Here is a 57671-nt window from a genome sequence, read left to right as displayed (position 1 = left end):
CTCACCGTTCAGGTGAGACAGAAGACACGTTCATTGCGGATCTTGTCGTCGCCATCGGCTGTGGTCATATCAAGACCGGCTCGGGCTGTCGCGGCGAGCGAACCGCCAAGTTCAACCGACTGCTGCGTATCGAACACGAACTGGGTCCGCGCGCCCGCTTTGCAGGCCGATCGGCGTTCATGCGCTAACGCTTTCACCGATCCCGCATGCCACGAACTGAGGCGCGCGGGATCGGTTTTTTTGCGGTGCGCACCCCATCTGGCGCTCGGCGTAGCCAAGGGGTTCGCCGTCACGTGCCTGCCCTCTTCCCAAACACTTCTTGATAGAGGTCATGGCCATAGCTGGTTTCCAACGGAGCGCCCTCCACCAGGCGGAACGTTCGAGTGCCATCATCCAGACGCTCCGCGCGTAGGAAGAGCGCATCCTCGCGACCACATTCCATCAGCCCATGCGCAAACGTGTACAGGTGCGTGACGAAATAAACCACGATGCGCCGATCCAGTAGGGCCGTGGTGATCTGTCTGGCAATCTCAGCACCTTCCATCTCATTCGTGGAGGCGAACGATTCGTTGAAGAGCACCATGGCGTCCGGGGCGATTTCCTTGGCGATATCGCTCAACCGGCCTAATTCTTCGTCAAGCTTGCCATGCTTCATCGTCGCGTCTTCTTCGCGCTTATAGTGCGTGTACAGCGCATTACAAAGCGCCCCTGCATAGGTGCCGGCGGCGACAAACATGCCGCTCTGCATCATGAGCTGAGCAATACCCACGCTACGCAGAAAACTGGACTTTCCGCCTTGATTGGCGCCGGTAATAATCACCGCGTGCTTTTTATCCGTGTTTAACGTGTTCCCCACAATGTCGCGGCCCAGGCTTAAGGCCAGGCATGGATCGTAAAGGTCACTGAAGTGTCGGGGGCCAATGCCAGCATCCGACACGTCGGGAAGTGTCACGGGGCGCCCCAGTGCTTCCAGCCTGGACTCCAGATTCAGGCAACCCACATAGAATGCGAGCTCCGTACGCAGCATCTGGAAGAAAGCCATGATGTGATCCATGGACTGGGCCAGTGCGTTCGCAACCCGATTGATGCCGCGGTTGCGCATCTGCCCTACCGCCTGTGCCCCGGCCATATCCCGCTCATGCAGGCGAAACGTATACGACGGTGAGGGACTGCCAAAGACCCGTTTCAGTAAGCCATGACTTCGATCCTTCGGTCGGCGCAACATAAAATGGGTGCCTTCGTTCCCGGAGCCCAATTGGGCACTCAACAGGACGCCATGTCGAAATTTCAGCTCTTTAAGGTGCGCCTGTACACCGGACAGATAGTCGTCAGAGAATTCAGCGCGCAACATGGCAAAAATGTTGCCCAGACCGCGCGAGCCGAACTGACCGATGCATGCATCGGCCACCACCCTCATCTTTTGCAAGACGCTCACAAACAACTGCAGCACCTCGACCGAACCGTGCAGGATGGACGAGGGCTGATCGCTAGAGAAACTCCAATAACACCGCTTCCTGCCTTCTATCGCTTCCACGGTCAGGGTGTACATCTGCCGAACCACGTCCGGGTGTTTCAAACTGTCCCATAAAACATCATGACGATACCGTATGGTTTCTATGTCATTGGTGAAGCAAAGAAGCAGCACCCTGCGCGCGATATCCAGGACGAAGTCATCGTCATCGGCCATGATCTTCAGCAGAACGTCCAGTTCCAGATCCTTTCGTAACGTAGCCTCGTGGCCTGGAAGGTCCTGGTCTGCATCGAAATTCTTCGCAGGGTGCATGAGATAGGCTTTCATATCCCAATCCGCCTTACCAGCCAATCGTAGGTCACGCGATACTTCTCGGCGATGGCCAGTGCGTATGCCAACCCGTCTGCGAGGCGTCGCTCCACTTTAAAGGTGCGGATCGTTGGATCCTTGGGGTCGAGCGTGCTAGTCATGCTCACGGTCATATCGCCGTATGAGGCCAGGTCCGTCAGGAAGGTGACGCACACGCCAATGACGTCCAGTTGCGAAAGGCGACTCATGATCTTCTTGCCTAGAAACATCGCATCATCCAGTGTCGTTGACGCGAAGATCTCGTTGATGATGACGATACTGCGGTCCGTGGCCTGATCAAGAATGTGGTGGATGCGCACCAGATCATCCTTGAGCTTGCCGCGGAGGTTGCTGATATCCTCCTCCTTCTCGAAGTGAGTCAAAAGACGATCGAAAAAGAAGAGGTTTGCCTCCTTCCCTGGCACCGCGCAACCTAACGCCGCCAACCAATGCATCTGCCCAAACATCCGGGCGAACGTCGTCTTGCCGCCCTGATTCGGTCCGGACACCACCAGCAATCGTTCGACATCGCTCAAAGAGAAGTCGTTGCAGATCACGCGAGCGTTGTCTCGAATCAGGCGATTGGCCAGCGCGAGATCGAACGATTCCAAAGACGCCACTTCCTTATCCGTGTCCGACAAGCGGGGGTAACAAAACGGTAGGTATCGCGCACGAAAGCGGTCGATATGGTTCAGATAAGCCACATAAAACTGAATTTCACGATCGAATCGATTGACGGTCTCGTCCTGGAACTGTTCGTTTTCCTGGCCGAACGTTTCGAGCTCCAGAAATACCTCGGGCTGAAGCAGGGCCACCCGCTCCAGAATTTGGGCATCGATATGGTCTAGCCCGGGCCCGCGAGAAAAGTGCGCGAGATAGGTTTTCGACACACCTTGGCTAAATTTGGCGAACGTCTTTTCGATGGCCTCACTGGCATCGACCTCCCCTTCACAGGCGCGGACCGTAATGGCTCGCCCATTGATATGCAGGCCATAGCGTATGGCCGACAATGCATCGATAAGCGATCGGGCCGCGCTTAGCCTCTGTGCAAAACCGTCAGAGCGCACGTACTGCGTCAGATAGCCCATCCAAGCACAGAGACCACGCGAACGCGGCCTCTCCCTGTGTAGATCCTGAACTAAACGTTCCACGGCAGCGCCATACAGACTGATGGCGCCGATCAGCCACCGCTCCCTCTCGTAGCGATAGTGCAGCTTCTCTCGCTGCGTGAGTTGGTCGCGCAGCGCCTTCATGCTGCTGGCGAATACGCCTATCGCCGCCATCAACTCATGCCGCTCCAGGTCCTGCATAACCTCCTGGCGGTATGCCACCTCGTCCAATGAACGCGCGGTGGCATAGAAAAAAGGCGCCAGGCGGTAGTCTTCCTTGCCCGTGGTAATGGCGGTCACGATCTGATCCAAATTCAGATCGTGAAAGCACTCAGGCATTTGGGACGTTTCACCCACAGTATCCGCATCCTGTCCGGCGAACAGAATGCTGACGAAGGGAGCTGCATCGAGGGTCGTGGCGTCGTTCATGAGGCCAAACCCTATTTGGGCTCGCTTTGATACGCCGTATAACGATCAATGCAGGCCAGAATTTCCTGGCGTGCTGGACCGACATCACGCCACCCCTCAAAGCGAACCCACTTGCCTTTCTCCAGGTCCTTGTAATGCTCAAAGAAGTGTTGAATGCGGCCTCGTGTGGTATCAGGAATGTCGGCAAGAGCCTGCCAGTGTGCGTAACCGGCGAATGTGCGGGTCACCGGCACCGCAATCAGTTTCGTGTCCTCGCCATTTTCATCGGTCATGTCCATGACACCGAGCGGCCGGCATACGATGACGGAACCCGGAATCAGCGGCATGGGCATGACAATCAGCACATCCAGCGGGTCACCATCCCCACAGAGCGTACCGGGCATATACCCATAGTTGCAGGGATAGCGCATGGGTGTGGATAGCACGCGGTCGACGAAGATCGCACCCGACTCTTTGTCTACTTCATACTTGACCGGCTCCGCATCCATGGGAATTTCAACGATGGCATGAATGGCATCTGGAATTTGCGGACCGGGGGAAACCTTATCGAGTGCCATGGCACTTACTCTCTCTCAGTTAAATGCTGTGTTTCATTGATGGAATGGATCGTGAAACGATCCTCATGGAAATGAAGATCGCTGATGCCACAGGGCGATGGCGATGTCAGCCAATAGCTTGCGGGCGATAGTCCGAGGGCATGACACAGAAGTAGTCGAATGACGCTGTCGTGAGCAACGATTGCGATCGTGCCGTGATGGTTGGCGTGCAGGATGGTCTGCAGGGCATCAGTGGCACGCGCAAGCACCTCATACAGGGATTCCCCACCCGGCAAGCGCATCGTGTGGGGAGCGCTGTGCCATGTCGTTAGCTCGTTAGGCCAGCGTTGCGCCACTTCTGTCAGAAGCTTGCCCTGCCAGGTGCCGTAATCGATGTCATTAAGCCCGTGATGCGGCATGACATCCAGCTTGAAGGGACTCGCGATGGCATCCGCAGTCCGTACGCAGCGCGTCAATGGGCTGCAATAGACAGCATTGAGCACCCAGCGATCACTAATGGCATCCCTCGTCTGTTCGGCTTGAGTTATCCCGCGTTTCGTCAGCGCCAAGTTCGTGCGTCCGCGAAAACGCGGCGGTGTGATGCCCTCGACCTCCCCATGCCGGATGAGCAAGATTGTGGTCATGACTGTGGCTCCTTTATGGAGGTTGAGAGAACGGGCGTTCGCGCAAAGAGCAACAACGGCACACCTAGCACCTGGAGTGCCATGGACAGCACCACGATGAATCCAAGCGAATGCTCATACGCCCACCCCAGGGCGAGGCTTCCAAGAAACCAAGCCACCCCGAAAACGGTGTTGAAGACGCCGTAGGCGGAGGCGCGCCGTTCAGCAGGAACCAACCGCGACACTGCGGCCCGCATGACCGATTCATGGGCCCCTACCCCGATGCCCCACAGAACGACGCCGATGGCGACCCATGTCGCGTTGCCAAGGAAGACACATGGCGCGAACAGCGAAGACAGTGCGGTAGCGCCCAGCAAAGCACTCACGCCGTAGCAATCGAACCAACGGCCGAACATCAGTGCACTCGCACCTGCTGAGACCATGCCCAACGCATACAGCGGCGGGATCCATATATCGGGGAGCACATGCGACACGTGCGCGTGGAAGGCGATCAGCGAATAGTCTGCAAATCCAGCCGCCACCAACGAGGTACCGCATAAATAGAGCAAGAAGCGACGATTCGCATCCACGACCGGTACATGCGGCAATCGCTCCAGGTCTCGTGGCGTGGGGAACGCCAAGCGTGCTAACAGGAGTGCCACCAGGCCAGCTGCCGCCGGCAGCAGCAAGCATGCATAAGCCAGGTGATAGCTACCGCGTAGAAACAGCACTGCGGCCATCAGCAGAGGGCCAATGGTGGCACCGGCCTGATCCAGCGCTTCATGCAAGCCAAACGCCCAGCCATTGCCCAGGCTACGACCCGCATGGGCCAGCATGGCATCGCGCGCCGGCGTTCGGATGCCTTTGCCAATCCGCTCCCCAATAATCAGTGCACCCGCTACTTGCCAATGGCCGGCGAGCGCCAAGAGCGGCACCATCAGCAGGTTCACAGCAAAGCCGGTAATGGTAATCAACCAATAACGTCCCGTTCGGTCCGCCAAGTAACCCGTAAAGAGCCGAAGCCCGTAGCCGGTTAGTTCACCGACGCCGGCGATGGCTGAGACCCAGAAGCCGCTTGCGCCCAGAAGTCCCAGGAATTGCCCATTGATACTTCGTGCGCCTTCATACGTCATGTCGGCGAACAGACTGACGACGCCCACCATGACCACAAAGCGCAACGCCCGGCGCGCGTGAAGGCTGCTGCGATAGACGGGCAGCTGCACAACAATGGCGTCGTTGCCGGCATCCATCACGGGCCACCATGTACCACGGTGGTTGGAATACCGGTCACGTGTGCGACAGCATCAAGCAACCGGCTGAGTTCGGTGGACCCGCGCTGACTGGCCGGCTTGGCAATAACAAGCAGGTTGATCTTTCGCGCCCGGACTTCGGTCGTTATACGCTCGACCGTCGGCTCCACGATGACCGCGCCGTCTAACACAATGCCGTACCGTTGGCCGATCCGTGCAAAAGCGATCAAGTCATCGCTGAGGCGTTCACACTGCGCGGCATCATCGGCAACGCTTGGAATAGCCAATAGATGCAGCGCCGCTGTGGCTTGTTCGCGGGCCGCCTGAAACGCCGTTTCAACGGCAAGATCGCCCAGCGCGGAGCGGTCATAGAGCGCGAGAATTTGTGTAGGCACAGCGTATGCGTCCTGTCCGGGGATAGGAATGATTCCGTGCCAGGCGCCCCTGTACGCCAGCCAGCACGATGCGGGTAGGAACCGGGAGAGGGGTGGGTACGCACGCGCGCCGATGCACACGTGTGCGTGCGCACCATGACGCTGCAGTCCCAAGGGAGAGATGCATGGCCCGACTCCAGAACCGTCGCTAATCGGACGCCTGAATCGGAACGCGTGTTACGAGGGGAATCGGGTAACGCCCATCGCCACGCGCGCTACGAACAAGCGCGTTCGATAGGCATCATCAGCCTTGCGGCGGTTGGGCCAAGCCCGGGAGGAATGCCATCTCCCTGTGCAAACCATATCGCAATCCCGCCTCCACCGGCAAGGTACTTGCGTTAACGTCAAACGAGCGGCTTGACGAGGTTTTCACATCTTAGAAAGCCTCGCGTGGACACATTCCCCGACTGGGAAAACCGTGTTACCGTCCCTGCAACAGGGCGATGGTGTCCGCCTCTGACCGCCCTCAGGGCTGATGACACCTACAGGCGAGTGATGGCTTTTCCATGTCTGGAGCCGTGTCATGACCTGTATCGTCCTGTCGTCCCTGTTGACCCTCTTTGGCACCGTACTGGCGGCCGGCGTGCGCCGGCCCAAAGCGGCGGCAATACGCCCACCCATCAAGCCTTCTTCCCGTCAGGCGCAGCGCTGAGGCCGCGCCGTCATGTGGCGGGACATCGCCGCGCAAGTCGCGCAAGTGCTCGCGGCGTTGTTGCTGTCCCCGCTGCTGCAGGGCTTTATCCACCGCTATGAGGAACGCGCGCAGCGTGCGCGCGGTCCCTCTTTACTGCAGCCGTATCGCGACCTGCGGAAGCTATTTCGCAAGCAGCTCGTCGTCCCCAAGACCGCCGGATGGATTTTCTGGACGGCGCCGGTGGTGGCATTCACCGCGATGCTGACGGTGCCCATTTTGATCCCGGTGCTGACGGACTATCCGTTACCGCTTTCCGACATGGGCGACATCCTGGGAGGTGGCCTGATCCTGACCTTGGGTACGTTCTTTATAAACCTTGCGGCACTGGACACCGGCAGCGCGTACGGGGGTATCGGTGCCAGCCGCACCGTGATGATTACGATCCTGGCCGAACCCACCCTGATCCTGGTCTTTGTGGGCATCACGCTGATGGCGCACGCGATGCTGCCGTTCGTCGTCAACCATCTTTTGGTCGCGCATCCCGAGGTGTACCTTGGACCGACACACCTTTTTCTGGTCGCCGCGTTCTTTGTGCTCCTGTTGACCGAAACGGATCGACTGCCCATACATTCGAGCACGCACATTGAGGTTTACATGATCGAGGAGGCTCGCATCCTCGAGTATTCCGGCCCGTTGCTGGGACTGCTGAAGTGGGCATCCATGATGAAGCAGTTCATCCTTTACACCATTTTCTGTCACGTTCTGTTGTTGCCGTGGGGGTTATCGCACCAGGGGACGATCGTCGGTATCGGCGGCGCGATACTCGGTATAGGCGTGAAGTTCGGTGTCGTAGCTTGCGCGGTCATTGTGGTGGAAACCGCGCAGTCCCGTCTGCGCTTTTATCGCTACCAAGAGCCGCTCGCCGCGGCATTCATGCTCGCCGTCCTGGCGATCGTGGCCAACCAGATCCGGTGATGCCGATGCTTGCCGCTCACCTCGACCCTCTCGCCGCCTCCTTATTTAGCCTTCTGGCCATTGCCAGCTTGCTGTTGGCTTTTGTCATGCTCGGTTCGCGCTGGCTAAAAGACTACATGTTTGCCTTCGGCGCACAGTCGTGGCTGATCGGCATTCTTTCCGCCCTGATTGGTTATTACGGTGGTTATCGGGAGCTCTATGTCGTCGCAGCACTGACGGTGCTATTCCGTGGCCTCGTCCTGCCCTGGCTAATTTTGCGCATTCTTCGGCAAATGCCCGCTCAGCGCGAAGTGCATGAAATCGTGAGTCCCGCGAGCAGCCTGATTATTGGCGCAGCGTTAGTCATCTTTGCCTTGTTGGTCGCCATCCATGTCACCGAAAGCCTGGGCTTAAATTCAAACGTCGTGGTGTTGGCGCTTACCGTGATGTTTTCCATGAAGCTCATCGGGTTTCAGATGCTTACGCTGCGGCATGAGGCCATCAGTCACATCTTGGGCATTCTTATCCTTGAAAACGGCATTTTCCTCGGCAGCCAGATTCTGGTGCCGGGCATGCCGTTGATGATCGAACTGGTGCTGCTCTTCGACTTACTGGTGGCGGTGGCGTGTTTCGGCGTATTGGTGCGCTATCTGCTTACGCATATCGGTACGACGAGCAGCCGTGAACTACGGCGCCTGACGGGGTAGGCATGGAATTGCGCATTGCTATCTTGCTGGGGGCTCCTCTACTGCCGATCGTCATCGGTTTGGCGTTGCGCCAACCGCGCGCATCGGAGTACTTGAACCTGCTGGCCAGCCTGATGGTATTGGCCGTGGGACTGCCGCTTCCTTTCACGATCGAGGCACCCCAGGAACTCCTCCACGGGTACCTTTTACTCGATCCACTCGGTGCATGGGTCGTGATGTGCGTCGCGATCGTCTATGCGCTCTCTTCGATCTACGCTATCGGCTACATGCGTCACGATGAGGCCGGTGAGCGACGACTTCCTGCCTTCTACGCACTGCAAGCCGGCTTTGCTTTAAGCATGCTGTTCGCGCCGCTGGTCAACAGCATCGGCGTGTACTGGATCGCCATCGAGCTCACGACGCTCGTCAGCACCTTTCTGGTCGGCTTTGAACAAACCCCCGAAAGCATGGAAGCTGCCTGGAAATACATTATCGTGGTCTCTGCCGGCATCAGCCTTGCTTTGCTCGGCACGGCGCTGCTCTATTGGGGTGGCAGTTTCGTGCTCGGCGAAACCTACAGCCTCACGTGGCAATCGCTGACTCAGGTGGCCCCCAAGATGCCACCAGTGCTGCTCAAGCTCGGCTTCCTGCTGACCCTGATTGGTTATGGCACTAAAGTCGGTTTGGCGCCGATGCATACGTGGTTGCCGGATGCTCACAGCGAAGGCCCAGCCCCCGTATCGGCCATGCTTTCGGGGGCACTTCTCAACACGGCCATGCTTGGGATCGTGCGCTTTCTTGCTGCCACGGATGCGGCCGGACAAAGCCTCCTTCCGCGCACGGCACTTGTCGCGCTTGGTGTATTGTCGCTGCTGGTCGGCGCGTTTTTTATCGTGCGACAACACCAGATCAAACGTTTGATGGCGTATTCGAGCATCGAACACATGGGCGTGTTGGCGCTTGGGTTTGGGTTTGGTGGACCACTCGGCATCGCCGGCGCGCTCTACCACATGCTCAACCATTCGCTTTGTAAGCCGCTCCTGTTCTTTGGGGCCGGCAACGCGATGCATCGTTATCACAGTAAACGCATCGAAGATCTTCGCGACATTTTAAAGATCTTTCCCATCTCAGGCTGGTTGTGGCTATGCGGCGCCATAGCCATTACCGGTGCGCCGCCATTCGGTTTATTTCTGAGCGAAATCACGATCCTCCGCGCAGGTTGGGCAAGCCCCAACCTGTGGGCAGCCATCGCGATGTTAGTCCTGCTGATCATCATCTTCATCGCCTTCCTCAACCACTTTCGGACCATGTATCTGGGAGCCCCCCTGGATAAACCGGTCGCCGCGGAACCGTCGGGAACCGCCTGGCGTGTGTGGCCCATCGCACTCGCCCTTGCACCATTGTTGATCCTTGGCGTGTGGTGGCCCGCTGCATGGATGGCCTTGTTCCAGCGCATCGCCGCAACACTCGGGGCATCGCCATGAGCCTCGGGTTCGAGAAGCTATCATTGGAACCGGTGGCGTTACACGCGCGTGTCCAAGCGTTGCTCGCCACCGGCGGCCGTATGCAAATGGCCTACGCGTGGCACGCGCAAACCGATCGTATCGAGGTACGCTATCTGGCCGCGCCCGCGCCAAGTCAGCCCTTCCAGGTCTGGTGTTGTCGCCCCGATGAACACACGCTGCCGAGCCTCACCACGTGCGCCCCTTTACTAGGCTGGTACGAACGCGAGATCCATGATCTGTACGGGGTGTGCTTCACCGACCATCCGCAACCCTATCCACTCATCGCCGACGGCTGGATGGACACCACCCCACTGATTCACGCATCAGGCTGGCAGCGTCAGTTGCATGCCCCTCATCACGTCCCGGATGTGCACGGTGATGACGTGCAACTGCTGAGCTTTGGCCCAGTGCGTGCCGGTGCTGTGGAATCAGCCCAGTTCCTTTTTCATTACCTCGGCGAATCGATCTTGCACTATCAGCCACGTCTGTTCTTCAAACATCGCGGCATGGAGCGCGCGTTCGAGGGGCGTGACCCGCTTACCGCCACCACGATCGCAGAGCGTGTTTCCGGTGTGGGTAGCGTGGCGCACGCCTTGGCCTACTGCCAAGCGATCGAGGACGCGGCCGGATGTGACGTACCCCAGCGCGCCCAGCAATGGCGCGCCGTGCTGGCCGAATTGGAACGTCTCTACAACCATCTCTATTACTTTGGCCATCTGGCCGATACCACCACGTTGAAAGTGGGTCATGCGGAAGGAGCGCTGCTATCGGAGCGTGCCAAACAGCTCAATGCGCACATGACCGGCAGCCGCTTCCTGCGCAATGTGCTAACACCAGGCGGCTTGCGCCGCGATATCACGATGACGCATGACTGCCTTAACACGCTGTACGTGCTACGCAAGCAAGTGGATAGCTACCTGGTGGAGTTGGAACGTACGACCAGTTATCTGGATCGGCTTATCACGACCGGCGTGCTGACAAGGCAAGTGGCGTTCGATCAAGGGGCTACCGGTCCTGTCGAACGCGCGTCGGGTCTGGACCGCGACTTGCGCCGCGATCATCCGTATGCGGCGTACCGGTGGCTGAAAGTGTCGGTGCCGTTGGCCGATGAAGGCGATGCCTACGCGCGAGCCAAAGTCCGCGCGGCGGAGCTGCGTGCCAGTTTTGACTTGCTCGACACCTTGATCCCCTCGCTCACTGCCGGTCCTGTGCGTGCCGAATGTCCCCTGCAACCCGGATCGGAAGGCTTGGGCTGGGCCGAATCGCCGCGGGGATCGTTGTTCTATGCCGTTCATATCAATGGCGACGGAAAGCTCGCACGGGTAAAGATCAAGTCGCCCTCCTTCTCCAATTGGCGGGCGTTTCCTTTCACCGTGCATCGAACCAACATGATGGATTACGCCATCAACCAGGCCAGCTTCGGTCTCACCATCGCCGGCTGCGACCGCTAGGAGAACCCCATGCCGCTGTGGACACTGCGAGGATTGGGCCAAGGCATTGCGACCACGAACTGGCCGGATCGCCCCGAAGGCGATACCGGTCAGCAAAGCGGTTACGGCATGCCAACCATTGGCGCCGAGCCGTGTCACGATGCCTGCCGCGCGTGCGCTGAGGTGTGCCCGACACGGGCCATCCAGCTCGATACGCGCGACCGCCTCGCAACACTTGACTATGGCCGGTGTATTGCCTGTCAGCTGTGCGTCGATGCGTGTCCCAGCGGCACCCTGCAGACTGGGGCCGAATGGGCTTTTGGAGTCCGCGAACGTGAGGATCTGCGTTGGTCATCGAATCCTGCAACGCGTTCGGAACACGCGCTGATATCGCATATCGATGCAAGCTTCCGCGGCAGCCTACACATCCGCCACGTCGATGCAGGCTCCTGCAACGGCTGCGAGTCGGAGCTGCAGGCACTCGTCAATCCGTTTTACAACTTGCATCGGCTGGGCATCTTTTTCACCCCCTCCCCTCGCGCCGCGGATCTCCTGCTGGTGACGGGCACAGTCACGGCGGCTATGCGCGAGCCGCTGATGGCCACCTGGGAAGCCATGCCCGAGCCGCGGCGTGTACTCGCCTGCGGGACCTGCGCGGTCTGCGGTGGCGTAAGTGCAGACACCTATGCGGGTGGACACGGCGTGGAAGGCATCCTCCCAGTCGATGTGTGGTTGCCAGGCTGCCCGCCGAATCCTGCCGCCATCATTGAAGCGCTTTTGTTATTGCTGGAGCGCAAACCACAGCGTATCCAGAGAGGACGTGTCCATGCGCCCTGAATGGTTAGCGCCCCTCGCCGCGGTGCTATGGCTGTTGTGCCTCGTATTGGCGTGCGCGGGAATCGGACGTGTGCTCGCGCGCGCCTGCCTCGCCGTGGGTGCCCTACTGCTCGCTATCGCCGCGCTCTGGCAATTGCCCCGAGGCATGGCGATGCCCGCGCTCACTACGTCATGGGGGCCGGCCGGCAGCGCACGATTCATGCTCACCCCCGATGCGCTATGGCTACTGCTCTTTGGTGCGCTTGCAGCGTTCTTCGCCACGGCGTTGGGTACCACCTCATTACGGTGGCGCAGTTGGTGTTCCGGCGCCGCATTGTCCATGCTGGGCGCGCTGGGGTGCTTTGGCCTGCAAGATGCCGTGAGCTTCCTGGTGGCATGGGAAGTCATGAGCTTGGGCGGCGCCGTATTGTTGATCGGCGAAAAGCTTGGCGACACCCGCGAGGGGCGCGGTCTGTTTTTCATGCTGTCGTTGTTGGAGGTTGGCGCGGTAGCACTGCTTACGGCCTTACTGATGCTTTCGTCCAGTGCAGGCCACCTCGATTTCGACCATTTCGCCAACGTGGGTGTCGCCTTTGCGACGTGGCGACGCGTCGTTATCGGGGTGCTGCTTCTCATTGGCTTTGGCGCCAAACTGGGTTTGTTGCCGTTCTATGAATGGTATCCCGGCGCCTATGGCCAAGGCAGCGGTGCCAGTGGTGCGATCCTTTCGGGCATCGTATTAAACGCCGCATTCTTCGCCTTGGCGCGCGCCTTCACGAGCTGGCTTCCCGGTGATGTGGCACTCGCGATCATTACCGTTGCGCTCGGGGTACTCAGCGCCATCCTCGCTGTGCTGTACGCCTTCCAGGAAAATGACTGGCGTCGTTTGCTAGCGTTTTCTTCGGCGGAAAATGCCGCTATCGCCGTCACGCTGCTGGGCGCCAGTCAGCTCTTTCGGGGTGAAGGGCTGGATGCGCTGGCCGGTCTCGGTTTTGCGGTGGCACTCCTGCATTTGGCCGGCCATGCCTTGGCCAAGGGCGCCCTCATGTTGGCGGCCGACGGGGCCTATCGCGTAAGCGGCGACTACGAACTCATTCAACGTGGGCTGCTGCGACGCAGCCCTTGGCTCTACGGCATCGGCGTGGTCTTTGCCAGCATGAGTTTGGCGGCGATGCCGCCCCAAGCTGGCTTTGTCAGCGAATGGTTTACCTTCCAGACGCTATTCCAAGGCTTCCACCTGGCAGGTATGCCCGCACGACTCACCTTGTCGTTGGCCGGCGCAGGCATGGCGTTAACCGCGGCCATTGCGTTTGCGACCTTCGTGAAGCTCGCCGGACTCGGGGTTCTCGGTGATGCAACCAAAAAAACACCACTTCCCGGCGCAGAGCGCGGCTATGCATGCGCCACCGGATTACTCGGCCTGGCCGTTCTTGCGCTCGCCGTCGGTATGCCCTGGTGGCTCAGTGCGATCGACGCTGCCGTCCATGCGCGCTTTGCGGATGTGCCGGCCGCCCCTTTACACGATGGCCTGATCCTCGTCCCGCTGACCAATACCTTCGCGTTCATCTCCCCCACCAAGTTGATCATCGCCTGTCCATTACTGGCGCTTGTGCCCCTCGTGCTACTTGGCATGGCACGCCGACGCCATCGCGTGCGCCGGGCAAGTGCATGGTTTGGAGGCCTGCCCAAACCCGCTCATGGCAACACCACACCCTTGGCGTTCTCCAACGCGATGCGTACGTTCTACGGCTTTGTCTACCACCCCACCGACGATGTGGAGCAAGGCCCCGATCACAGCGAATACTTTGTCCAGGAGATGCGTCATACGGCCAGTGTGTCGCCGCTATTCGAAGCGGCCGTTTTTCGTACACCCACCCGGATCGTGCAAAGCGTGGCCAAGGCACTGGGGCCGCTGCAATCGGGACATATGAATATCTACCTAGGCATGGTGGGCGTGCTGTTGATGCTCATTCTTGCACTCGGTCTCACCTAAATTCACTGGCGAGGCATGTTTTCGGACAACCACCGTCGCTATCTCGCTACCGCCTTACGCCACATCGAACGCGAGGTAGGCGAGTCGATTGCGCAACTTCATGGGAATGACAGGGACGCCCTGTTCCACGAGTACCGCAACTTTCCCTCGCAGGAGCGAATCGACGCGTTGGTGGCCCATCTGGCGCGGCTGCGTGCGGTCATGCGTCGTTTCATGGACACGTACCGCATCGACTATCGGCAGGATGATCTTATTGAAGCATCCTGGAGCTTTGAAACCCACCTTGCACTCATACGTAACGCCGTCTACGAGCTTCGTCCAGGTAATTTGCGCGGTTATGGAGAAATAAGTACCGAGGATGAACAAGCTTGCCGCGCGCTATCCGCTGAATTGGTCATGCTTCTCAACACCATGGGCGGCGAGCTCCGCCGTGAGCCGCTGCGTTTGCCATCGGGAATCGATGATGTGTTGCTCGCTGCGTTGACGGAGATCATAGAGCGACATCGTTTGTTCGAGTATCGCAGCCGGCTGGAAGCTCTGCTCGCTCGCGAGCAGGGGGACCGCGTAGAGGTGGCCCTTCTCGGACGCGTCAGTAGCGGCAAGTCGTCCTTGGTCAACGCCCTTCTGGGCCACCCTTTGCTCCCAGTGGGAGCTGTTCCGGTTACAACGGTCGTCACCCGCATTCGTTACGGCGAAAACATCGACATTCGCGCCATGAATGTCGAGGGTGAAGTGGAGGCCATTGCGCCCGAGAATCTGCACGACTATGTCGACGAAGCGGGCAATCCCGGCAATCGCCTTCGCCTGCGCGAAGTGAGCATCCATTTTCCAGCCGCCATTCTTCAAAACGGCGTCGTTCTCGCGGACACGCCTGGGCTCGGCTCTCTTCACGCGCATGCATCGGCCCATGCGCTCGATTATTTACCGCGCTGCGATATGGGCGTTATCGCTATCGATGCGGCAGCGACCTTAATGCCGCAAGATCTGGACATTGTGCGTGCGCTGAGGGATGCCGGCGCTTATTGGCTTGTCGTGCTCACCAAGGCCGATACCGTATCGGGCGACGCGTTGAACCAACAACGTGAATATGTGACGCAAGCGCTTCGTGAGGCCGTGCGAGAGTCCGTATCTGTCCAGGCTGTCAGCATCCAGCCGGAACACCATGACACGCTTCAGGCGTGGCTCGATGATGCATTTCGAAAGGGCCTTCAAAAGACCGCAGAACAAGCCAGCGTCCGACATCAGGGTCGCGTCCTGGACCTGGCCAATCGAGTACGCATTACCTTACAGCAAGCGATTGCAGAACTGCCCGCGCTATCTCCTCCCGAGCATGACGTGGGCGGGCATGCCGACGTTCTGGCCGATCTGGACGATGTTCATCCACGCCTGCACAGCCTGATTCGCGATCTCGCCGAGCGCGGCGCTGACGTCATCATTGAGGAAGTGACGGCGCAAACACCCAGGAACCTAACGCTGACAGCAGAGGATCTCTCCGACCGTGCCGCGGCACTCGCCGACGCCGTGGTCCGCGATGTCCTGGGCGAACTGCGCCGAATCACCCACGACATGAACCCTTCGGCCGTTGCTCAGGTGCTGCGTGGCGCGCCGCCTTTTGCTGCGACGCTTCCGAGCGATTGGCACATTTCATCGGGGATGGGCCTAAGCTTATGGCGTCGCCCCCTATTTCGCCGGCGCCTGCAACGCGTCGTGAGTGACCGTTTAAACCAATGCTTTGACGCGTATGCCAACGAGCTCAATCATTGGCTGGATCAGCGCGTGCGAGAGCTTCGCCATCACACCATGGAGGCGTCAGGGGCTCTCCTCTCGGGGATCCCCACCGATGCGGCAACTCTTAACAACGACCTTGAGCATCTCACCACATTATTAGGCGATCGGACGTGTCAGGCATCGTCATCAATGTCAGAGCGTCCGGGCTAAACCATGTCTGTGCATATCGTTTGCTTCTGTCCGGAGTGCTGCGCGAGAATCGAGGAAACATGTACGTGTTACCCCTACGGTGGTACTGGCATCGAAACTCGGCGGGCGCATCCGCATGCCGCGTCGTTCCACGTGGCACGGCATCATCCACGTTACGACGTTTGTATGGCAGCCGTTGTCAGCCTCCGATATCACCGCAAAGTCGGCGCTGTGATCGGCCATGCCGACGCATGGCAGGCATCGATCCCATGAACGGCCCGAATACCCAGAAGGATACGATCCAGGTCGCTGCATGGCTCGATGATTTGGCCAGACGCGAGATGGCTGTTGAGAACATTCTCGCTTTAGGCCATCGCGCCATTGAACCGTTAGCCCATTACCTAAAACAAGGTCCCCAACCGGTATCCCAACCCCGTGTTCTGGCGGTGCAAATGTTGGGACGTCTTCACGATGCGCGAGTGCCTGAACTATTACGTCAGCTTCTTCGTGCGTATCCCCTTCACGAGCTCCCTCCCGGTCTGGCTGAGTCCGAATACCGGGTCAAGGATGCGGCGATGGGCGCCTTGGTCGTGCAAAATGAGGCCACCGTAGACGATATTTGCTGGGCCATTCAAAGCGAACGATTGCCCTCTGCCATTCGTGCGGCGGGAACGTTGAGGGTGCTCGGGTTGAGGGCATCGTTAGTCGAGCTACTCACCGATGATGTACTGGCGTCGCCCGCTGAATCGGCCCTTCACGCGTTGCGACCCGAAAGCGTCCAGTCCGTGTTAGCCGCAATACAGGCCTGGTTAGACCCTTCCAGCGATTCGCCCCGCACGCGTCTTGCTCTCGTCCGTGCATTTCGATGGTTGGCCTCCATTCACGTTGCCGTAGAAAGAGGGCTTACAGACAAAGCACTGAGCCATGCGTGCTGCATGGTACATAGCGCCGCCGCTCTGGTGATGCCTGACGTAAAGGACACCGCCACCATCGAGGCCCTCTTGCATGGCGTATTAAGCAAAGATCCTATCTTGGCATCGGCCTGTCGTGATCGACTGCAACAAGCAGGACCGCTATTCCTGGAGTCTGGGCTCGACATCCTGCGAGCTAACAGGGAAAGAGACATCTATGACAATGCCCACCCCTCAGATACCTGGGGACGGTATTGGCTGTTGACTCAATTGCTGCAATGGACCGGTGACAATGCCAGGAATTTGCATCGTGTCATGACGGCCGTTTCGGAAGACGAACTCGTCTTTGGCATACATCGGTGGAACACCCCCACGGCAGCCGCTCTCAAACAGTTGATACACCATGCGAACTCGCGAGTGCGCGCCGCCGCCGCCATTGCTGTTGAACGGCTAGACCCCGTTGAGTCGGGTAGCTGGCTCACTAATCGGCTAAGTGATCGTAACTGGGACGTTAGATGGCAGGCGTATACGGCCTTAAAGCACCGCATCACTGCGCGGTATGTCCGCATCTACCTTGCAGACATACCGCTCTCAGCATGGGCCATCAACCCACTGAAGTGCCTTCACCTACTGATGATGTCTCGACGGCCATGACGCTAACGTGGTTAGCCCATCAGCAGGTACCGTCAATCCGTTCCGACGATACCAAATTCCGCGGGGAACTTGGCCCAGAACAGGGGCGCCCCATCCTCATGGACGATGTCGAGCAACTTGCCCGCATCCGTGTCATCCACGATGAATTCCACCAAGACCGTCATGTCACCGGCCAGTTCGAAGAAATGCTGTTCATGCATAACCCCATGACGGCCAAAACCGGCAATGGCCTTGAAGACAGATCCCCCGTGGACGTGAGTCGCCTTGGCTTTCTCCAGGACCCATTCGTACAGCAGCATGCCACGGTGTTTCTGGTTTTCGTGCATGTAGAAACGAAGCGAATAACCCTTCATAACGAGCGCCTCCAATGACGAAGTCAGCCAAAGTGGATCCGAGTATGCTGCGACGCACCACGCCCATTCGCTATGCCGAACCCCATTCGCCCGTCAGCACCCAATGCAATCGGTGTCAGGTAAAAAGAACGGTAAAAGTCGGCGTATTCGAGGGTGCGCGGTACTCGGTGGTCAACAAACAGCGGCCGAGCTCGCGGATAGCGGTCACGCAGCGCCTCCACCCGAAAGCCCGGGTTGGTAGGCATCATCAGCCTCGCGGCGGTTCAGGGAGGTATGCCATCTCCCAAAGAGCGTCTCTAGTTGACCCGTTCGAAGGGATGACGTCAATAGATGGCCCGCGATCCCCCGCGCCGCTGGGATGGCCGGATCGGCATGTCACGTTTTTGCTGAATCTGTAATCCCTTTCTTCCCACCACGCACTCATCGTCTATGCCGTCCCATACCCTTGAGCAGTACCTGGAAGCTGCGCAGCGCGAAAATACGCTGAATAGCTATGCGTCCGACCTGCGGCATTTTGAAATCAGTTTTGGCGGGTTGCTTCCTGCTACGGCCCAAAACATCGCCGACTATTTAGCAGCCTATGCCGCGACACTGTCCGTAAGCACGTTGCGCCGCCGACTCGCTGCGCTCGCGCAGTGGCATCGCGAGCATGGCTTTGCCGATCCCACAGCCGCGCCCATCGTCAAAAATGCCCTCAAGGGCATCAAGACTTTGCATCCGGTCGAACCAAAGCGCGCGGAGCCATTGCAATTGACGGCTATCGCCAAGATCGCGGACTGGCTGGATACGGCCAAGGCAGCGGCAGACGCATGCGGCGATGTCAGCACCGCCCTTCGTCATCGGCGCGACAAGGCCATGCTCCTCTTGGGATTCTGGCGCGGATTTCGGACGGATGAATTAACGCGGCTGGAAGCACAGCACATCAAAGTTGTTCCGGGCCAAGGCATGACCTGTTTCCTGCCTCGCACGAAAGGGGATCGCCAAAACGTCGGAACCACATTTCCCGTACCGGCCTTGAGCCGGTGGTGTCCGGTAACGGCCACACTAGATTGGATGACCGCAGCGGCTATCACCGAAGGCCCTCTTTTCCGAAGCGTCAATCAATGGGGCGGCCTGGCAGCCAAGCCCCTGCATTCCAACAGCGTCGTTCCTCTATTGCGGCGGCTATTCACACGAGCAGGTCTGGCTGCACCGGCAGCCTACAGCGGTCATTCGTTACGCCGCGGCTTTGCAGGTTGGGCCAATGCCAGTGGATGGGACATCAAAGCCCTGATGGAATATGTGGGCTGGAAGGACGTGCAGTCGGCCATGCGCTACATCGACGTACCGGATGCGTTCGGCCAACAACGGATCGAAGCGGCACTTCCTTCCCCTCTCGTTCCTTCCGTGCCGCTCACCCTTCCCTCGCCCAGCATGGCGGCAGCCGCGACACTTCCCACCTTTGCGTTGACGCTGACCGTGCGACTTACGCCCAGGCGTAAGGGAAAGGGCGCCAAACAACTACGCCAAACCATCGAAGGAATATGCCTGGCACCCCATCAGGCCGTCGCGCTCAATCGTGACCGATCCAAATATGCGTTGACGGTCGAGGCGGAAAACGACGTTGTCCTGAGTGAGATCGCCTCCTCACTGATCGAAGACCTGTATCGGATCGCTGACAACCACGATCACGATCTGGACGCCTCCCTTTACGACGAGGTCCATGATCGCCGCTGGGCTTAGTAGCACCTCTCAATCACCTCTACACGGAGACCGTTGATTGTATGACTGCGCCCCACGAAACCAACTATCCCCGCCTGAAGCAAGACATATCCTCAAAAGAGCTTCACGACTACTACACGCCAACACTGGATGAAATGGCGTTCATTCAGACAGTGAGCTCTCAGACACATCGCCGCGTCATGCTGGCCCTGCAGCTCAAAATGTTTCAACGGCTCGGAACATTCGGTCTTCTCAAGGACACCCCCGAGCGCATTGTTCGACACGTCGCCAAATCCCTCAGCTATCAACTCAAGCTGTCTCCATCGGACTTGGATGAGTATGATCAATCGCGTGTACGGCGCGATCACATTGCGAAACTTCGCGATTACTTCAATGTACGACCTCTCGCCGAAGAGGGCCGACTTTGGTTGAAGACAGTCGCGGAAAATGCGGCAACCACCAAGCACATGCTTGCCGACATCATCAACGTCATGGTTGAAGAACTGGCGCACCATCGTTATGAAATGCCTGCATTTCGCATGCTGGATGACATCGCAGCATCCGCACGTGAGGTGATCCACAATGGCCATTACGAAAACATCACGAACGCCCTGTCACCCCATGCAAAGAAGCTGATTGACACCTTACTTGCGGTCGCACCGGGAAATACCTACACCGGATGGCAAGCGCTAAAGCGCGAACCCAAGCGCCCAGGCAACAAGGAAGTGCGCTCCTACTTGCAACATGTCGAGCGGCTACAAAGCCTGGCAGATGCCATTCCAAAAATGGAAATGCCCGTTTCAAAACTCAAATATTTTCGAAACATGGCCCGGGCTCTGGATGCCGGCGAATTAGCGGAGCTTACGCCCGAGAAGCGCTACGCCCTTGCTGCCATTTTTATCCGTGCCCAGTTGGGGAAAGTCCTGGATGATGCGGCCGACCTATTTATACGGTTGATGCAAAACCTGGAGAACGCCGCGCAAAAGTCATTGTTGGCCTACCAGGCTCAACACCTCAAGCGCACCGACAACCTCATTGCGCAGCTTAAGAACATTTTGGAGGCCTATCGCCTGGACGGCACCGACACTCAACGCATCGATGCGATCGGCGATGTCGTCGAGCCAAATGTCTCGCAGCTTCTCGCCGATTGCGAAGAGCATATGGCGCATGCTGACAAGAACTTCCTACCATTCCTGGCAAAGCCTTATGCAAGCATACGTGCACTGCTCTTAAATTGCCTCCAGATCATGGACCTTAGGACGTCGTCACAAGATATGACGATGGAGCGTTTGATTCTTGCAATGGGTCAGCTGCGCTCACAGCGGAAGGAAGTCGTTGAGGTTGCTTCCTTTGGCCTGGACATGGAACGTGACTTTAGCTGGATGTCTGTCAACTGGCGAAGGCACGTGTTCCCGAAAACCTGGGGCGCCGATCGCGCGGGATGGATGCATCGCCGTTATTTCGAGTTAGCCGTTCTTTTCGAGATTAAGAATGAGCTGAAGTCAGGTGATGTATTTGTGCCCGGCGGCGATCGCTACGATGACTATCGTGAGGAATTGGTCGACAACGACACCTTCCTGGAGGAATTGAAGGGGTACGGTGAGGCGGCCGGTGTCGATACGGATCCGGAACCTTTCATCACGGGCCTGCGCGAGCAGCTTAGGGCCAAGTGCCTGGAGGTCGACGCTCGATTCCCCGAGAACATCGATACCGATATCGTTGACGGCCGACTGGTGCTGAAAAAGCTCAAGCGCACAGAAATATCTCAAGCGCTTGCCGCCATTGACCAGTTGATTACTGAAAGACTGGAAGAAACGAGCATCATCGACGTCCTGGTAGACGTGACGCACTGGATGGATATGGATAAGTATTTCAAGCCATTATCCGGCTCGGAGTCCCGCATCAAGGATCTTCGCAATCGAGTGGTCGCAACCTTATTTTGCTACGGCTGCAATTTAGGTCCCACGCAGACAGCCCGCTCAATCCGCGGCCTCAATCGCCGCCAGCACTCATGGCTGAATCTAAAGATGGTGACCGAAGATACCCTCGAACAGGCCTGCACTGATGTCATCAACGCCTACAACAAGTACGAATTGCCCAGCTACTGGGGTAAAGGAAAGTCGGCATCGGCCGACGGAACAAAGTGGAATGTGTACGAAGAAAACATGTTGTCGGAGTACCACATTCGTTACGGTGGATACGGCGGCATTGGCTACTACCACGTCACGGATAACTATATCGCCCTCTTCAGCCGCTTTATTCCCTGCGGGGCGTACGAGGCGGTGTACATTCTGGATGGCCTGATCGAAAACAAATCCGACATCCATCCGGATACCGTGCATGGTGATACCCAGGCTCAAAATTTCCCCGTCTTTGCCCTTGCGCACCTCCTCGGCATCCAATTGATGCCGCGTATCCGTAACATCAAGGACCTTGCGCTGTCCAAGCCGGATACCGACGTCACCTATCAGCACATTCAGTCACTTTTCAGTGAAGGCGTCATTGACTGGGGATTGATTCAGACGCATTACCACGACATGTTGCGTGTAGCCGTGTCCATCATGAAGGGCAAGATTTCAGCCTCGACAATTCTTCGCAGGTTTGGCAATTTCAACAAGAGCAAGCTCTATTTTGCATTCAAGGAGCTCGGCCGCGTCATACGCACACTGTTTTTACTGCGTTACATCGATGATCCTGAAGTAAGGAGGGTCATTCAGGCAGCCACCAACAAGAGTGAGCAATTCAATAATTTCGTACAGTGGGTGTTCTTTGGTGGCATGGGAATCATTCGTGAAAACGACCGCCATGAGCAACGCAAGATCATTGCCTACAATCACCTTGTAGCAAACATGGTGATTTTGAACAATGTCGAGCAGATGTCGCGCGTGCTTGAGTTGCTAAGGGATGAGGGCATTGAGATCAGCCCTGAGGTCCTAAGCGGCCTGTCTCCCTACCGGACCTCACACATTAATCGTTTTGGCGATTACACCATTGATACAGGGAAAGCGATTATTCCCATGGACTTTACACGCCGTATTATCAAGAACGCGGACACGGTGCCGGAATCCGATCGTGACGACGAGGACGACGCCGTTAGAATTTAAAGCCCCGAGGCGGCTGACGCATTGATAGCACGCAGCCGCCTCTCCTCGTCTAGGCGAGTACCTACCGTCAAGCTTCGGCGTGGCAGCGGTGATCATCATCATTTCCAGGAAATCGACCGCAGCGCCTACATCGGCGTCCGGGCGCGCTGGTACGACATGAATGGTGCCTGCGGTCACCAGGCGCTCGCAGGTAACAATGGGCACGTTAAGATCCTGCGCGGCGACCTCCCGACCGAGGCGGACACCAAGGGTGCCGCCGAGGCCGAACTGGCACGTGTAAAGCGCGGTGCCGCCACCTTTACACTGGATCTGGCAGTCGGACGCCCGGACATCTTTCCGGAAACGCCGATCCAACTCATCGGATGGCCCGTCACCATCACCACCTACGCTTGGATCGTGGCCAAAGCCACGCACGAGCTCGATGGCAGCGGCGGATACCTCGCGTCATTGGTATTGGAAAACAAGGCCGCTGCCACCGATCATGTCGCCGTAGACGTTGGCGACGGTTGGCTATGAGAATGCTTATTGCAGATTCGTTGGGTTTTCGTAGAAAAACTCCCAATTGTCTGCGTTGTACCGTGCCTCATGAATATTTGAAGCTGCCAACGCTGCTGCGGCGGCAGTACCGTACGCATAATCGCCCGTTCCATTGATGGTAATTGTTTGCGTCTGACATGCCACGCCATCGTTGGGTAATGGCTCGCACCCATTCTCCTGGAATGAATAGGTAAAGTGAGTCAGCTCATGGAGAATCGTGCCTCCTTGCGAATCTGCACCAGTCGTCCCAAGAGTGAAATATTTTTGGCACAAATAAATTAAAAATGGAGTAGACGTAGTGGAATGCGCTGCCGTGTCAGGACTCCACCCATCACAGGCATCACACGTCAAATTGATCTCGTTACTTTGCAACTTGAACGTCATCGCTGCGATGGCCCATAGCGGCATGACGTGATCGGTCATGACACCCGTGTAAGACGAATCTTCAAAGTCCGTTCCCAAAATTTCCCCGTCATTACCTAACCAGTATTCATACCAAGCAGTGGGTATCCAGTTACTAACACCATTTGACCATTGACCATAGTGTTGCTCCAATTATTTTGTTCATAGGTCAATCCTGCGTTAGCAAGGGTATTTGCCTCCGCCAAGGCTGTCGTAACCACTGACTCGTTGTCACCGCAAGATGACGCATCAGCCGGGTTAACGAACGCACCTCCATTAGTCTCGTAAGCTTTTTTACCCTGGAGAAGGCTTCCGCTTATTTCGATCTGAAGTACGTTGCTCACACTATGCGCACCTGCTAGCCACGGCGTCGGCGCGGCGTCGGTCTTTCCAGCTTTCGGCGGTACCGCCGAAAGGTCTTGATTGTAAGTAACGGTGTAGGCGCCCGCTTTCAGTGCATAGTCTTTGGAAAGGTCAACTGACGCGCTTACAGACTGACCTGGCCCAAGGTGAATAAAACTGTCCGCCGTCATTCCGACGAACTTAGCAAAGCTCCCAGTGTAGGGAACTTGAGCACCATTCGCATCCTTGATTACAAAAAGATCATTTGGAAGCGCTCTACCAGCTGCAACAAAGGGAGACTTCCACTTCAATACTTCGACTGGCGCGCTCCCATCGTTAGTCAACGTGAGAATGACAACACCCGTTTGCTTATCGGCTACCTTTGTAGGCTCGGACAATGTCACCCTTAGTGAGTCATCCGCATGTACAACATCAATCATCCCAATCAGCATCGCAATCGCAAATTGCACGTAGCGCTTCATACCGTCACCCTCCATTCCGTGTTCCATGGGTTCAGTTAAAAATGAGCACAACCTTGCGCGAGCCATGGTGTCCACGAATTTGTCAATGAGTTGTGAAGTCGCGTTCCAGATCGGCTTCAATGAAGTGAATCGCATCATCGTCTGCACCGGACCGCCTTCCAATAGGCAAACCTCGCTCCCTGGGCCTTGCACGCAAGGGATCGTCCCCGAACATCACTTCAAAGCACAGCCAGTAAATGTGCAGGAAACGTGAAAGCAACACTTTGGCGAGTCCGCAATAAATCATTAACCTACCGACCCTAACTTCCTTCATTTCTGCATACACATTTCCCCTGTTAAATTCCATTTTGTCCGGTAGATGGTCTACCGGCTTTTAAAGGGGAAGCCTATGTCTTGCGTTTATGGAGTTCGCAAAGCACTACTCGCCGGTTTTGTTGCCCTCGGCTTGACGTCTACGGTCTTTGCGCAGACTTCAACGCCTGCTACAGGCTTGGGCCAGGCATGGCCGAACGCCGCCGATGTCAGCGCGAATCCTCATTGGCATGTGTATGTGTTTTATCTCAACGGCGTGGAATACGTTCAGGTCAACGACCTAAACGGCACGGTGCATGCGGCGATTGGCACGGCCAGTGGCACAACGATTGTATTGCCGGTAGGCATTGATGCACAAAATGTCACCACGACAACATCTTCAACGACGTCATCATCTGCAACGACCATTTACAGTGACAGCACCATCACAGTCACTGCGACACCACAAAGCAATGGAGCAACAAAGTTCACTGCTCAAGAGGCTTGCCAAGACCCGTATAACTGCGGTGGATCAGGCTCATCGTAAGCGTTCAGTCCACCCACAAACGTAGAGGTTCGACTTCATCATCGACCTCTGCGCCCGCTCCTGCGTCACGGAGATAAATGGTAAGCTGGTCACAAGTCATCTGCGATCGGGCATGCACCAATCCATTAAAAACGCTTGCGAAATCCGCTAATTGCTCACGATCAAGACCAATAGCGCCGAGCCTCGGAGCAAGGTGGTTGCGTTCGGATAATCGCAGAGCCGCTTCCGCAACATCGCGTTGCGAATAAAATCCATGAGCCCTCAATACAACCCATTTCTTTCCGTTCGTTTCACCACCGCGCAGCGTGAGGCTTATTCGCGTGCAATGCCATTTCTCACTAAGAAGCACAACTGCCTCGCAAGCACAGCGATAAGCCCCCGTTAAAAGCGCAGGCGACATTCGGATAAATCCACGCCCGGTGATGTGACACCGATAGGCAATACCTGCCTCATCTAGCGCACGCGCAATTGTTTCATTGAGTGCGGCAGGAAGCCCACGCTCTCGCCAAGCCAAGGGGTGAAGACTTTCTGCCAATTCATAGACCTTTTCTTGAGTCGTCTTCACCTGCTTGGCATACGTCTGGTGATCTAGACCAGGGAGGAGTCGCCGTAATTGATCGATGAATTGGCTATTGCTTATGTGCAAACCACCAGCCAAACGCTCCAAAGCAATAGATACCTGACGCCCACGGCGCTCGCTCGTAAGAAATGTCTGTCGAGCGATTCGTTTCATGGTGACATCGCCGCGCCGTAAGCGTTCCTCTTGGATGCGTTGAGCCGTAATGCGAGCCCCTGTCGCCAGTAAGAGGCCAATCGCAAGCATCACAGGCGCCTGCACTTCCAGAATCTTCGCTTCAGGTCGTGATTCCGTGAGAATACAGACGCATGCAGCCGCAAGTGCTCCACCCACGGCCGCCGCTCGCCATCCGTGCTTGAGTGTCAACCACGCAACAGGAGCAAACATAGCCATTCGGGCCACTTGCTTAACGTCTTCGTCGTGACTACGCAGGACCGCATAGGAAAGAAGGGCAAGCGACGGCACTGCAAACAGCACCATATCTAGAGTGAGCTTGCTCCCCAACATATGCTTCATTTGATCGCGCCAGCCCCATTTGCGAATGTCAAGGCTCATCAACAGAACGATGGGGACAATACCAATGATGGCAATGCAATTTCCTATCGCATAGCCGAGAGCCATGATGGGTTGAGCGTCGAACTGGTTGGGTATGTGCACAAAGGAGATCGACAGGTAGTCATAACCGGTCGATACGAGCGTCACGATCAATGCGCACTTAAGCAGCATCTTGACGTCTATGAGGCGCTGCGCGGGAAAAATACCAGACCTGCGAAACCACCACACGACCGGCATCGCTGGTAATATCGGTGGAACACTGCGAATAGCAACAAAGCCCGCTCCCAATGATGACAAACAAGGCAGCACTTCATACGCATTGGGGATAGCTTCGGCCACCAGCATGGCAGGCCAATAGCGGTAGGGCATTAGCAGTAGCGAGGCGAGACGGACGGCCGTCCGGATCTGCCAGTGCGCATTTGAAATGGGGTGCACGGCGATGTAAACGAACGCGTACGCCAAGGCAACCACGACCTGAAGTAGCCATTCGCGCCAGCGAGCCCCTGTTCCTTTCCCCATGCTCCGTGCCCCTTTAGCGAGATATGGCGACGTCTCTTAGAATTTTCCGATATAGGCCGCATAGGCACCGGCCACCCCACCACAATGGTTGAATGGCGCGTGTGAATTCGTTGTGTAACCCCCACACCGCACGATTTTACGGAACATAGACGTCACGACCACTTGGAAGTCTTCCCTGCCTTTCCTTTCGCTGACGCGGGGGCAAGTTGGCAGCAATCCGAGCCGTGAGCACCTACTTCAGTTTGAATATTTTATCTCGTTTCTTCTTTGCTCAATCCAATCGTTTACCGCGTCAAAGAGCGTCACTGTTGGCTTGGCTTTGCAATAGTCGTCATAGAAAGCGCGAATGTCTTCGACATCGCTGGCGTCGGTGACCACGCCATCGGACACCCTGGCTGATAGATAGCCTTCCGTCCAAGCGACCATCACGTCCTCCGACGCGCTATCTCGACGCGCTCGAGCACCGGTCCATCGAACACAGGAAAAATCGCCCACCCCGTGATGCGTGGCATCGCGGGAAAAAACCTGATTCGCAAAAACGCCCCCTACCGCCATCATCAGTAGTAATAACAAAGATCCCGCAATACTTGCGCGCATCATGCAGCCCCCTGTGGCTTTGCAATGCCTTTTGCCTTCTCCTTAACTCCAACCATAACGCGAATTTTGATTTAGATTTAATCCTGTTATCGAACAACGACGGTCGTCGGATTGACCACGCTCGACAAGCTGTGGTTCGTGGAGGGCATCACCGTGATGATAACTTGCACTAATGATCTCCCCTTCTCCGATCATTACTGTGTTACCCACATTTTACCTCAAGAATCCCCTCACAAATTCTTCGCGTGGAGTCCCTTTATTGAGACTATGCCCCGCATGTGAAGACATACCATCCTGTCCCAGCAGTGCCGATTCGGCAGAATCGAAATACGACTTGAATCTCGACTCTTCTACGCTCATTACGGTACGCCTATTTATTTGCATTCGGATTAGCTAATTCATCGGAGCCAACATGTAACAAGCCACGGTTTGACGGTCACATCACCCCCGTTCGACGCCTCCAAAAAGGCAAATGCTGCCACCTCGACTCAAGTCGATAACATCCCGCGAGATGCTCCGTGTATAAGCGCCAAATGCTATTCAACTGCTCCCTGTAGTTCTCGAATGAAGCATTATCATCAGAAGCATGGCAACGGTAAATCGCGTTTGCGCCAGAAAGCCCCGTGTAAAGCGCATTGAACAGACCCATGGATGACAAGGGATCGACAGCCATCGCAGCATCCCCCACCGCTAGCCATGCAGAATCGACGACGTTTTCCTGTATCACGCTGTGGGCAGCGCAAACACCATGATGCTCCGCAGCCTGAAAGCCGCAGTCAACCAAATATCTAGCTAACGGAGCATAGTCGTGCGCACGCCGGAGTAACTGTTGACGGGAACGTAGGCTGCGTGCGGCAGGAAGGTCTGCATCGGTATAGAACGCGAGAATACGACCATGTCTTGGTAGGGGCGAGGTATACCACCAGCCCTCGCTCTCCGCATGCAGTTCACCACCGCCGATTTGGTCGGAAGCTGGTACGGTATCGGTCCCGTAAATCCAGCCACACGTCAAGCGATCCCGGCGTCCGTATCTCGCGCCCAGGCGACGACCAACTACGGCGCGTCGACCACTGGCATCGACTACGAATTTTGCTCGCGCCATAAGCGGACGACCGCCGCGTTCGAGCGTGATACACCAAGACTTGTTGTCGCCCGCGCGCCCGAATTCGCGCACGGTCGTTTCGTCGATGACCGCTACCCCACGTTGTACGGCCATTTCGCGCAACCAGATGTCGAAGCGTTGACGGTCCAGATACCAACCGTGACCATCCAGATTGCGCATCTCATCCTGCTCCAAGAGTGCGCTACCTCCCCAAGCACTACGCATCGTCCGATAAGGAAGATGCTCTTGGGCGATAAACGAGTCGTACAGCCTCATATCCTGGAGCAGACGGTTAGCGGCTGCAGGTAGACATTCACCAATGCGCATGCCTGGGTTACTGACTTTATCCACAACTAGCACGCGCATGGATGACGCCAGATTGAGGGCTGTGGTGCAGCCCGCGGGACCAGCACCCACAACCAACACATCAGCCTCCAGCTCCATAGCGCCTCTTAGCTTCGCAATCCATTCGGGAAGCGTCGCACCTTCTCGATCGTCATGACGTCTACGGACACGGCACTTACTCGCGTTGCGGCACCTACTTGCACCCTTACGGTACCGGGATCGTGCCCCTGTTGCGCGCCATGTCCGGTCAAATCGACATCGTGGATCGGAACGTGCTGATCTTCGACTTCGATGACGCCTGGGAAATGATTATCGTCACTGGGCCCTTGATGCGACTCGACCACTCCTAGATGATCAAAATGTTGAATCATATTGTTGATCTGGTGCGTGTAGCTTGTCGAACCAAGCGGCTCGATCCAGCTCGCACGGTTGGCGAACGCAGCCAGTCTCTCCTCGAGTGGACGCTTGGAGTCCATCACGATCTTGTAGTTTTCCCGCGTAAGCACCTGGTTAGGAACGCGTGCTGCCCAAAATGTGGGTAGATAAGGATCATATGACTTGTCATAGCCTGAGCGGCAGCTTGCAGTATCGGTCTGCCACGGCACAGCCATCCATCGCGTAATACCCCCAGCTTGCTGTCCAGCCAGAGCGCCGTTGGGCAGATTGAGATCGTCACTGGTAAACACTTCGCCGGGCTCCGGCGCTATCCATTCGTCCGGCGCATGCTTGAAGCGAAACGGCGCCATGTACATCTTTGTCGAACGAACTGGCCATGTCATCTCACAGCCAGGATGAAAGGCATCAGCCAGGCAAAATTCCAAAGCCGCACGAGTCAGCATATCCCCACGCTCTTTCAGCGGCACATGATCTATATCGGCTGGCAGCTGGCGCTTGGGGTCGTAGTCTTCGATAAAATCTCCCTGAGCCCATTGCGCCAGCATGGCAAGTTGGGTGGCAGTGAGCGCACAGTTCTGCCGAGGTGTTTGCGCAGCCGGAACCGCCATTGCATCGCCGTATACCCACGGCCAGGGTTTTGGGGACCAAGCGTCGATATTGTCATTGCGAAACTGATTGGCAACGGTACGCCGAATCTCTACATAAGCACCGCTCGCACTCGATAAAAACGTCAGGGTATCTGAACTGGTCAGATCGACGGCCCCTTTCCAACCAAATCCAGCGGCAAACCCAGCGTTGACCCATTGCAGGCCGTTCAGTCGCTCAAAGAGAGGCAGTATGTCGTGAGTAAAGCTTGGCCTCGCTGGCGCCGGAAGCCAACCCGCGTTAATGGCCAGATCACGCATCAGGTCCCACATCGTGCGCACCGATTTACGTTGTGGACCGTAATTGGGTGGTGCCACCACAACCCAGGCCGGAACCACTGTCACGGACTGACCATCATAAGTGACCGTTGCGGTAACAGGCCCATCCGATACGTCATCATGCCACCCCTCATTGTTGGCGAAAGTGATCGCGCGGCTGCCATCGTAAGACGCTGATACACCATGCCCGCCGAGCACGACTAGATTGCCATCTTCGTCGGTCAGGATTTCGCCCAGATACATGCGCTTTCCCATGAATTCACCGTCGTCAAAACGTTGCGCGGCCACATTTTTTCCGTATATGGTGCGCCGTTTTGGCGTAATGGCAAGCTTGGCGCGATCACTGACCGCACTGTTACGCAATGTTGTTGGCGGCGCCGAAGCTGCTTCAGGAATATCTTGTGCAAGCTGAAATCCATACCAACTCGCTTTGGTGTTAGCGAGCTGCACCTTCCATTCAATATCTGCATTGGAGGCGTTGAGTTCCTTGACGATTTCCCCCTTGGCGTTGACGCCATAAAGGCGAAACCTAGCAGCCTGTCGCTTGAGGCGTTTCTCGCTATCGCGATAAAACCCTGGAGCATGGGGTGGCGGTTCGCTGACCTCCGGCCCGATAAACCAGTCCGTCGGACTCGATCCCACGCGCGCGATACCGATTGACGGATAGATGACCGCATTGACAATGCACGTGTCTTCTTGTGCAGCCGCATGACCCGCCACACGCGGTTTGGAAGGATCTTCCAGGCTTTGTCCGTTCGCCTCATGCCGCGCCCTCGCGCCTGCGGCATAGACCAGTTTGCGGGCTTCAGCAATGGAGCCAACGGGCCGTTGCACATTCGGAACGCGCCAGATGTTGAGGCTCAACCCCTGCCCATACTCGGCTTGCCCTCGTATCGTCACGTCCTGGCGCGGAAGAACCAGCGTCGCCACCTGCATAAAACGACTTTCCGATTCCGGCCATTCGACCGTCGCCTCGTCAAGCGGCATGGTCTTCTCGTTGGTGCGCAACTGAACCATCAACCGGAAACGGTATTCCCGCTCGGCCAAGCGACGGCGAAAGTCAATGGCTAAGTAATCGGCCTCATTGTTGGGTACGTTCTCCGGCAACGTTTCAGGCTCCAACCGATATTTCACATATCGGTCTTCTCCCGCATGAAATGGAAGAATCGCCCAATAGGTGGCAGTAAGCGTACTGCCCTCCACCTTGGCCATCTCGTCGAGGATCTTTGCCGTCTTCGGATGGTCCTTCAAGTAACCGGGATAGTCTTTCGCCACGACGCCGGCATAAGTGAAGGCCAGCATATCCTCCGCATTGTCAACGAAGAACACAGGGTGGTTTTGCATGATTAAGTCGGCGGTGTTGCCGTCATCCCCCAGCGCCTTCAGACCGGTCACACCGAAAAGCTTGATGCCGATACCCAACGTCGATGTGAGATCGGGCGACATGGGTGCCGTATCGCTCGAGAAGCGCACCCACGCATCAAGACCTTGGTGCTCGAATATGCCAACCCTCAACGACGCTGGAATCGTCGGCAGCACTTCAAGGCGTCCATGTGCGACGCCATGCAATTTTCGAAAGACGGCACGCTCCGCCGGTTGCTCCCCATTGCGGATACGGCTCTCCTGAGCGACACCGACAAAAAGTTCCGCAAGGCGCTCAGCAGCTTCTCCAGGCCGTGAAAAGCATTTCGGCATATCTTCCCGCTCTTCCATATCCTTCCCCTCTTGGAATATCCATGACAAGACAAGTACATCACGGAAAAAAACATGTGATCCCATGCCCAAATCGCTCGCGTCATCCGTATCCTGGTGAAACGTAAATCATGAGACTCAGCGTACCGTGCAAACGAATAGATGCGTCGCCAGCTTCGCGGACAGTGCGACCAACCACATCCCCAACTGTTAATCCTGGGCTTATTTCAGGGGTCGTTTGGAGGGGCAGTCGCACACAGCCAAGCATCCGAAGGATTGCGGTGGCCAGCAGAATCGCTGACGTAAGCATGCAAAAGCGATTCTTGATTCGCTAGAACGCAGTACCCTCTATCGCTCCATTTAAGCCGATACGAAGATTTTTTTTAGGCGCGCACAAGCCGATTGCCAGACTACCCTCTGGCACATTTACTTGATTTTAATCCCCTTCCTTCGATTCCCCGAATTGCGGCTACAGGCAATCACAGGCAATGTGCATAAAATGTGTATGCACAGCGTATCCTTACACCAGTATGCGCACCCTGGAATTTCCCTTCCTTCCTACCTGCCTACTCACCGGACACCTCAATAAGCAGATCGCCATGGATCTTGGTGCAGCGGAAAAAACCATCAAGATCCATCGTTCGCGAATCATGCACAAATTGGGCATACGCTCGCCAGTCGAACTGCTCCGCTTTCTGGAACGGGCCGACCTACACTAGAGTGTAACGACCCAGCAGTTCATACACAGGTCAGACCGCTAAAGCATACGCTAGCGCGGACGTCCTAATGCCAAGCGCCTAGCGCGAACGATGGTGATTGAAGAATTGAATCCCACCACCAATCACGCGCATGGCGTTATGTTCGGCTTCAAAGCAACGCGGCGCGCTCCTCTCCGCAGATGCGGCGCGCCACGTTGTCGTTACTTTACTCGTTTCTTATGCGATCACGGATGACTTTTTTTCAAAGACTCCCAGTATCGCTTTCGGTAATCCTCTAACAAATATCGGCTTTTGTGGCCATCGATCGCTTTAGCCAAGCGCTGACGATCGACCTCGGAATACCTGGTTCCGGTTGATTCGGCGCCAATATTTGTCAGGTCATCCACGGATAGTTCTACCGGACTTGTGACATAGAGCAAAGCAATTTGCTTGGAGGTCGGCGCCAAAGTGGGATCCTTGAGGCGACACGAGAACATCACGCTACCGATGCTTGTCTGACCCTGCCTTTTGCGGTTATCCCACAGCTTTTTGACATGCGACGGGCAAAAAATATTCACCAAGGCATGCCCGGGAGGCGCGATCCAGGCTTCGGTCTTGTAATCGAGCATCTCTTGGCCGTAAGAGTCTTCGTCACCAAAACGGTTCGATGCTGCGGGATTTCCTTCTCGAATAAAATTCATCGAACTGATCAGGTAGCCACCTGTGACATCTCCCACGTTGGAACCTAAGTCAAGGTAGTGTCCGATGTGCACATCGATCTTGATGACTGGTCCGCCAAGCCTCGGATCGTTGAGGTCCAGGTTAAAAGTGGCGTTCGGAACTCTATCGGTCGGCCCACTCGCCCCTTCTAGCGCCAATTGGGTCGGAAAATCCCAGTGATTGCGGCCCTCATTATCGCGATAAAAATCCATGCCGCGGCCGGAAATGTAACCCAACTTCCGTCCCAGCGGCGTGGTCATCGGAGCAGGTACGGAAGGCACGACAAGGAGGTCTTTGTACCCAATCAGGCCGCCGCTGTCACCCACGCTTGGCACGCCATAAGGGCCGTACCACAGCTCGCGCGTCAGCGCTGGGCGCTCTCTATTCGCATGTGCTTGAGTCGGATCCTGAGCGCTTTTCCACAATTCTCGAAAATCACGTACCTGTAACGTGTAATGGTTTTCCTTGTCATTGAGTTCGCGCTGCCCCTCCCACGCACCGGTCGCGATACCGCTACCCTGGGCACTCCAAATAAAGGGAACGCGAAGATCCACCCACTCTTCTTTCGCACGTTTATCGCGCTTGCTTTTGAATTCTGCCGAGGCTTTAGGAAGTGTGTCATCGACATATTTCGCGTATTTGTCCACAGCCTCTTTCCAATGAGTGCGGTAAATACCAATCACGCCATCGTCGAGGCCATATATCTCTTTTGCATTCTTGGGACTTATATAATCAGCGAGAAATGTCATGTGTAAATTTGCAGCCTGCACATAAAGCGGCAGCACTTTCCATCCCGTATCCGCACTTGCTCCGGTAAATGTTTCAATAAGTATCTGGAAATGACCTTGGATCGCGGTGGCTTGCATACGGAGTTCCTCCCGCAGACCCTTTAAATCATTGGGAGATTTTTTTTCATCTATCCCCTTTTTGATTTGCTGGATCGTTAGCACATAGTCGCCGAGGATGCCGTGCAAGCCGTCGATCGTTTGCTTTAACATTTGCTCATAGAACAATTCAATCTTGTCATCAATGAGTTCCGCCAGTCGGTCCTTGATTTGGTCCCACGTAGAAGGTTGATGGATAGGCCAAAGAAGTCCAATAAATGCTGAGAGCCAGGAGCCGACGTAGGGTATTTGCGACAACGCTGTGCACAATAAGACTTTGATGTCCTCTTCCACGTTCTGAAGTGGACCGTTTTCGTCAAGCGCTACAAGCGAACTCGTAGGTGCTATCCCGGCGGGTCCAAGTTCTGTGTTCGTATCGATTTGCATGATGCCCCCTACTTGGTAAGGATGGGTGGAATTACATGAGTGTGCTTCGTGTGACGCATTCCGCCACACATCCGACGTGTTTCTGGAACGTTGCGCTCCAGACAACCCCTTGATACGGTTGATCCAAGGACAAGGGCAAACCTTGTTCGTTCGCTTCCAATGCGACCCTCATCTTTGCTTTCCTTTCTGTAGGAAGTCGCCACCTTCGGCCGTTCTCGGTGGTACCGCAATCCCAATAATTGGGGGTTCGCCTCGTGAATAAATTCATCGAAATTTCACTTCGTGAGTGATAGGTGCCTTACGTCGAGCCTGCGACTGAAGCAGAGCCAGAGTCGGCTTACCCCTCCCGCCGACTGCATCACGGCGGCACCAATGTGCTCAAAGCCGATCATCTGGCACGGATGATTGAACGCCGTGCGAAGTTCGCTGGTCTGGAGGGTTATTTGGTCATGCGTGAAACATGGGTAGTGCGTACGCGGACATCAGAAATGCGAGTCACTACCGCATGACAAGCAACCTCGATCCAGAACAGCCGGTGCCCGCGATTGGCGGGCACCGGTGCCGCCTCAGAAGCCCAGCGTGAACCCCAGCGAGAAGGCGTTGTCGCGCACGCCGCCTGCAAACTGGCCTTGGTAATCCAGGTACAGATTCCAGCGCTCGCCCTGTTCGGCGGTGATGCGCGCGCCCACGGTGCCCAGGCTGCTGCCGGTGCCTGCCCCTGGCAGCACAAACGGCGTGCCGTCCTGCGCAATGGCACTTACGCTCGGCGCATCACGGCGCACGTCGTAGCGATAGCCCAGTTCCAACTGGGGTAGGTAGCTGATGGAGCCGGACTGAAACGCTTTGCCGATTGCCAACTGCACATACGGCTGCAAGGTGGTGGTACGACTACGCAGTCCGTCCATCGCGAAGGCGCCGGCCAGCAGACTGCGGCCCGTGGCCGCTTCGTCGAAGCCGGCCAGCGTCTGGTGCTGGTACAACACGCCGAGTTTGGGCGTGAGCTGCCAGTCGTCCACCTGCAACGGCCATGCTGCCTGCAGGCCGCCAGCCAATGCGTGGCCTTCCGGACTGGACGTCGCCTGCCCCGCACCGGTGGCGCGGTCGACCTGGTAACTGTCCAACGCATCGTCCGCCGTGCCCGAAAGCACGACCGAACCAAACCAGGCATAGCTGTAAAGACCGGCGTGGCCGCGGTCCACATGCCCGAAGCCGCCCAGATCGTCGTCTGCGTTCAGACGGCTGGCGCCAGCATCGATGCCGACGTGCACAGCATCGCCCACGGCCGCGTCGAAGCCCGCCAACACGCCGAAGCTGGTGCTATGCAAGCCGTCGTGCGCATCAAGTTGTGTGCTGCTGCCGGTGGCCTGCGCCCACGCGCCGCTAGAGCACGATGCCTGGCTGACGTTCTGCGCCGTGTGCTGATTGCCGCTTTGGCAAGCATTGCTTGAACGCGGCAGCAGACCGGTGTCGAGCACACTACCCAAGGTCTGTTGGCCCAGCAGGTTTTGTGCACGCAGCAGGTTGGCGTAAAGCGCACCGTCCAGCGGAGCAACTTTCACGGGGTCCGGGGCACCGCTCGGCGTCGGAGCTGGTGTCGGCGTCGGAGCTGGTGTTGGTGTTGGTGTTGGTGTTGGTGTTGGTGTTGGTGTTGGTGTTGGTGTTGGTGTTGGTGTCGGTGTCGGTGTCGGTGTTGGTGTCGGTGTTGGTGTTGGTGTTGGTGTTGGTGTTGGTGTTGGTGTCGGTGTCGGTGTCGGTGTCGGTGTCGGTGTCGGTGTCGGTGTCGGTGTCGGTGTTGGTGTCGGTGTCGGTGTCGGTGTTGGTGTTGGTGTCGGTGTTGGTGTTGGTGTCGGTGTCGGTGTTGGTGTTGGTATTGGTGTCGGCGTCGGTGCCGGTGCCGGTGCCGGTGTCGGTGTTGGTGTCGGTGTCGGTGTCGGTGTTGGCGTCGAAGACGTCGCCAAGCCCAGATCAACCTGCGTTCCGGTGTAACTCACCGTGGGGTTGAGCGCCGTCGGTGCGGGGCCGCTGCTGTTGATCGTGCCAAACGTGCCGTTTCTCGTCGTGGCTTGCACCAGCGTGTAACTGATGGCGTTGTAGGTACCCGGCGCATACACCAAGTTCAGCATGCCAGCGAGACTGGCTGTACCGTTGACCAGCAACTCGGATGCCTGGGTGGGCGTCACGTCGATCTGCAGCGTGCCGTCACTGTTCTGCACGAAGTTGCCGTTGATGGTAAGTACACCCACCGAGCCACCCGGCCACACCATGCCGTCATTGGTGACGTCGCCGTTGACGGTGCCGTGGCCGCGCAGGGTTCCGCCGGATTGCACATCCACGTTGCTGGTGATGGAGGCGGTTGGCGTGTTCGCGTCACCAACCTCCAATAAGCCCCCGGCAAGGGTGGTAGTACCGCTGTAGGTGTTCACGCCGTCCAGGATCTGCGCGCCGCCCGTAACGCTAATCCCGCCCGTACCACCGATGACACCGCTGAAGGTGCCGCTGGCGCTGGTGAGCGTGAGCACGTGGTTGCCCAACAGCACTTTGCCGGCACCAGTCAGCGCAACGATGGGCACATCCGCGGTGCTTTCATTGCTGATATCCAGCGTGCCGTTGTCAATGACGCCGTCGCTCGCAGCGATACCACCGGTGCCCGATAGGACCAGCGTGCCTGCGACGATCGTAGTGGGACCGGTATACAGCTGCGCGCTGGTAAAGGTCAGCGTACCGTCGTCGATCTTGCTGACTGTACCCGCACCGCTGATCACACCCGCGTAGGTGCCGTTGATCGAGTTGTTGGTGTTCTGGCCGCCTTCGTCGAAGACGAGCGTGGCACCGCTTTCCACGTTGAGCGTGGTTGCGGCGAAGGCATTCGCATCACCCTGCAGCGTGCCGCTCTTCAGGTCCCATGCCTGGTCGGCGCTGCCGATACCGGTGAGCATCCACGTGCTGGTGCCAACCTTTTGCCAGCTACTGAATCCCGACACCGCGCTGATGTCGAGACTATCGCTGCCGCCGCCGCTCGTGTTGTCGCCGAGGATCAGCGTGTCGCCGTTGTTGCCGCCAGACGTGCTGGCGATCGCGCCGGCGATCTGCGCGCCAACCTGCAAAGTCACGGTATTGCCGCCGCCGGACAGTTCGATCGCGGCGGCACGCGTGGAGCCGTCGCTGGACAAGCCGCCGCTGATGCTGCCGCTGTCGGTGATGGTGTCGTTGCCGACCGCCACCACGCCCACGCCGCCGGCACCTGCGCCACCGGCCGCGGCGCCATTGAAGCCCGCACCACCGGCGCCGCCTGCGCCACCGGCGATCTGGCCCTGGTTGCTCACGGTGCTGCTCTTGTACATGCCCACGCCTGCGCCGCCGATGCCGCCTGCTTTCGCGCTGGCGGTGCTGCTGCCTGCGCTTCCGGTGGCACCCACGCCGCCGAAGATCGCGCCGCCGCTGCCGTTGCCCAGCGACGAACTGCCGCCGGCCATCGACACACCTGCGTTGCCGCTGTTGCCGTTGACGCCGTATTTGCCCGTGCCGCCGGTGATGGTGGTGTTGCGCATGGACAGCGACGAAGCACCCTTGAGCGCCGCGCCCGCGTACTTGCCGCCGGCGATGCTGTTGCTGCCGCTGCTCGGTGCCAGCACCAATCCACTGGCATTGACTGTCGCGCCGCCGGTAACGGCCACCGTGCCGGTGACCGTCAGCGTGCCGCCACCCGATTGCGTCAGCGCGCCGCCTGCGGCGCTGCTGGTGATGTTGCCGGCAAAAGTGGTGTCGTCGCTGCGGTCGAAGATCAGCGCACCGTTGTCCACCACATTGCCGGCGATGCTGCCGCTGGTGCCGCCGACGCCCACTTGCAGCGTTACGCCACCGTCCACCGTGGTGCCGCCGCTGTAGGTGTTGTCAGCGGTGAGTACCAGCACGCTGCCGCTGCCACTGCCGCTGTTGAGCACGGTAAGGCTGCCGCTGGCGCCGGTCAGGTCGGCGAGCGTGCCGCTGAAGGTGGACGCGTGTCCGTCCACGTCGATGCTGCCGCCGCTGTCGCCCAACAGCACACTACGTGCGGAAGAAAGGTTTGTCGTGGTCTGCAGCGTGCCGCCGTCGAGCGTAAGCGTGCCGCTGCTTGCGCCCAGTGCCGCATCGTTGGCTATCGACAAGATGCCGCCGGTGACCGTCCACGCCGTCAACTGCGTGGTGGTGCTGGACAGCGTCCACGTGCTGCTGCCGGTTTTCTGGAAAGTAACGAAGCCGACGTACTGCGGCGCGGTGTACGTGCCACTGACGCTCGTCGCGAGCGCGGAAACATCGAAACTCGCATTGCCGCTGCCTCCCAGCTCCAATGTATCGCCACCAGCGGTACTGACGACATTGCCGACGAAGCGATAGCCAGCCTCCAGTTCCAGCGTGTTGCCACCGCCGGAAAAATCCACCGCATCGGCCTGGCTGCCATTGGCGCCGACACCGCCAGCAATAGTTCCGGCATTGACGAGCGTGTCGTTGGCCACTGCCACCACGCCTGCACCGCCAGCGCCAGCGGCGCCTGCCCTACCCGCAACCGCAGACGAGGTGCCACCGCTGGCCACAGTGCCGGCAGCACCGCCGGCGCCGCCGGCACCACCCGCGCCGCCAGTGATGCTTCCACTGTTGACGAGGCTGGCAGCCGAGCCGCTCAGATAGACGCCGATGCCGCCTTGCCCGCCCTTGCCGCCGGCGCCGCCTGCCGAAGCAAAGGCGCTGGTGGCGGTACCGCCCGTTCCACCGGCGCCACCGGCTGCACCCGCGCCCCCGCTGACACTTCCCGTGTTGGCGAAATAGGCGCCCGAGCCAGTCAAATAAGCACCGCTGCCGCCTTGCCCGCCTTTACCGCCTGCACCGCCGATATAAGTGTTGTTGGTTGCTTTGCTGGCCGCACCACCGGCACCACCCACGCCGCCCGAGTTGCCGGCCAAGTTGCCGGCGTTACTCAGGTTTCCAGACCCACCCATTGTCGTGCCATTGCCGCCAGCACCACCGGCGCCACCGGCGACGGCCCCTGTAATGCCTTGCCCACCGGCGCCACCGACGCCGCCGTAGACGCGGCTGGTCTGAGCAAGCGTGATGCTCCCCGATGCATCGACACCATCGCCGCCACGACCACCGGCGCCGGAAGATCCTGTGTAACTCGTGCCCCCGTCATCCCAGAACAACGTAGGGTCATTCAAGCCGCCGGAAGCACCAGCGCCGCCTGCGCCGCCTTGGATCAGGCCCGCGTTGCGGAAAGAGGCGCCGGCGCTAACCATCACGGCCGCGCCACCAGCGCCACCTATACCGCCATTGCCGCCATAACCGGTTTGGGCGTCCAACGGAACCGCAGTGCCATCGGGATAAGTGCCTTGCGCCGTAACACCCGCACTACCGGCACCACCCTGGCCCCCGGTGATGGTTCCAGTGCTGGTGTTACTCAAATAGGAGCCTGACGCTGTGAGCGAAACGCCATTACCACCGGCGCCGCCGTTGCCTCCATTTCCTCCGTTCCCCCCCAGCGCGCTAACAGCCCCGTCAAAGGCTGGAGCACCACCGGTTCCGCCAGTCCCGCCCACACCACCCTGACCACCGGTGATGGCGCCAGCATTGGTGATGGAAGTAACTCCCAGCGCATCCGTGACACCATCGCCCCCTGCAGCGCCCGCACCACCGGCGCCGCCGGCGCCACCGTTGCCGTTCGTGGCGGACTTGCACCCGCACGCTTCAAACACAGCAAGCACGGATGGGTTGATCGCAGCGTTGTAACCGGTTCCCCCTGCGCCCCCATTTCCACCCGCGCCACCCATGATCTGACTGCTACTAGCATTACTGACGATAGCTTGGCCCGCGATCAGTCCCGTTCCGCCGGCACCGCCGGCACCGCCCGCGGCACCACTACCACCTACGCCTTGCCAACCGGCCAGGCCAGCAGCACCGGTGGCACCGGCATTCCCGCTGCCGCTTCCTTGGCCGCCCGCCCCACCGAGGCCACCGGCACCACCCACACCACCAGCACCACCCTCGCCACCGGACCCGCCAGCACTACCGGCGGCACCGTTGCCACCTTGAATAGAGCCATCGTTGGTTAGCGTGGTCAGCGTTTGGATGACCCCAGTGCCACCCGCACCGCCGGCACCACCAACGCCGCCCGCGCCGCCATTGCCACCCGTACCGCCTTGACCACCCTGACCACCCGTACCGCCATTCGCACCGGTGTACGCCTGGTAACCATTGCCGCCAACGCCAGCCGTACCGCCTTGGCCGCCCTGACCACCCTGACTGCCTTGGCCACCTTTGCCGCCAGCGCCACCCGCTCCACCCGCTCCACCAAGTACGCTGCCGGAATTGGTCAACGTGACTTGCGACGCAATGCCTGCGCCGCCATTGCCGCCCACGGCCCCATTGCCGCCCGCTGATCCGCTCGCGCCATCGCTCCCGGTTACGCCGATACCGCCAGTACCGCCCGTCGTAGGTGGGGATACGCCGACACAGGTTCCAAACAAGCCACCTAAAGAGCAGGACTGCACCGCGTTCGTCCCTGCCACGCCGGTACTGCCCAGCACCGTCGGTGTTGCCGGTATTGTCTGATCGGATGCCCCGGTCGTTCCCGCCCCTCCCAAACCACCCGCGCCAGCTTGAACGGCGCCGGAGTTGTGGATATAGCCAGAAACCGTCGCCGCGCTGGCCCCTGAGCCAAGCATCGAGGCAATACCCACGCCACCGATACCACCTGCTCCCGCGGCACCACTGCCCACGGCCATAGCGCCATTGCCACCGGCACCGCCATACACCTTGCTCGAGTTGGTGATGGCCACGTAGCCACCGTTACCACCCCCCGTACTGGCAACGTAAGCGCCGACGATGCCGGCACCACCCGCGCCGCCGGCGGTACCGGTCTGATTGCTGGCCTGGCTGCTTGCAAAGCTACCGGCCTGGGTTGCGGCCAGACCACCCGCTCCTAAGCCACCAGCGCCACCGGTTACGGTACCTGCGTTGGTGATGGTGGCCTTCCACGTCGTGTTGGTGGCGCCGCTTCCGACCAGGATGCCGGTAAGGCCGGCGCCGCCGGCACCCGCGTTACCGTCCTGGCTACCCAGTCCGCCGTACTTACCCTTTCCGCCGTTAATGGTTGCGCCGCTGTTGTTGTCGATCACGCCGGTCCAGGTGATGCCGCGGGCACCGCTCGCGGCATACATCCCGATAACGCCCATGCCACCGTTGCCGCCGTTGCCACCGGTACCCGAACCGCTACCGCCGCCATAACCGCCGGCGCCGCCGCCGATCTTTCCGTAATTGATCACCGTGCTCTTGAGCGACGTCGCGTAAGACGCCGCGGCGCCCAACACACCCACGCCACCTTGCCCGCCATTGCCACCCGTGCCCGTCAGGGAGTAACCGGCACTGCCACCCCGCCCGCCCGTAATGCTGCCGGTATTGCCCAGGATGGTCCCCGTATCGATCAGGATTATGCCGGCACCGCCGCCGCCACCCGCGCCGCTGCCAATGCCGCCGTTGCCGCCATTGCCGCCCGCACCGCCCGTAATGACGACTCCCGCCGCCACGGTGTTGGTTGTGCTGCTGGTCATCGTGCCGACACCACCGCCACCACCGCCGCCACCACCACCACCCGCGCTAGCAAGAGTGCTTTTCGTCGTGATCGTTGCTCCGGTGACGAGTTCTTGCGTAACGATCTGATAGGAGGCGCCACCTGCGCCGCCGGCGCCGCCCGAGCCGCCCGTGGCGCTGCCCAGCGGGGCGACACCGGAGAGACTGGATGACGCACCGGCCAAACCGCCACCACCGGCGCCGCCACCGCCACCGCCGTATGTCGTGGTGATGATCGTGACTTTCGTTGCGGTAGTTGTTGATACGCCTGCATAGGCACCGGCGCCGCCGCTGCCTCCGCCACCGTTGCCATAGCCAAGCAATGACCCGCCAGCACCTGCCGCGCCGCCCTTTCCGAGGGCGGTCGATGCATATTGAGCGCCCGTGGACGACAAGCCGCCCTGTCCCGTTTGGTTGGCGCCACCACCGCTACCGCCCGATCCGGCCGGTGGTTGGTAGCTGAGGCCGCCGCCTCCAGCCAAGCCATTGGCCGTACTCGTGGCGGCAGTGCCGGCACCGCCGGACATACCCGTTGCGCCCGTGGTCTGCGCCCAACCAAGGTGCGGCAGCATCAAGCCGGCCACACCCATCACACTCGCACCGAACAACCGAGTAAGCGCCGAGGCCAATGGATGGCGACGCGCGATCAAAGACGGCGCGCTTTGTCCAACGCCCCCGTGGGGAGCATCCGCCAATTCTGAGACAGCCTGAAGCACGCAAAGCGCGCGATTCCACACCAAGCGGTAAATACGATTCATGTGTTCCCCAAGTGCCGCGCTAACGCATGTGGCGTGCTTTTACGTTGGGGAAGCGATAGTGCTCATGATGGTGGCTTATGGCCCACGCTCATGCACACCCTCCCCCGCGCGGGAAGGGTAGTGAAGAGGGCGTGCAGGGGGCACCCCAAGAATCAGGGGTTGCTTTATTGGGCCGAATCGATGAGCCCGTTGTCGATCGAACCAAGCGTTCCTGATGCATTGCAACGACATCAATCGGCCTACCCAACTCCCACCCTTGGACGTGCTAGCCACAGGAGAGTCGAGACGGGAAGATGGATACGCTGCAACAGTTGCGCAAATTTTTACGGCGCAAGTCGCGAAACAAGCGTCCCTGGGGAGTGCTGGATCGGAACTCGCCGCAATGATGGGGCTGAACTTGAACACATCACGGCCTTTGGCCACACCTTCTCGATAAGATTGAGACTCGACTGTGGATGGACGATAGCCGGACTTTAGCTCCATGCGATCGTGCCGAAATGCTCAAATATGATGGAGCGGGTTCAAGGGGGAGCTGTGAGCAAAGATAATGAGCAGGACAAGGATTTGGATTCCGCTGCAGGGACCGAGCCCCCGACCACGAGAAGCTCGGAAACATCATCAACAATAGGCTTAACGGCACTGGAAGCGGACTGCCTTGCCACCGATGAGCCCGCCCTGGACTTGCAGCTCGAAGAGAATGAGGGCGCTGATGAAATCGTCGAAGATGACGACGGGACGGCGCTCGCCAAGCTCCGCCAACTCATTCGTACCCGCACGCGCTTCCACGCGAATGATGTGCAGCCTGTCTCTGAAGCAGCCACTACCCAGTTTTTTAGACTCAGCGCCAAACATGTATTGAAAGGCGAACTCAAGAGCCTCCCCATCAACGGCCGTACAGTACCTAGCGCATCAAGTTCCAGTAAGTGCACAAATGCCATCGCAAGTGCGTCCGCAGATCATTCGACGCGGCTTGCCCTGGGAATGAGGTATCTCGAAGATCGGCTTAATCAAACAAGCGCGCCTTACAATGCCGTTAAGAATGGCCTGTGGCTACCACATGCCTGCACCCATTACGACCTGCAGTCCTGCTCATCTTGTTTCGCGCGTGGTCGTGTAACGTGCCATGCATGCCATGGCGCCTGCAACGAGACATGTCTTCGATGCAGCGGCAGGGGGAAAACCGACTGTTACCAATGTTATGGCAGCGGAAAGGTCAACTGCTCCCGCTGCCATGGTTCTATGCAAGTGGATATGTCAGGAACGGAATACTACTCAGAAACCGTATGGGTCAATGGTCAGTCTGAAACCCAGTACAAGAGTCGTTGGGTTACAAAGCGGGAGCCTTGCTATCAATGTAACTTTGGCAAGGTAAATTGCAACAATTGTTCCGGAAGCGGGCACATCAACTGCACGACGTGCCACTCCACCGGGAGAATCACTTGCCAGACATGCGCCGGCGTTGGTGACTTAAAATGCCTCCCATGCGATGGTTCCGGGCACGTCGGAACGGCCGCTTGGATGGAAGTTCACCACGAAGCCGAGTATGCCATGTCGTGGTGTTCGCCCCCGGATAGCCATGCGGCCGATATAGAGTCCAAGGCAGGACTTCATAGAATTGCACACGAGTCCCACTCGCTTAGCTTGACCGATCTTCATCGCAATCAATCAAGGTCACACAGCATTATTCAGGCGAGTTACGCAGGCGTCCTTCAGATCATGCACCTGGATGCCAAGTGCAATCAGGAAAGCTACCACGTGGTTGCTTTTGGCAAGAACCGTCAGTGGCACGACCTCGATGATATTGTCGCCGACCTCCTCAGCGGTGACCTTGAGGCACTGCGCACAGCACTGGTAGCTTCCGATGAAGGCGGCCTATTTACCGCAAAAATCTCAAAACTAGCCGCACCGCTACGTCACGTCGTGGACTCGGAACTGAATACCGCACTGGTCGATGCCACCCTGCATGGCAGGCCAACTGATGAGCTCCGCACCATTCTTTCCCCAGAATACGCAGATAAGCTCCGGGCTGCGTTGCTTTCAGCGTTAAAAAGGATCTATACCAGCATAGGAGCGAGCACATGGTGGCCAACGCCGCTGATTCTCGGCCTCACCGCGGGCGCCCTATGGTGGCTGCATCGCCCCATCGTTGCTGTGCTCGTGGCGGCATTCTCCTTCCCTGCGTCGATTATGCATCTGCAATGGAAAGCAAAAGCAGTGTTGACCGCATCACTCGGGAACAAAGCGAAGGCTGAACAAGCCATAGCGCTCGTTAAAAAAGCGCGACATCATCGTCTTGCACACGCATTGCATTACTTACCATCGGCGCTACTGACAGCGCTAGCTGTATTTGGTTTTACGCGTTCTCAAGGCGTGGCGATCACCGTTCCTAATATTCCCGTTTTTGGAAAATCCAGCGCGATATCGAACACGACGCTTTCCCAGGCAATGACTCTCTTTGAACAGCGGCAGTTCGCCCAGGCGCGGCCGCTCCTCCTGTCACTTGCTGAAGGCGGGGAAAAGGCAGCTTATCTGCCACTAGCCAAAGTCTTGATGTTCGACGACCAGGGCACGACAAATAACCTAGCCCAAATCAACCGCATCTCGGCGACCACTTGGGCCATCAAAGCTGTCAACGCGTACCCTGATGACGCCGACGCTTTATACGTAGCCGGTGACCTATCCACTTCCGGCTGGAATAAGCCGGTGGACATGAACACCGGCATTTCATTACTCAAGCGATCTGCCGCTAGAGGCAATGCCAACGCGATGCACCTTCTAGGTCTTATCTATATCAATGGTGCTCACGTTCCAAGAAATGCTGTCCAAGCGCGATATTGGTTTACGGAAGCCGCCAACGCAGGCCAGGCCGCAGACATGTACAACGTCGGCCTTATGGACTGGAAAGGCGAAGGGTCGCAAGCACCCAACCGAACATTGGCTAGAGAATGGTGGAGCAAAGCAGCAGCCCTAGGAGACGAGAGAGCCAAGAAAGCCATAGCTGAGTTGCCGCAGCAGCATCATTAACAGCTCCACGTCGGCGCAAGGCGATCGGTGACTAACCCCTCAATGCTGTTCGCATGACATCCAAACCGATCGCCATACCGAACCAGCAGTGTAAGCAGTCCAAGCGTTGTCAGAGAAGGCGCATCAGTCGGCACTAGCCGCACATAAAGTCCGCCTAGCGGACCTGATCGACCGTGTTTCTGCATAGCGAAAGCCTCTGCATTGATGAGACATGATCGCCTCGAACGCCGGGCTAATGGCAAGATTGCAACTGGCGTCTTGCCCCGCAATAAGCATCGCAGTACCGTTAGACTACTATTGAGGCAAGGCCAAAATCGGCCATAAAACAGGGGAAAAGGAATGACAGTTGAAGCTTCGGCACAGCCACAAGCGGAACAGACGTTTGTGCAGAACCCGTTTGGCACCGTGACCAACAAACGAGTCACCTACTACAGAGCCAAAGGCTGGTTTAGTGGTGGATCCCGCGAAGATATTCCACTGCAGCACGTAACGTCTGTCCGTCTGGATATTTCTCGTTCCATCTTTGGCGGGATCCTGTTGCTCCTGGTTGGCTTGGGGTTCTTATTTTCGGGCCTCGGAATTCTCGGGTTCATTGGATTACTTATTCTCGCTCTCGCCGTTATTTTTCTGTGGGGCTCCCCAGCCGTGGTGGTCAATACCGCAGGGCGAGACCTGAGTGCCGCCAGAGGGTTCCCGTGGCAACGCGATGACGCGAACGCTTTTGTTGATGCCTTACGCGGACAGCTATTCAAATCGTAAGACGACGCGAATCACGGGCAGCGTTTACGATTGCTGCCCATCGCGGATGCCGGTGACGGTGAAGCGCACTTGATGCCGGCACCACCACGGGGCTCGACACGCCTACCGCCATCCTATTGACGTCGACCGGTACCTGTCAGTGACCGTACATATCTCACGCGCCATTTGCCATGGATTTCAACGGTAACCGTAGCTTCTAATGCAGTTACGCACTGGTTGCCTCTTACCAAAAATTTTCCCATTACCACCATCATCGCCAACGACGTATACCCGTGCTGGGGCGCGGGCGTTAGTTGGCTTCTAAGGAGCGCATATGAAATTGAAATATGGAAGCCTCGCCCTGGCCGTGCTTTGTCTGGCCGGATGCGGAAAGCACGACACGCCAGCAGCCACTCCATCCACAGCCAACGCGCCATCCACGACCCCGGACACGTCTGGCTCTAATGCGGCGGCGGCGCAAGCCTTTGCCGACGCTCAGAAGGCGAAAGAGGCCGAGCATCCCAAAGCAGACCCAAGCGTCCCTCTCGCCAATTACACGCAACTCGATCAAGCGGATGGCCCAGTGTGGCTAACCTATATCGCCGTGTCGCGGGTCAGTCCGCTACCAAGCGATGAAGAGAAATTGAATATGTTCTCGCCCAAATATTTTAATGAGCCCGACGCCTTCAAAAAACACGATCTTATAGCTTCGGAGCTTCCGCCCATCCAACAAAACTTGAAGCGCTACGCTGACCAAAGCTATTACGCCATCAAGTTCGGCGACGTAGCCGGCCCCAATGGCGCCATCTCTCCGAACATTTTCTTTAGCTCCCCCTACGACTTTAATACCCAGAGCTTCCAATTCAATAGCGCGAAGCAGTGCTGGACCATGGGATACGCAAACAACCAGAATGTAGTCCTCGACTTCAGCAATACCGGAAGCGACGAGTGCGCACTGAAGGTCACTGACGTCGACACGGCCAAGAAGATCGAGCAGTTGCGTGCGACCGCCAAGCTTGGCGCCAAAGGCATACTCTATTTTCACGTTGACGATGTAAAGAATGGCAACCGGGTGATGGCCACCATTACCCACATACACATTGATCTATATGATGCGCCCGCGTGGGACAAGAGAGCCCAGATATTCACTTCGTTCGATATGTAAGTGAAATACACTGACTAACAGAAAAGCGTCGCAGGCGCTTGGCTTTTCGGCGATGCCCCATCATTGAAAATGAGGGCATCGCGATTTCTCAACGCCGGCCGCCCCAAAAAAGCGCATCCCGCGATTGGTTAAAAAATAACCAGTCACTTCCAAGCTCTTCACACCTCGAGAAGAACCGACTGACGAGACCTGACGATATCGATCGCCACCAGGTAGGATGAGGGCATCGTATACCCACATATCGGCGCTTGCGATCCCGACCGACCGACGCAACACCGAAGCGCTGTGCCTAGATAGCCGTGACGTGCGTCGCTTAGTGGCGTCAGATCAAGATCAACCTCTCTACATGCCCCCGGCCACGATCGAATGGATGAGATAGTCCAATTCATGTGCTTGGTCACCTCGCCGGACCCGACGCTACTTCGCCCAACGTCCGTGCAGCCAGATGCTTGTGCTTGGCGATACCCACCTCAACGAGGTGCGCCGCATGGCTGAGGACTGGCGACATCGTTACAACCATGACCGTCCACACCGATCGTTGGGTGGCCTGTCTCCCATCCGCTACGCCATGGCATTATCAACCCCAGCCTTTATTTCTGAATGACTCGAAGGAACGAGGACGCTTCAATAGCTGTCTTGGCTCAACCCAACGCTCTTAATGGAAAGCAATTCCGTAACGTGCAATTGCTCTCAAGACAAGAGTGAAAGAGTCATCAACGCAACACGCGTTTAAGCCACGCTAATTTGCGTGCAGACCGTAACGTCTTCATCTCTTTTACCCCAGTTCTTGGCCTGCTTGTCGCTCGAAAACCACACATCAATGTGATGCCTCTTAATCACACCACCCCTATCTTGAACGACTTCACTACCATAGTTTGAACATAGAGTTCGGTGACTATTGAGCAACCGACGCCCCTTAACCTTGAGTGGCGGGATGCTTTGGAGACCATTGTCTACAAAAGGTCGCGCATTCTTCGCCACCTCCAACAAATCGCTGCACCGTTTTAATCGCGACTTTGCTTCTTCTTTTTCACACCAAGCAATGCGGCTCTGCCCAATCCCTCCGGGTTCATTCGAAAAAGCTTTCGAAGGGCGGCTTCCTGCCGCGGCGTCTGCATGGCAGCCACCAGTTTGCCCCATCGATCCAAGACTGCCCTTGGTACCTTGACCATAGCTCTTCTGGAGTTCTTCATTACTAACATCGTTACACGGTTCGTGGAATTCGATAGATCACGAGGCTGTAGGCTCCTCAACCAATCTTGTACGCTGGCCTCTGGTGCGATCGGGCGGTTGCTGCAGAACAACTGCTCATTTCAGCCGACGACGAAACTCCCACGCTCGGAGAACACAATCGGCATAAACGTTTTGTTTAATGCTCTTCAGGCCAATCTAGCCGCGTTGAGTGAAGAAGTGGGCCGCACGGGTAACCCTTCTCCCACTCCCCCTTAATGGGCGTGGTCAGCCCCACGCCGAATCCGGACGGGTGCCGGAAGATGGCCATGCGTGAGACATCTTCGAGGGTGGGAAAGTGTCGCGCGATGATAATTGCTCGCTGCCTGACAGCGATCGGCAAATCGGTGTTACGAGCAAGCTCTATCAGAAAGCTCCCCGCCAAAAGGAGCGCCCTTGTTCTTTCATCTGGCAACGTCACGTCATCTTTCCTTGGAAGTTGGCAACCCGGAAAGGGCAATTAAAACGATTCCTACCTTTTGCGATAGAGCGGCTGGCGGCATGCAAAACCCTTTGATGACATATTGCCGTGATTGTCGACGCAACAAGGACTTTTTCACGCACGAAAAATCTGACTAACGATCGCGGTCATGTCCCATAGAACTGAATCCCCTCGTGGCAGAACAGCGGGAGCGGCTCATCAGGGACAGCAAAAGTAATGCTTAAAGGAAGCGATAGGTCCGGCGATTCTTCCGTTAGCACGAGGGAAACGAGATGATGAATCCGCTCGTGATAAGCGCGTGCCGCTACAATGGTTAAGAGAAGAAACACCTCAGCACGCTCGCCCTCACGATGAACCTCGGTGAGATAGGCTGCCCGAACCGGTGGTTCCGATTCAAATAAGGCACGTAACGGCGAATCGAGGGCTTCGGTTGATACGGAGGGAAGACCAGCAGCGATAAGCACACTCTCCAGAAGCGCTTCCTTGGTAAAATAACCGATGGGCTTCCCCCCCAAGAGCGCGATGACTTCCGGTGGATACAGCGCTACGGCGTCAGAGTTCGGGTTGAACATGAGTGTTGCTCCGCGCGTGATTTCAAATAGCCTCCGCCCAGCCATCGCCATGATCGAGACCCTATCGCTCGAAGCCTGCTCAGCCTGAGCCAGATCGCTAAAAAATGGCAGGACGGTCTGGCCATTGTCAGGACGCACGAATTGAATAAATCGCAGGCGGCCAGAAGGCGATGGTTCGACAGGAACGTGTGCATAGACCGTCGCATCAAGGATAGCCCTAAAGGCCTTATCCTGGGCCGCGACACCCTCCGGCCCATGCGACGCCATTCGAGCCGCCTCTAAGAACTCGCTTAGCTGCGCCGATGTCACCGTCCGTTGCTTTTGCCTATGCTGCATAGTTCACACATTCACACCCCGCGCCTCCGCTCCCTTTAGCGGAATACCAAACAAGATAAGCTGTCTCGACGCTTCGTGTGCGCCGAAACATGTAAATACCAAGATCCCGCACATCACTACCCGTAGCGCAGGTAGAAGCCGACCGCTCCACCTCTAAAAGCGTTTCGAGTCGCCGTGCAGTCACCTTTCGCGCATTTGGTCCAAGTCCCTTTACCTTCATCGCTACGCGTCGCGCCATCACTGCGCCTGCGTTCGACGTTGCTGCTTGTGTACCTCAGCAAATCGACCGAGGAAATCTGTCATTGCCCCTCGAAAGCGCAACGCCTCGGGAGGAAGTGCCAAGTTTAGATCACGCGCAATGGCGGTGGCGTATTTGAGCTGAGCCTGGGTCGGCGGCTTAAGATCAGCGTCCAGACACTCACTCAGCGTCGTGGCAAAACACATTCCAAGGCGCTTATAGAAGCCTTCGATTGCCCCCTGTTCCGCCGCCCTCCCATATTGGAGCTGCCATGCCTCCAAAGTCAGGTTGTCCATGGGAATCGGAATGAAGACCTCTTCATTGATGGTCAGTTGAAAAGACATGCGTTGGACCTGGGACCTTAGTATTGCCTGCTTGCAATCAATACTACGAAACTCGTAGTATCGCAGGCAAGCCAAAACTACGAACCTCGTAGCGTTTTCCTACGTAGGTTTGAAAGATGGCGCGAAAAATTGATATCCAGCAGGTATTTCGGAAGCGCCTTATGGAGGCGCGGTTGAGGGCTGGTTTATCTCAAAAGGATGTAGGTATAGCGGCGGGGTTAGATCCATCTGTGGCCAGCACACGCATCAACCGATACGAGCTAGGTATTCATGAGCCCGACTTCGCCACAATCACGCGGGTGGCAAAGGCTTTGGATGTACCTGCGGCCTATCTAATAGCTGAAGATGACAGGCTGGCTCGTCTAATTTTGGCATTCGACAGCCTTCCCTCCGCCGAAAAGGAGCAGCTGCTCAAATCCATTGAGTCAAAAGCAAGCAGCGTTAAAACCACAGCAAAGGGCTAATTGTACTACGCTGACCTCAGTCAACAGCGTCGCGCGCTGACATCAAGCCCTATAAGCCTACGGTTGGGGACGGCGACTTTGTCGCATCAAAAATATTCCACACAGAGCGGATGACCTTCCGCATTCCTTGCTTTGTGCGCGATCGCCGGGGTCTTCAAGGAGTCACTATAAATGATGCGTTTCGTTCGGTTTCTTCCCTGTTTAGCCGCCTTTCCCGTGATTATATCTGGATGCGCCACTCCGCAAACGTTGACGCCAGCGCAACGAGCTGCCGAAGCCGTTCTCGTTTCCGGCATCGCCATGAACGAACTTTCGGCATGCGCGAATCCCGGCGATCCAATCAGTTGCTTATACCTTGGCTATGTCGATGGCCGAGCGTCTGGACTCGCAAGTTCAAAAATCGTCGTGACACCAGGCAATCACGTCATCAGCACCGTATGGTCACACGGTGTATTCAATAACCTTCCTAGCGCACCACTCGTCTTTCCTACCTTCAACTATTTAGCGGGTCACCGCTACGTACTTGTGCCTGGCGCGATTTACGACACCGCTTGGAACAACCCCACACATCCGATCCTTTTCACTTATGTTTTGCGGAACGGCTATTTTGTCGAAAGAAATATCGCCGCCGCTGCCGAAAAGTCAAACGAAGAGGCGAATGAGCTTTCTTTCAGGGAACAACAGAAACGAGACTTGCCACGTATTATGAAAAAGGGTGCAGAGGTTTGCCTACGCCGAGGCACCGGCATAGCGAATCATGGATATGTCGAAGACGTAACAAACGAAAAAATCGAGATTCACCTGAGCACTTGGCAAGGAAACGATCGCGATATTTGGGATTTTCCGGATGAATGGTTTCTCTGCGGGCACAACTAACCCAACCGTTAGCACTGAAGGCATAACCTGGGAAGGTTGCGCAACTCATTCTTTCATAAGAAAGGTCGTAGGCGGGTCCTAGCGTTAGCCTATGCGATCCCGCACAACGCAATTGACTCAACTGAGGCGTTTGATCACGTGCCATGGAAAAGCGACACATGCGCCGCATGGACTTGAGATCGTCCACAACTCGTTCTACGAGTAAATCATATCTTCTGAGCGTCTTTCTGGTAGTTGGAATAACCCTCGCCACCTCACTTGCGGTGTAAAGGTACTTATCACCACGTTTCTTTGCGACCCGTGCCAGTTCGCGGATCACTGATTCGATCCGACCTTCAAGATCCTTGCCACGGACTTACTTCATGCATATCACCTCAACATTCAGCGCGTGACGCTCATTCGTCACCACGACATGCCGCGATCTTTCTTGGCTCCGCTTCAGTGCCTTTGTGTATATGAGTAAAATGCTCAAGCTGCGGCGATTGCTCAACTCCAAGATGCTCGATCTGCTGGGAAATAATTTTAATCTGAAGCCCCGATACCCGATGGATACGCTTAACTTCGTCCAGCTGGTCTTGACCATTCGGGTCGATCACCGCAGCAAGTCATTGCTTTGCGGCGTGTAGCGTCCACCCGGTGAAGACATCCGCGCCAAACGTCGATAGGTTCGCCTGCCGGGCATAGCCGATGTACGAGAGGCCGAACCACTGCTCGACGCTGCGCAATGTTGAGTAATGGTTATACGGGCGATCCGATACCGTACCCGGCTTAATGAAGGGTGAGAGCATCACGGCGCCGATGCGGCCACCACCAGGACCGTATTGGCCGGGCTTTGGGCCGCCGGGCAAGCCCTGTTCACCGCAACAGGCCTTGCCGTCAGTACCTTCATCGAAGGTAATAATCAGCAGGCCATCTTTGCGGAATGCCGGTGACGCGGTGATGCGCGGCACCCACGTGCGTAGGAAGGCGTCTGCTGAGACCAGGCCGCCAGGCTCATCGTTCTTACATGGCGCATCGTGGCCGTCGTGGCAGAGGTCCGGTGTGATGAACGCGTAGTTAGGCGTAGTTGCCACTTGTTGCAGATCGACGCTCAACTCAGTCAGCGGCACCACGTGCCGACCGCAGTAATCGCTTCGGTCGATGATGCTATGGAAGTAGACGAATGGATTGTGCTTGTCGGCGTAGCGATCTTCCAATGTCTCGCCATTGGTAACATCGCGCGCACCGATCGTTACATGACCGCAACGCGCCGCCTCGCGACTCGGCGTGCTGCCCATGCCTTCCATGTAACCCTTCCATTGGAAGCCGGCATGCTGCAGCTGATCCGCTACGGTGGGGACGATGGCCGGATAGACGCAGCCCTGGCCCGCCAACTGACCATTTGCGTCGAGCTTGCCGGTAGTGGGCACGAATTCGGTGAAGTTATGGCAATCGCCCTGAGTCTGAGAATTAGGCGCTTGACCACTGATGAGCGCGATGTAGTTATCCAGGCTGTAATGGCCGATTCCGAAGTACTGCTTCAGTAGCGCACCATGCGCTGGAAGTTCGTGAGCCAGATAGGGTGCTATCGACTCGGGGCCGAAGGTAACGTCAAACGGCTCGTTCTCGAGCACAATCACGAAAACGTGACCGACTGGCGGCAGATTGGGTGGCGTTTCAGCTGCCGCGGCAGTCCGATGAATACTTACTAGGCCAGGCAACAACGCTAGGAACAACAGCTTACTTAGCGATCTCATGTTTAATTTTTATGCCCGTTGTCTGGAAAGGAAAATACTGTATGGGAATTTCGGCGAATAATGAATGAACTAGGAAGCGTCGATGTTGCCAATTCGCTCTTCACAAAGCGAGCCCACTGCCCCTGATAACACGGGCTAAACATTTTTCTTCAGTCTGTAATGCATGGGGCGTAGGCAGACGCTTCTCTAGGGGCTCAAGGAGGATGACTTGTCCGTGTCTAACGCATCGTCTTCGTCGCACGCCTTACTGTATTGCCGTGGTGAACACCCCAAGACACGCTTAAATGCAGTGCCGAACGCGCTTTCAGACTCATAGCCAAGCGCCTCCGCGATTGTGGCGACCGAATCGCTGGAATGTTCGAGCCGATCACAGGCCAGCAGCATGCGCCAGCGTGCAAGGTATTGCATGGGTGTCTCACCCGCCGCTGCCTTGAATCGAAGTGCAAATACAGAGCGCGACATGCCTGCGTGCTTGCCAAGTTCGCGCACAGTCCAACGCCGGGATGGTTCAGCATGCATGGCAGTGATCGCTCGGCTGAGCTGCTGGTCCGCTAGCGCAAAGAACCATCCAGTGTCCTGATCAAGACCTCCATTAAGATGCGCACGCAACGCAAGTACCAAGGTCATATGCGCAATGTCCTGGGTGACCAGATCACTGCCGGGTTTTGGCTCACGAAGCTCATGCATCATGCGCTCAGCCAACCAGCGCAATGCGGCCTGATCGGCGTCCTTGTGCAACCGCACCACCGCGGGGAGCATCTGTAGCAGTTGGTCCGCATGCTTGCCGGTTACCGCGAAGCGACTCACCAACATTGAAAAGTCATCGCCGTCCGCAAGTGTCACCACTCCACCGGGACCCGCTGCGGGAAACAGTGTCAATGCCGACACCGATGGCAGGCCAAGGTCGCTGGCAAGTCGAAACGGGCAGCCGGTTGGCAACACGAAGCAGTCGCCTTGCTCAAGCCGCTCGATCTTTTCGCGGCCATCGACAGCCAGCCAGCACTCGCCGGCCAGCACCACATAAGACTTGATGTGTCGCTGCTGTTGGCCCCCAAAGCGGATGGACCAGCCGCCACCCGCATCGAAACGGGAAGACGCGGCACTGCGGGGACGTAAAAGCGCGAGGAAATCGGAAAGGGGGTCCATGCCGTCTTAGGACGATCGCGAAGATATGGCGGACTTTACGACATGGATCGTCCTGGCTCCAGTACTTATGCTGCGGCTTCTTCAACGCCGACTGCGCCTGATCCGAGGCTACGCCGGCACCCGCCAAAGGTTGCCACTCATGATCGTTCTTACCGCCCCTACCAGCGATATCGGCCAGCAGGTACTCACTCGCCTGCTTGAAGCGAATGCGCCAGTACGCATCATTGCTCGCGATCCTTCCAGGCTTGCTGACGATATGCGATCGCGGGTGCAAATCGTGCAGGGCTCGCATAGTGACACCGAGGTCGTGAATCGTGCCTTCTTTGACGCGGAAGCGGTGTTCTGGCTGTTGCCGCCGAATCCTCACGCCGAAAGTCTGGAAGCGGCGTTCGTCGACTTTGCGCGCCCTGCGGCGGCGGCGCTGAAGGCGCATAAGGTCAAACGTGTTGTCAGCATCTCCGCGCTTGGTCGCGGTACACCCTTCGACAAAACAGCCGGCCATGTCACAGCCTCGCTGGCTATGGACGATCTGCTCGCCAGCACGGGCGTCGCACTGCGTACGCTGACCATGCCATCGTTCATGGACAACATTGCTCGGCAGGCTGGCGCCATCAAGTGTCAGGGCTTGCTGTCTTCTCCGATCTCTGGGGACCTAAAAATGCCTAGCTGCGCAACTCGCGATATAGCCGCGGTGGCGGGTCACTGGCTGCTCAATGGCGACTGGAGCGGCCAGAAAGATGTTGCCGTGTTGGGGGCCGCGGATATTTCCTTCAACGAGATGACAAAGATCATCTCGGAAGTGTTCGATATACAGATGCGTTTCGAACAGGTCGGCTTCGCCGACTATAAAGCACGCTTTCTTCGTCACGGCTTCTCGGAAGCGATGGCGCAAGGCATGCGCGATATGATGTTCGCCAAGAACGAAGGCTTGGATCTGGGGATACGTCGCACGCCGAAAAACACAACTTCAACAACCTTTCGCCAATGGTGCGAGGACGTCCTCAAACCCGCGATGCAAGATTAAGCATGTGAAAATGCGAGCCAGATGCAGCATAGAGCGGGCGAAGTGGCGTTACATCGCCATATGCTCCCGCCACCCGGAAGTGAAGCCAAGCCATCTAGGCGTTTAATAATGGGCCGCGGGCTTAACGGTGCCCACGGCAAGGCGTCTTCACTGAAGACACCGAACCATGCCGCCCCTCGATAACAGCCCTGATCGCCCTGCCCTACGGCGCCGGATATTGGGCCGCGTCCGGCAGAAAGTTCATGGCAGCCCCATTGATACAATAGCGAAGGCCCTTCGGCGGAGGGCCATCGGGGAAAACGTGGCCGAGATGGCCGCCACACTGACTGCAATGAACTTCGGTACGCACCATCCCGTGACTGGTGTCCACGGTGGTCTCGACGCCCCCCGGTTCCGGCTCATTGAAACTTGCCCATCCCGTGCCACTTTCGAACTTCGTCTTGGCGACAAATAGCGGTTGATCACAGCCCGCACAGACAAAAGTTCCTTTGCGCTTTTCATAGAGGAGCGCACAAGTGCCCGCTCGCCCCAACCGCAGGGCCACCGTACGTATCGATTGTCCGGCCATCAATCCGCGGGAAATTTCTTCGCGCGCGGCCAACGTCAATACTCGATCGGCCCGTTGCCGCGGTGCCGGGCGAATGCCGCCAGCCTCAGCCAGAATCCGACGGACCGAAGAATGGTGCCTGTCGAACAGCCGGGCGATCCGATGCAGTGACTCGCCGCGCTGCCAGCGATCCCACATCAGGGCTCTTTGAGAGTTGGTGTAATAAATCTTTGGACGTCGGGACATCTTGCAACACCCCAGCTACTCGCGCAGTCTTTAGTGTGTTGCATCGACCGGCTGAATCCGCAGTCGGAAGCGGACCTAACCAGCTTGGTAGCACTTACGCCCGATAGCAACGCCTTGCCCGGTCATGGCGGGACAGGTGCGAAGGATGGGTCGCACGCCCCCGCAAGACGGACAGCCCAAGCATGGCCCCCGGTGTCTTTCCGCCCCCGGGCAAAGCCGCGTAAAATAGTCGGTTTACGCCCACTCAAGTGCCCCAATGGCCCTCACCGCCACCATCCACAAGGCCGAACTGTCGATCAGCGACATGGACCGGCACTACTACGCCACCCACGCAT

Annotated in this window: 46 protein-coding genes and 3 riboswitches (1 of these 49 running past the window's edge); of the genes, 23 read left to right on the top strand and 23 right to left on the bottom strand. The window is 57.5% G+C overall.

Annotated features, from left to right (window positions below; genetic code table 11):
- Nucleotides 1–188 carry the 3' end of a phosphopyruvate hydratase gene (gene eno, locus ISS99_RS04115; protein WP_204630322.1) on the top strand. It extends 1090 nt beyond the left edge of the window, so 188 of the gene's 1278 nt are visible here — the last part of the coding sequence; its start codon lies beyond the left edge, outside the window; its stop codon occupies nt 186–188.
- A 101-nt stretch (nt 189–289) separates the two neighbouring features.
- Here the strand turns inward: eno and ISS99_RS04110 are convergent, their stop codons facing one another.
- The 6 genes from ISS99_RS04110 to ISS99_RS04085 are packed head-to-tail and all read right to left on the bottom strand — an operon-like array spanning nt 290 to nt 6161.
- On the bottom strand, nt 290–1798 hold the full coding sequence (locus ISS99_RS04110) for a MutS-related protein (RefSeq protein WP_204630321.1): 1509 nt from the start codon (nt 1796–1798) through the stop codon (nt 290–292).
- Nucleotides 1795–3357, bottom strand: a complete 1563-nt coding sequence (locus ISS99_RS04105) for a MutS-related protein (protein WP_204630320.1) — start codon at nt 3355–3357, stop codon at nt 1795–1797. The genes ISS99_RS04110 and ISS99_RS04105 overlap by 4 nt, the downstream gene beginning before the upstream one ends.
- Before the next feature lie 11 nt (nt 3358–3368).
- Nucleotides 3369–3914 (bottom strand): inorganic diphosphatase, encoded by a 546-nt coding sequence (ppa, locus tag ISS99_RS04100; protein WP_204630319.1) that lies wholly within the window; start codon nt 3912–3914, stop codon nt 3369–3371.
- A 5-nt stretch (nt 3915–3919) separates the two neighbouring features.
- Complete coding sequence (locus tag ISS99_RS04095; RefSeq protein WP_204630318.1) at nt 3920–4537, bottom strand: histidine phosphatase family protein; 618 nt, start codon at nt 4535–4537, stop codon at nt 3920–3922.
- Nucleotides 4534–5766, bottom strand: coding sequence for an MFS transporter (locus tag ISS99_RS04090; protein ID WP_204630317.1), 1233 nt, complete (start codon nt 5764–5766; stop codon nt 4534–4536). Before ISS99_RS04090 ends, ISS99_RS04095 begins: the two co-directional genes overlap by 4 nt.
- Entirely contained in the window at nt 5766–6161 is a 396-nt protein-coding gene (locus ISS99_RS04085; protein ID WP_204630316.1) for an adenine nucleotide alpha hydrolase family protein, read from the bottom strand. The genes ISS99_RS04090 and ISS99_RS04085 overlap by 1 nt, the downstream gene beginning before the upstream one ends.
- A gap of 267 nt (nt 6162–6428) precedes the next feature.
- A riboswitch (Fluoride riboswitch) is annotated at nt 6429–6499 on the bottom strand.
- Nucleotides 6500–6630: 131 nt separating this feature from the next.
- Nucleotides 6631–6692, top strand: a riboswitch (Fluoride riboswitch).
- A 31-nt stretch (nt 6693–6723) separates the two neighbouring features.
- On the opposite strand from ISS99_RS04085, the gene ISS99_RS23455 reads away from it, so the two are divergent.
- The 9 genes from ISS99_RS23455 (at nt 6724) to ISS99_RS04045 (ending at nt 17700) form a co-directional block, all read left to right on the top strand.
- On the top strand, nt 6724–6852 hold the full coding sequence (locus ISS99_RS23455; RefSeq protein WP_275578107.1) for a hypothetical protein: 129 nt from the start codon (nt 6724–6726) through the stop codon (nt 6850–6852).
- A gap of 12 nt (nt 6853–6864) precedes the next feature.
- Nucleotides 6865–7809: a respiratory chain complex I subunit 1 family protein gene (locus tag ISS99_RS04080; protein WP_204630315.1), complete on the top strand. Its 945-nt coding sequence runs from the start codon at nt 6865–6867 to the stop codon at nt 7807–7809.
- Entirely contained in the window at nt 7809–8495 is a 687-nt protein-coding gene (locus tag ISS99_RS04075; protein ID WP_204630314.1) for a hypothetical protein, read from the top strand. Before ISS99_RS04080 ends, ISS99_RS04075 begins: the two co-directional genes overlap by 1 nt.
- Nucleotides 8496–8497: 2 nt before the next feature.
- Entirely contained in the window at nt 8498–9958 is a 1461-nt protein-coding gene (locus ISS99_RS04070) for a proton-conducting transporter transmembrane domain-containing protein (protein ID WP_204630313.1), read from the top strand.
- The gene (locus tag ISS99_RS04065) at nt 9955–11430 is read left to right on the top strand and encodes a hydrogenase large subunit (RefSeq protein WP_239537657.1); all 1476 of its coding nucleotides are present in this window, start codon (nt 9955–9957) and stop codon (nt 11428–11430) included. Before ISS99_RS04070 ends, ISS99_RS04065 begins: the two co-directional genes overlap by 4 nt.
- Before the next feature lie 9 nt (nt 11431–11439).
- Nucleotides 11440–12246 carry an NADH-quinone oxidoreductase subunit B family protein gene (locus tag ISS99_RS04060; protein ID WP_204630311.1) on the top strand — a complete coding sequence of 269 codons (807 nt, stop codon included), beginning with the start codon at nt 11440–11442 and terminating at the stop codon, nt 12244–12246.
- Nucleotides 12236–14218: a complex I subunit 5 family protein gene (locus tag ISS99_RS04055; protein ID WP_204630310.1), complete on the top strand. Its 1983-nt coding sequence runs from the start codon at nt 12236–12238 to the stop codon at nt 14216–14218. Before ISS99_RS04060 ends, ISS99_RS04055 begins: the two co-directional genes overlap by 11 nt.
- A 15-nt stretch (nt 14219–14233) precedes the next feature.
- Nucleotides 14234–16156, top strand: coding sequence for a dynamin family protein (locus ISS99_RS04050; protein ID WP_204630309.1), 1923 nt, complete (start codon nt 14234–14236; stop codon nt 16154–16156).
- Nucleotides 16157–16386: 230 nt separating this feature from the next.
- Complete coding sequence (locus tag ISS99_RS04045) at nt 16387–17700, top strand: HEAT repeat domain-containing protein (RefSeq protein ID WP_204630308.1); 1314 nt, start codon at nt 16387–16389, stop codon at nt 17698–17700.
- 32 nt (nt 17701–17732) lie between these two features.
- On the opposite strand, the gene ISS99_RS04040 is transcribed toward ISS99_RS04045, so the two are convergent.
- A complete protein-coding gene (locus ISS99_RS04040; protein WP_204630307.1) occupies nt 17733–18053 on the bottom strand; it encodes a DUF190 domain-containing protein in 321 nt (106 codons plus the stop codon).
- Between the two features lie 231 nt (nt 18054–18284).
- A riboswitch (Fluoride riboswitch) is annotated at nt 18285–18346 on the bottom strand.
- A gap of 136 nt (nt 18347–18482) precedes the next feature.
- On the opposite strand from ISS99_RS04040, the gene ISS99_RS04035 reads away from it, so the two are divergent.
- From ISS99_RS04035 to ISS99_RS04025, 3 genes are read left to right on the top strand one after another with little or no spacing between them, the layout of a single operon-like run.
- Nucleotides 18483–19775 carry a site-specific integrase gene (locus tag ISS99_RS04035; protein WP_204630306.1) on the top strand — a complete coding sequence of 431 codons (1293 nt, stop codon included), beginning with the start codon at nt 18483–18485 and terminating at the stop codon, nt 19773–19775.
- 41 nt (nt 19776–19816) lie between these two features.
- Nucleotides 19817–22858: a Tn3 family transposase gene (locus tag ISS99_RS04030; RefSeq protein ID WP_204630305.1), complete on the top strand. Its 3042-nt coding sequence runs from the start codon at nt 19817–19819 to the stop codon at nt 22856–22858.
- Between the two features lie 21 nt (nt 22859–22879).
- Nucleotides 22880–23374: a hypothetical protein gene (locus ISS99_RS04025; protein WP_204630304.1), complete on the top strand. Its 495-nt coding sequence runs from the start codon at nt 22880–22882 to the stop codon at nt 23372–23374.
- Between the two features lie 6 nt (nt 23375–23380).
- Here ISS99_RS04025 and ISS99_RS04020 read toward each other — a convergent pair whose 3' ends face one another.
- Both ISS99_RS04020 and ISS99_RS04015 read right to left on the bottom strand, forming a co-directional pair.
- Complete coding sequence (locus tag ISS99_RS04020) at nt 23381–23818, bottom strand: M35 family metallo-endopeptidase (protein WP_204630303.1); 438 nt, start codon at nt 23816–23818, stop codon at nt 23381–23383.
- Nucleotides 23819–23874: 56 nt separating this feature from the next.
- Nucleotides 23875–24621, bottom strand: a complete 747-nt coding sequence (locus ISS99_RS04015) for a M35 family metalloendopeptidase (RefSeq protein ID WP_204630302.1) — start codon at nt 24619–24621, stop codon at nt 23875–23877.
- A gap of 388 nt (nt 24622–25009) precedes the next feature.
- Here ISS99_RS04015 and ISS99_RS04010 point away from each other — a divergent pair, with 388 nt between their 5' ends.
- Nucleotides 25010–25459 carry a hypothetical protein gene (locus ISS99_RS04010; protein ID WP_204630301.1) on the top strand — a complete coding sequence of 150 codons (450 nt, stop codon included), beginning with the start codon at nt 25010–25012 and terminating at the stop codon, nt 25457–25459.
- A gap of 4 nt (nt 25460–25463) precedes the next feature.
- On the opposite strand, the gene ISS99_RS04005 is transcribed toward ISS99_RS04010, so the two are convergent.
- The 4 genes from ISS99_RS04005 to ISS99_RS03990 all read right to left on the bottom strand — a co-directional run bounded on the left by ISS99_RS04005 (nt 25464) and on the right by ISS99_RS03990 (nt 32186).
- Nucleotides 25464–27110 (bottom strand): hypothetical protein, encoded by a 1647-nt coding sequence (locus ISS99_RS04005; RefSeq protein ID WP_204630300.1) that lies wholly within the window; start codon nt 27108–27110, stop codon nt 25464–25466.
- A 237-nt stretch (nt 27111–27347) separates the two neighbouring features.
- Nucleotides 27348–27710: an HdeA/HdeB family chaperone gene (locus ISS99_RS04000; RefSeq protein WP_204630299.1), complete on the bottom strand. Its 363-nt coding sequence runs from the start codon at nt 27708–27710 to the stop codon at nt 27348–27350.
- A 433-nt stretch (nt 27711–28143) separates the two neighbouring features.
- Entirely contained in the window at nt 28144–29253 is a 1110-nt protein-coding gene (locus ISS99_RS03995) for an NAD(P)/FAD-dependent oxidoreductase (RefSeq protein ID WP_204630298.1), read from the bottom strand.
- Between the two features lie 8 nt (nt 29254–29261).
- Nucleotides 29262–32186, bottom strand: coding sequence for a LodA/GoxA family CTQ-dependent oxidase (locus ISS99_RS03990; protein WP_204630297.1), 2925 nt, complete (start codon nt 32184–32186; stop codon nt 29262–29264).
- Nucleotides 32187–32653: 467 nt separating this feature from the next.
- Between ISS99_RS03990 and ISS99_RS23755 the strand changes: the two genes are divergently transcribed.
- The gene (locus ISS99_RS23755) at nt 32654–32884 is read left to right on the top strand and encodes a LuxR C-terminal-related transcriptional regulator (protein ID WP_369418049.1); all 231 of its coding nucleotides are present in this window, start codon (nt 32654–32656) and stop codon (nt 32882–32884) included.
- 224 nt (nt 32885–33108) lie between these two features.
- Here ISS99_RS23755 and ISS99_RS03980 read toward each other — a convergent pair whose 3' ends face one another.
- Together ISS99_RS03980 and ISS99_RS03975 are read right to left on the bottom strand one after the other, a co-directional pair.
- A complete protein-coding gene (locus tag ISS99_RS03980) occupies nt 33109–34854 on the bottom strand; it encodes an insecticidal delta-endotoxin Cry8Ea1 family protein (RefSeq protein WP_204630295.1) in 1746 nt (581 codons plus the stop codon).
- A gap of 566 nt (nt 34855–35420) precedes the next feature.
- The gene (locus tag ISS99_RS03975; RefSeq protein ID WP_204630294.1) at nt 35421–43208 is read right to left on the bottom strand and encodes an ESPR-type extended signal peptide-containing protein; all 7788 of its coding nucleotides are present in this window, start codon (nt 43206–43208) and stop codon (nt 35421–35423) included.
- A gap of 534 nt (nt 43209–43742) precedes the next feature.
- On the opposite strand from ISS99_RS03975, the gene ISS99_RS23620 reads away from it, so the two are divergent.
- The 4 genes from ISS99_RS23620 to ISS99_RS23750 all read left to right on the top strand — a co-directional run bounded on the left by ISS99_RS23620 (nt 43743) and on the right by ISS99_RS23750 (nt 48739).
- Entirely contained in the window at nt 43743–46232 is a 2490-nt protein-coding gene (locus tag ISS99_RS23620; protein ID WP_204630293.1) for a tetratricopeptide repeat protein, read from the top strand.
- A gap of 339 nt (nt 46233–46571) precedes the next feature.
- Complete coding sequence (locus tag ISS99_RS03965; RefSeq protein WP_204630292.1) at nt 46572–46991, top strand: hypothetical protein; 420 nt, start codon at nt 46572–46574, stop codon at nt 46989–46991.
- Nucleotides 46992–47304: 313 nt separating this feature from the next.
- Entirely contained in the window at nt 47305–48135 is an 831-nt protein-coding gene (locus tag ISS99_RS03960; RefSeq protein ID WP_204630291.1) for a hypothetical protein, read from the top strand.
- A gap of 445 nt (nt 48136–48580) precedes the next feature.
- Nucleotides 48581–48739, top strand: coding sequence for an integrase core domain-containing protein (locus ISS99_RS23750; RefSeq protein ID WP_204630290.1), 159 nt, complete (start codon nt 48581–48583; stop codon nt 48737–48739).
- Nucleotides 48740–48864: 125 nt separating this feature from the next.
- On the opposite strand, the gene ISS99_RS23745 is transcribed toward ISS99_RS23750, so the two are convergent.
- From ISS99_RS23745 to ISS99_RS03940, 4 genes are all read right to left on the bottom strand, one after another.
- Nucleotides 48865–49275 (bottom strand): 3D domain-containing protein, encoded by a 411-nt coding sequence (locus ISS99_RS23745; RefSeq protein ID WP_204630289.1) that lies wholly within the window; start codon nt 49273–49275, stop codon nt 48865–48867.
- A 229-nt stretch (nt 49276–49504) separates the two neighbouring features.
- Nucleotides 49505–49786 carry a BPSL0761 family protein gene (locus ISS99_RS23615; protein WP_284343803.1) on the bottom strand — a complete coding sequence of 94 codons (282 nt, stop codon included), beginning with the start codon at nt 49784–49786 and terminating at the stop codon, nt 49505–49507.
- A gap of 167 nt (nt 49787–49953) precedes the next feature.
- Nucleotides 49954–50688: an SseB family protein gene (locus ISS99_RS03945; protein WP_338081570.1), complete on the bottom strand. Its 735-nt coding sequence runs from the start codon at nt 50686–50688 to the stop codon at nt 49954–49956.
- 264 nt (nt 50689–50952) lie between these two features.
- The gene (locus ISS99_RS03940) at nt 50953–51297 is read right to left on the bottom strand and encodes a hypothetical protein (RefSeq protein WP_204630288.1); all 345 of its coding nucleotides are present in this window, start codon (nt 51295–51297) and stop codon (nt 50953–50955) included.
- 116 nt (nt 51298–51413) lie between these two features.
- On the opposite strand from ISS99_RS03940, the gene ISS99_RS03935 reads away from it, so the two are divergent.
- Both ISS99_RS03935 and ISS99_RS03930 read left to right on the top strand, forming a co-directional pair.
- A complete protein-coding gene (locus ISS99_RS03935) occupies nt 51414–51761 on the top strand; it encodes a helix-turn-helix domain-containing protein (RefSeq protein ID WP_204630287.1) in 348 nt (115 codons plus the stop codon).
- 171 nt (nt 51762–51932) lie between these two features.
- Complete coding sequence (locus ISS99_RS03930) at nt 51933–52637, top strand: hypothetical protein (protein WP_204630286.1); 705 nt, start codon at nt 51933–51935, stop codon at nt 52635–52637.
- Between the two features lie 395 nt (nt 52638–53032).
- Here the strand turns inward: ISS99_RS03930 and ISS99_RS03925 are convergent, their stop codons facing one another.
- From ISS99_RS03925 to ISS99_RS03915, 3 genes are all read right to left on the bottom strand, one after another.
- Nucleotides 53033–53233 carry a hypothetical protein gene (locus ISS99_RS03925; protein WP_204630285.1) on the bottom strand — a complete coding sequence of 67 codons (201 nt, stop codon included), beginning with the start codon at nt 53231–53233 and terminating at the stop codon, nt 53033–53035.
- Between the two features lie 9 nt (nt 53234–53242).
- Entirely contained in the window at nt 53243–54256 is a 1014-nt protein-coding gene (locus ISS99_RS03920; RefSeq protein WP_284343802.1) for an alkaline phosphatase family protein, read from the bottom strand.
- A gap of 303 nt (nt 54257–54559) precedes the next feature.
- Entirely contained in the window at nt 54560–55519 is a 960-nt protein-coding gene (locus tag ISS99_RS03915) for an AraC family transcriptional regulator (RefSeq protein ID WP_204630283.1), read from the bottom strand.
- 139 nt (nt 55520–55658) lie between these two features.
- Between ISS99_RS03915 and ISS99_RS03910 the strand changes: the two genes are divergently transcribed.
- The gene (locus ISS99_RS03910; protein WP_204630282.1) at nt 55659–56543 is read left to right on the top strand and encodes an NAD(P)H-binding protein; all 885 of its coding nucleotides are present in this window, start codon (nt 55659–55661) and stop codon (nt 56541–56543) included.
- 202 nt (nt 56544–56745) lie between these two features.
- On the opposite strand, the gene msrB is transcribed toward ISS99_RS03910, so the two are convergent.
- Entirely contained in the window at nt 56746–57336 is a 591-nt protein-coding gene (msrB, locus tag ISS99_RS23740) for a peptide-methionine (R)-S-oxide reductase MsrB (RefSeq protein WP_425490426.1), read from the bottom strand.
- 256 nt (nt 57337–57592) lie between these two features.
- Between msrB and ISS99_RS03900 the strand changes: the two genes are divergently transcribed.
- Nucleotides 57593–57671, top strand: a 79-nt coding sequence (locus tag ISS99_RS03900; RefSeq protein ID WP_204630483.1) for a YaeQ family protein, incomplete at its 3' end; no start/stop codon positions are given.

Origin of the sequence: Dyella mobilis (genome assembly GCF_016904945.1) — a bacterium.
GTDB classification, from domain to species: Bacteria; Pseudomonadota; Gammaproteobacteria; order Xanthomonadales; family Rhodanobacteraceae; genus Dyella_B; species Dyella_B mobilis.
This window is presented reverse-complemented; position numbering and strand designations above follow the sequence as displayed.

Coding starts and splice junctions, on each gene's coding strand:
- ISS99_RS04110 (WP_204630321.1), bottom strand. CDS start 1,798: ATGAAAGCCTATCTCATGCACCCTGCGAAGAATTTCGATGCAGACCAG.
- ISS99_RS04105 (WP_204630320.1), bottom strand. CDS start 3,357: ATGAACGACGCCACGACCCTCGATGCAGCTCCCTTCGTCAGCATTCTG.
- ppa (WP_204630319.1), bottom strand. CDS start 3,914: ATGGCACTCGATAAGGTTTCCCCCGGTCCGCAAATTCCAGATGCCATT.
- ISS99_RS04095 (WP_204630318.1), bottom strand. CDS start 4,537: ATGACCACAATCTTGCTCATCCGGCATGGGGAGGTCGAGGGCATCACA.
- ISS99_RS04090 (WP_204630317.1), bottom strand. CDS start 5,766: ATGGATGCCGGCAACGACGCCATTGTTGTGCAGCTGCCCGTCTATCGC.
- ISS99_RS23455 (WP_275578107.1), top strand. CDS start 6,724: ATGACCTGTATCGTCCTGTCGTCCCTGTTGACCCTCTTTGGCACCGTA.
- ISS99_RS04080 (WP_204630315.1), top strand. CDS start 6,865: ATGTGGCGGGACATCGCCGCGCAAGTCGCGCAAGTGCTCGCGGCGTTG.
- ISS99_RS04075 (WP_204630314.1), top strand. CDS start 7,809: ATGCCGATGCTTGCCGCTCACCTCGACCCTCTCGCCGCCTCCTTATTT.
- ISS99_RS04070 (WP_204630313.1), top strand. CDS start 8,498: ATGGAATTGCGCATTGCTATCTTGCTGGGGGCTCCTCTACTGCCGATC.
- ISS99_RS04065 (WP_239537657.1), top strand. CDS start 9,955: ATGAGCCTCGGGTTCGAGAAGCTATCATTGGAACCGGTGGCGTTACAC.
- ISS99_RS04060 (WP_204630311.1), top strand. CDS start 11,440: ATGCCGCTGTGGACACTGCGAGGATTGGGCCAAGGCATTGCGACCACG.
- ISS99_RS04055 (WP_204630310.1), top strand. CDS start 12,236: ATGCGCCCTGAATGGTTAGCGCCCCTCGCCGCGGTGCTATGGCTGTTG.
- ISS99_RS04050 (WP_204630309.1), top strand. CDS start 14,234: ATGTTTTCGGACAACCACCGTCGCTATCTCGCTACCGCCTTACGCCAC.
- ISS99_RS04045 (WP_204630308.1), top strand. CDS start 16,387: ATGGCAGGCATCGATCCCATGAACGGCCCGAATACCCAGAAGGATACG.
- ISS99_RS04040 (WP_204630307.1), bottom strand. CDS start 18,053: ATGAAGGGTTATTCGCTTCGTTTCTACATGCACGAAAACCAGAAACAC.
- ISS99_RS04035 (WP_204630306.1), top strand. CDS start 18,483: ATGCCGTCCCATACCCTTGAGCAGTACCTGGAAGCTGCGCAGCGCGAA.
- ISS99_RS04030 (WP_204630305.1), top strand. CDS start 19,817: ATGACTGCGCCCCACGAAACCAACTATCCCCGCCTGAAGCAAGACATA.
- ISS99_RS04020 (WP_204630303.1), bottom strand. CDS start 23,818: ATGACCGATCACGTCATGCCGCTATGGGCCATCGCAGCGATGACGTTC.
- ISS99_RS04015 (WP_204630302.1), bottom strand. CDS start 24,621: ATGAAGCGCTACGTGCAATTTGCGATTGCGATGCTGATTGGGATGATT.
- ISS99_RS04010 (WP_204630301.1), top strand. CDS start 25,010: ATGTCTTGCGTTTATGGAGTTCGCAAAGCACTACTCGCCGGTTTTGTT.
- ISS99_RS04005 (WP_204630300.1), bottom strand. CDS start 27,110: ATGGGGAAAGGAACAGGGGCTCGCTGGCGCGAATGGCTACTTCAGGTC.
- ISS99_RS04000 (WP_204630299.1), bottom strand. CDS start 27,710: ATGATGCGCGCAAGTATTGCGGGATCTTTGTTATTACTACTGATGATG.
- ISS99_RS03995 (WP_204630298.1), bottom strand. CDS start 29,253: ATGGAGCTGGAGGCTGATGTGTTGGTTGTGGGTGCTGGTCCCGCGGGC.
- ISS99_RS03990 (WP_204630297.1), bottom strand. CDS start 32,186: ATGGAAGAGCGGGAAGATATGCCGAAATGCTTTTCACGGCCTGGAGAA.
- ISS99_RS23755 (WP_369418049.1), top strand. CDS start 32,654: ATGTGCATAAAATGTGTATGCACAGCGTATCCTTACACCAGTATGCGC.
- ISS99_RS03980 (WP_204630295.1), bottom strand. CDS start 34,854: ATGCAAATCGATACGAACACAGAACTTGGACCCGCCGGGATAGCACCT.
- ISS99_RS03975 (WP_204630294.1), bottom strand. CDS start 43,208: ATGAATCGTATTTACCGCTTGGTGTGGAATCGCGCGCTTTGCGTGCTT.
- ISS99_RS03965 (WP_204630292.1), top strand. CDS start 46,572: ATGACAGTTGAAGCTTCGGCACAGCCACAAGCGGAACAGACGTTTGTG.
- ISS99_RS03960 (WP_204630291.1), top strand. CDS start 47,305: ATGAAATTGAAATATGGAAGCCTCGCCCTGGCCGTGCTTTGTCTGGCC.
- ISS99_RS23750 (WP_204630290.1), top strand. CDS start 48,581: ATGCTTGTGCTTGGCGATACCCACCTCAACGAGGTGCGCCGCATGGCT.
- ISS99_RS23745 (WP_204630289.1), bottom strand. CDS start 49,275: ATGGGGCAAACTGGTGGCTGCCATGCAGACGCCGCGGCAGGAAGCCGC.
- ISS99_RS03940 (WP_204630288.1), bottom strand. CDS start 51,297: ATGTCTTTTCAACTGACCATCAATGAAGAGGTCTTCATTCCGATTCCC.
- ISS99_RS03935 (WP_204630287.1), top strand. CDS start 51,414: ATGGCGCGAAAAATTGATATCCAGCAGGTATTTCGGAAGCGCCTTATG.
- ISS99_RS03930 (WP_204630286.1), top strand. CDS start 51,933: ATGATGCGTTTCGTTCGGTTTCTTCCCTGTTTAGCCGCCTTTCCCGTG.
- ISS99_RS03915 (WP_204630283.1), bottom strand. CDS start 55,519: ATGGACCCCCTTTCCGATTTCCTCGCGCTTTTACGTCCCCGCAGTGCC.
- ISS99_RS03910 (WP_204630282.1), top strand. CDS start 55,659: ATGATCGTTCTTACCGCCCCTACCAGCGATATCGGCCAGCAGGTACTC.
- msrB (WP_425490426.1), bottom strand. CDS start 57,336: ATGTCCCGACGTCCAAAGATTTATTACACCAACTCTCAAAGAGCCCTG.